59 protein-coding genes are annotated in these 45,335 nt (G+C 67.2%); 9 read left to right on the top strand and 50 right to left on the bottom strand.

The annotated features are described in order from the left end of the window. Positions 1-167 precede the first annotated feature (167 nt). Positions 168-806, top strand: a complete 639-nt coding sequence (locus ACPCHZ_RS28400; RefSeq protein WP_423487812.1) for a DUF2510 domain-containing protein — start codon at positions 168-170, stop codon at positions 804-806. 9 nt (positions 807-815) lie between these two features. Here ACPCHZ_RS28400 and ACPCHZ_RS28395 read toward each other — a convergent pair whose 3' ends face one another. Further along, entirely contained in the window at positions 816-1,076 is a 261-nt protein-coding gene (locus ACPCHZ_RS28395) for a hypothetical protein (protein WP_423487811.1), read from the bottom strand. Positions 1,077-1,133: 57 nt separating this feature from the next. Here ACPCHZ_RS28395 and ACPCHZ_RS28390 point away from each other — a divergent pair, with 57 nt between their 5' ends. Beyond that, complete coding sequence (locus ACPCHZ_RS28390) at positions 1,134-1,409, top strand: transposase (protein ID WP_423487810.1); 276 nt, start codon at positions 1,134-1,136, stop codon at positions 1,407-1,409. A gap of 3 nt (positions 1,410-1,412) precedes the next feature. Beyond that, entirely contained in the window at positions 1,413-1,796 is a 384-nt protein-coding gene (locus ACPCHZ_RS28385) for a hypothetical protein (protein WP_423487809.1), read from the top strand. A 22-nt stretch (positions 1,797-1,818) separates the two neighbouring features. Here ACPCHZ_RS28385 and ACPCHZ_RS28380 read toward each other — a convergent pair whose 3' ends face one another. The 48 genes from ACPCHZ_RS28380 to ACPCHZ_RS28145 form a co-directional block, all read right to left on the bottom strand. Further along, positions 1,819-2,181, bottom strand: a complete 363-nt coding sequence (locus ACPCHZ_RS28380) for a hypothetical protein (RefSeq protein ID WP_423487808.1) — start codon at positions 2,179-2,181, stop codon at positions 1,819-1,821. Beyond that, entirely contained in the window at positions 2,178-2,864 is a 687-nt protein-coding gene (locus tag ACPCHZ_RS28375; protein ID WP_423487807.1) for a hypothetical protein, read from the bottom strand. The genes ACPCHZ_RS28380 and ACPCHZ_RS28375 overlap by 4 nt, the downstream gene beginning before the upstream one ends. Next, positions 2,861-3,373 carry a hypothetical protein gene (locus ACPCHZ_RS28370; protein WP_423487806.1) on the bottom strand — a complete coding sequence of 171 codons (513 nt, stop codon included), beginning with the start codon at positions 3,371-3,373 and terminating at the stop codon, positions 2,861-2,863. Before ACPCHZ_RS28370 ends, ACPCHZ_RS28375 begins: the two co-directional genes overlap by 4 nt. A gap of 75 nt (positions 3,374-3,448) precedes the next feature. Then, entirely contained in the window at positions 3,449-4,528 is a 1,080-nt protein-coding gene (locus ACPCHZ_RS28365; protein ID WP_423487805.1) for a peptidoglycan-binding domain-containing protein, read from the bottom strand. Next, entirely contained in the window at positions 4,525-4,917 is a 393-nt protein-coding gene (locus ACPCHZ_RS28360) for a hypothetical protein (protein WP_423487804.1), read from the bottom strand. The genes ACPCHZ_RS28365 and ACPCHZ_RS28360 overlap by 4 nt, the downstream gene beginning before the upstream one ends. Further along, positions 4,914-6,785 (bottom strand): hypothetical protein, encoded by a 1,872-nt coding sequence (locus tag ACPCHZ_RS28355; protein ID WP_423487803.1) that lies wholly within the window; start codon positions 6,783-6,785, stop codon positions 4,914-4,916. Before ACPCHZ_RS28355 ends, ACPCHZ_RS28360 begins: the two co-directional genes overlap by 4 nt. Continuing rightward, positions 6,785-7,138: a hypothetical protein gene (locus tag ACPCHZ_RS28350; protein ID WP_423487802.1), complete on the bottom strand. Its 354-nt coding sequence runs from the start codon at positions 7,136-7,138 to the stop codon at positions 6,785-6,787. The genes ACPCHZ_RS28355 and ACPCHZ_RS28350 overlap by 1 nt, the downstream gene beginning before the upstream one ends. A gap of 121 nt (positions 7,139-7,259) precedes the next feature. Continuing rightward, positions 7,260-7,487: a hypothetical protein gene (locus ACPCHZ_RS28345; protein ID WP_423487801.1), complete on the bottom strand. Its 228-nt coding sequence runs from the start codon at positions 7,485-7,487 to the stop codon at positions 7,260-7,262. Positions 7,488-7,492: 5 nt separating this feature from the next. Further along, positions 7,493-9,901: a hypothetical protein gene (locus ACPCHZ_RS28340; RefSeq protein WP_423487800.1), complete on the bottom strand. Its 2,409-nt coding sequence runs from the start codon at positions 9,899-9,901 to the stop codon at positions 7,493-7,495. Positions 9,902-10,094: 193 nt separating this feature from the next. Continuing rightward, on the bottom strand, positions 10,095-10,382 hold the full coding sequence (locus ACPCHZ_RS28335; RefSeq protein ID WP_423487799.1) for a hypothetical protein: 288 nt from the start codon (positions 10,380-10,382) through the stop codon (positions 10,095-10,097). 23 nt (positions 10,383-10,405) lie between these two features. Then, positions 10,406-12,769, bottom strand: a complete 2,364-nt coding sequence (locus tag ACPCHZ_RS28330; RefSeq protein WP_423487798.1) for a hypothetical protein — start codon at positions 12,767-12,769, stop codon at positions 10,406-10,408. After that, positions 12,766-13,188 (bottom strand): hypothetical protein, encoded by a 423-nt coding sequence (locus tag ACPCHZ_RS28325; protein ID WP_423487797.1) that lies wholly within the window; start codon positions 13,186-13,188, stop codon positions 12,766-12,768. Before ACPCHZ_RS28325 ends, ACPCHZ_RS28330 begins: the two co-directional genes overlap by 4 nt. Beyond that, complete coding sequence (locus ACPCHZ_RS28320; protein ID WP_423487796.1) at positions 13,185-14,948, bottom strand: hypothetical protein; 1,764 nt, start codon at positions 14,946-14,948, stop codon at positions 13,185-13,187. The genes ACPCHZ_RS28325 and ACPCHZ_RS28320 overlap by 4 nt, the downstream gene beginning before the upstream one ends. Continuing rightward, entirely contained in the window at positions 14,945-16,369 is a 1,425-nt protein-coding gene (locus tag ACPCHZ_RS28315; RefSeq protein WP_423487795.1) for a hypothetical protein, read from the bottom strand. The genes ACPCHZ_RS28320 and ACPCHZ_RS28315 overlap by 4 nt, the downstream gene beginning before the upstream one ends. Then, positions 16,370-20,338 carry a phage tail tape measure protein gene (locus ACPCHZ_RS28310; RefSeq protein ID WP_423487794.1) on the bottom strand — a complete coding sequence of 1,323 codons (3,969 nt, stop codon included), beginning with the start codon at positions 20,336-20,338 and terminating at the stop codon, positions 16,370-16,372. Positions 20,339-20,344: 6 nt separating this feature from the next. Further along, positions 20,345-20,560, bottom strand: a complete 216-nt coding sequence (locus tag ACPCHZ_RS28305; RefSeq protein ID WP_423487793.1) for a hypothetical protein — start codon at positions 20,558-20,560, stop codon at positions 20,345-20,347. Between the two features lie 137 nt (positions 20,561-20,697). Beyond that, positions 20,698-20,988, bottom strand: a complete 291-nt coding sequence (locus tag ACPCHZ_RS28300; protein ID WP_423487792.1) for an adenylosuccinate synthase — start codon at positions 20,986-20,988, stop codon at positions 20,698-20,700. Beyond that, positions 20,985-21,791: a hypothetical protein gene (locus ACPCHZ_RS28295; protein ID WP_423487791.1), complete on the bottom strand. Its 807-nt coding sequence runs from the start codon at positions 21,789-21,791 to the stop codon at positions 20,985-20,987. The genes ACPCHZ_RS28300 and ACPCHZ_RS28295 overlap by 4 nt, the downstream gene beginning before the upstream one ends. Positions 21,792-21,886: 95 nt before the next feature. Next, positions 21,887-22,282: a hypothetical protein gene (locus ACPCHZ_RS28290; RefSeq protein ID WP_423487790.1), complete on the bottom strand. Its 396-nt coding sequence runs from the start codon at positions 22,280-22,282 to the stop codon at positions 21,887-21,889. Continuing rightward, the gene (locus ACPCHZ_RS28285; RefSeq protein WP_423487789.1) at positions 22,279-22,515 is read right to left on the bottom strand and encodes a hypothetical protein; all 237 of its coding nucleotides are present in this window, start codon (positions 22,513-22,515) and stop codon (positions 22,279-22,281) included. Before ACPCHZ_RS28285 ends, ACPCHZ_RS28290 begins: the two co-directional genes overlap by 4 nt. Further along, positions 22,512-22,811 (bottom strand): hypothetical protein, encoded by a 300-nt coding sequence (locus ACPCHZ_RS28280; protein ID WP_423487788.1) that lies wholly within the window; start codon positions 22,809-22,811, stop codon positions 22,512-22,514. The genes ACPCHZ_RS28285 and ACPCHZ_RS28280 overlap by 4 nt, the downstream gene beginning before the upstream one ends. Further along, positions 22,808-23,341, bottom strand: a complete 534-nt coding sequence (locus tag ACPCHZ_RS28275; RefSeq protein ID WP_423487787.1) for a hypothetical protein — start codon at positions 23,339-23,341, stop codon at positions 22,808-22,810. Before ACPCHZ_RS28275 ends, ACPCHZ_RS28280 begins: the two co-directional genes overlap by 4 nt. A gap of 5 nt (positions 23,342-23,346) precedes the next feature. Beyond that, the gene (locus tag ACPCHZ_RS28270) at positions 23,347-23,595 is read right to left on the bottom strand and encodes a hypothetical protein (protein ID WP_423487786.1); all 249 of its coding nucleotides are present in this window, start codon (positions 23,593-23,595) and stop codon (positions 23,347-23,349) included. A 36-nt stretch (positions 23,596-23,631) separates the two neighbouring features. Beyond that, positions 23,632-24,912: a phage major capsid protein gene (locus tag ACPCHZ_RS28265; RefSeq protein ID WP_423487785.1), complete on the bottom strand. Its 1,281-nt coding sequence runs from the start codon at positions 24,910-24,912 to the stop codon at positions 23,632-23,634. Next, a complete protein-coding gene (locus ACPCHZ_RS28260; protein WP_423487784.1) occupies positions 24,909-25,778 on the bottom strand; it encodes an HK97 family phage prohead protease in 870 nt (289 codons plus the stop codon). The genes ACPCHZ_RS28265 and ACPCHZ_RS28260 overlap by 4 nt, the downstream gene beginning before the upstream one ends. Further along, complete coding sequence (locus tag ACPCHZ_RS28255; protein ID WP_423487783.1) at positions 25,732-27,126, bottom strand: phage portal protein; 1,395 nt, start codon at positions 27,124-27,126, stop codon at positions 25,732-25,734. The genes ACPCHZ_RS28260 and ACPCHZ_RS28255 overlap by 47 nt, the downstream gene beginning before the upstream one ends. 15 nt (positions 27,127-27,141) lie before the next feature. Continuing rightward, positions 27,142-28,896: a terminase large subunit gene (locus ACPCHZ_RS28250; RefSeq protein WP_423487782.1), complete on the bottom strand. Its 1,755-nt coding sequence runs from the start codon at positions 28,894-28,896 to the stop codon at positions 27,142-27,144. Further along, entirely contained in the window at positions 28,847-29,323 is a 477-nt protein-coding gene (locus ACPCHZ_RS28245; protein WP_423487781.1) for a phage terminase small subunit P27 family, read from the bottom strand. The genes ACPCHZ_RS28250 and ACPCHZ_RS28245 overlap by 50 nt, the downstream gene beginning before the upstream one ends. Before the next feature lie 255 nt (positions 29,324-29,578). Next, on the bottom strand, positions 29,579-29,788 hold the full coding sequence (locus tag ACPCHZ_RS28240; protein WP_423487780.1) for an HNH endonuclease signature motif containing protein: 210 nt from the start codon (positions 29,786-29,788) through the stop codon (positions 29,579-29,581). A 210-nt stretch (positions 29,789-29,998) separates the two neighbouring features. Beyond that, complete coding sequence (locus tag ACPCHZ_RS28235) at positions 29,999-30,871, bottom strand: DUF1922 domain-containing protein (protein WP_423487779.1); 873 nt, start codon at positions 30,869-30,871, stop codon at positions 29,999-30,001. Beyond that, on the bottom strand, positions 30,868-31,416 hold the full coding sequence (locus tag ACPCHZ_RS28230) for a crossover junction endodeoxyribonuclease RuvC (protein ID WP_423487778.1): 549 nt from the start codon (positions 31,414-31,416) through the stop codon (positions 30,868-30,870). The genes ACPCHZ_RS28235 and ACPCHZ_RS28230 overlap by 4 nt, the downstream gene beginning before the upstream one ends. Next, the gene (locus ACPCHZ_RS28225) at positions 31,413-31,628 is read right to left on the bottom strand and encodes a hypothetical protein (RefSeq protein WP_423487777.1); all 216 of its coding nucleotides are present in this window, start codon (positions 31,626-31,628) and stop codon (positions 31,413-31,415) included. The genes ACPCHZ_RS28230 and ACPCHZ_RS28225 overlap by 4 nt, the downstream gene beginning before the upstream one ends. Continuing rightward, entirely contained in the window at positions 31,625-31,771 is a 147-nt protein-coding gene (locus tag ACPCHZ_RS28220) for a hypothetical protein (protein WP_423487776.1), read from the bottom strand. The genes ACPCHZ_RS28225 and ACPCHZ_RS28220 overlap by 4 nt, the downstream gene beginning before the upstream one ends. Next, complete coding sequence (locus ACPCHZ_RS28215; RefSeq protein ID WP_423487775.1) at positions 31,768-32,157, bottom strand: plasmid mobilization protein; 390 nt, start codon at positions 32,155-32,157, stop codon at positions 31,768-31,770. The genes ACPCHZ_RS28220 and ACPCHZ_RS28215 overlap by 4 nt, the downstream gene beginning before the upstream one ends. Then, positions 32,147-32,890, bottom strand: a complete 744-nt coding sequence (locus tag ACPCHZ_RS28210) for a hypothetical protein (RefSeq protein ID WP_423487774.1) — start codon at positions 32,888-32,890, stop codon at positions 32,147-32,149. Before ACPCHZ_RS28210 ends, ACPCHZ_RS28215 begins: the two co-directional genes overlap by 11 nt. A 25-nt stretch (positions 32,891-32,915) precedes the next feature. Beyond that, positions 32,916-33,608 carry a molecular chaperone DnaJ gene (locus ACPCHZ_RS28205; protein ID WP_423487773.1) on the bottom strand — a complete coding sequence of 231 codons (693 nt, stop codon included), beginning with the start codon at positions 33,606-33,608 and terminating at the stop codon, positions 32,916-32,918. Continuing rightward, complete coding sequence (locus ACPCHZ_RS28200) at positions 33,601-34,137, bottom strand: hypothetical protein (protein ID WP_423487772.1); 537 nt, start codon at positions 34,135-34,137, stop codon at positions 33,601-33,603. Before ACPCHZ_RS28200 ends, ACPCHZ_RS28205 begins: the two co-directional genes overlap by 8 nt. A gap of 232 nt (positions 34,138-34,369) precedes the next feature. After that, a complete protein-coding gene (locus ACPCHZ_RS28195; protein WP_423487771.1) occupies positions 34,370-34,609 on the bottom strand; it encodes a hypothetical protein in 240 nt (79 codons plus the stop codon). Positions 34,610-34,685: 76 nt separating this feature from the next. Then, positions 34,686-34,916, bottom strand: coding sequence for a hypothetical protein (locus ACPCHZ_RS28190; RefSeq protein ID WP_423487770.1), 231 nt, complete (start codon positions 34,914-34,916; stop codon positions 34,686-34,688). After that, the gene (locus tag ACPCHZ_RS28185) at positions 34,913-35,272 is read right to left on the bottom strand and encodes a hypothetical protein (RefSeq protein WP_423487769.1); all 360 of its coding nucleotides are present in this window, start codon (positions 35,270-35,272) and stop codon (positions 34,913-34,915) included. Before ACPCHZ_RS28185 ends, ACPCHZ_RS28190 begins: the two co-directional genes overlap by 4 nt. Next, complete coding sequence (locus ACPCHZ_RS28180) at positions 35,269-35,709, bottom strand: hypothetical protein (protein WP_423487768.1); 441 nt, start codon at positions 35,707-35,709, stop codon at positions 35,269-35,271. Before ACPCHZ_RS28180 ends, ACPCHZ_RS28185 begins: the two co-directional genes overlap by 4 nt. Before the next feature lies 1 nt (position 35,710). Next, entirely contained in the window at positions 35,711-36,985 is a 1,275-nt protein-coding gene (locus ACPCHZ_RS28175) for a hypothetical protein (RefSeq protein WP_423487767.1), read from the bottom strand. Next, a complete protein-coding gene (locus ACPCHZ_RS28170) occupies positions 36,985-37,908 on the bottom strand; it encodes a hypothetical protein (protein WP_423487766.1) in 924 nt (307 codons plus the stop codon). The genes ACPCHZ_RS28175 and ACPCHZ_RS28170 overlap by 1 nt, the downstream gene beginning before the upstream one ends. Beyond that, entirely contained in the window at positions 37,905-38,090 is a 186-nt protein-coding gene (locus tag ACPCHZ_RS28165; RefSeq protein ID WP_423487765.1) for a hypothetical protein, read from the bottom strand. The genes ACPCHZ_RS28170 and ACPCHZ_RS28165 overlap by 4 nt, the downstream gene beginning before the upstream one ends. A gap of 235 nt (positions 38,091-38,325) precedes the next feature. Next, complete coding sequence (locus tag ACPCHZ_RS28160) at positions 38,326-38,688, bottom strand: DUF732 domain-containing protein (RefSeq protein ID WP_423487764.1); 363 nt, start codon at positions 38,686-38,688, stop codon at positions 38,326-38,328. Between the two features lie 68 nt (positions 38,689-38,756). Then, complete coding sequence (locus tag ACPCHZ_RS28155; RefSeq protein WP_423487763.1) at positions 38,757-38,909, bottom strand: hypothetical protein; 153 nt, start codon at positions 38,907-38,909, stop codon at positions 38,757-38,759. Between the two features lie 182 nt (positions 38,910-39,091). Further along, the gene (locus ACPCHZ_RS28150; RefSeq protein WP_423487762.1) at positions 39,092-39,328 is read right to left on the bottom strand and encodes a helix-turn-helix domain-containing protein; all 237 of its coding nucleotides are present in this window, start codon (positions 39,326-39,328) and stop codon (positions 39,092-39,094) included. Then, on the bottom strand, positions 39,325-39,600 hold the full coding sequence (locus ACPCHZ_RS28145; protein WP_423487761.1) for a helix-turn-helix transcriptional regulator: 276 nt from the start codon (positions 39,598-39,600) through the stop codon (positions 39,325-39,327). Before ACPCHZ_RS28145 ends, ACPCHZ_RS28150 begins: the two co-directional genes overlap by 4 nt. Positions 39,601-39,826: 226 nt before the next feature. Between ACPCHZ_RS28145 and ACPCHZ_RS28140 the strand changes: the two genes are divergently transcribed. The 6 genes from ACPCHZ_RS28140 to ACPCHZ_RS28115 all read left to right on the top strand — a co-directional run bounded on the left by ACPCHZ_RS28140 (position 39,827) and on the right by ACPCHZ_RS28115 (position 44,158). Beyond that, positions 39,827-40,492, top strand: a complete 666-nt coding sequence (locus ACPCHZ_RS28140) for a hypothetical protein (protein WP_423487760.1) — start codon at positions 39,827-39,829, stop codon at positions 40,490-40,492. Then, entirely contained in the window at positions 40,489-41,955 is a 1,467-nt protein-coding gene (locus ACPCHZ_RS28135) for a hypothetical protein (RefSeq protein WP_423487759.1), read from the top strand. The genes ACPCHZ_RS28140 and ACPCHZ_RS28135 overlap by 4 nt, the downstream gene beginning before the upstream one ends. A 27-nt stretch (positions 41,956-41,982) precedes the next feature. Continuing rightward, positions 41,983-42,942 carry a DNA adenine methylase gene (locus ACPCHZ_RS28130; RefSeq protein WP_423487758.1) on the top strand — a complete coding sequence of 320 codons (960 nt, stop codon included), beginning with the start codon at positions 41,983-41,985 and terminating at the stop codon, positions 42,940-42,942. A 96-nt stretch (positions 42,943-43,038) separates the two neighbouring features. Further along, on the top strand, positions 43,039-43,449 hold the full coding sequence (locus ACPCHZ_RS28125; protein ID WP_423487757.1) for a hypothetical protein: 411 nt from the start codon (positions 43,039-43,041) through the stop codon (positions 43,447-43,449). Next, complete coding sequence (locus ACPCHZ_RS28120) at positions 43,437-43,676, top strand: DUF3263 domain-containing protein (protein ID WP_423487756.1); 240 nt, start codon at positions 43,437-43,439, stop codon at positions 43,674-43,676. The genes ACPCHZ_RS28125 and ACPCHZ_RS28120 overlap by 13 nt, the downstream gene beginning before the upstream one ends. After that, the gene (locus ACPCHZ_RS28115) at positions 43,676-44,158 is read left to right on the top strand and encodes a hypothetical protein (RefSeq protein WP_423487755.1); all 483 of its coding nucleotides are present in this window, start codon (positions 43,676-43,678) and stop codon (positions 44,156-44,158) included. Before ACPCHZ_RS28120 ends, ACPCHZ_RS28115 begins: the two co-directional genes overlap by 1 nt. Here ACPCHZ_RS28115 and ACPCHZ_RS28110 read toward each other — a convergent pair. Beyond that, complete coding sequence (locus tag ACPCHZ_RS28110; RefSeq protein ID WP_423487754.1) at positions 44,151-45,221, bottom strand: tyrosine-type recombinase/integrase; 1,071 nt, start codon at positions 45,219-45,221, stop codon at positions 44,151-44,153. The genes ACPCHZ_RS28115 and ACPCHZ_RS28110 overlap by 8 nt on opposite strands. Between the last annotated feature and the right edge of the window lie 114 nt (positions 45,222-45,335).

Genomic DNA, 45,335 nt, shown 5'->3' with positions numbered 1-45,335 from the left:
GAGTGGAGCTAAGGGGATTCGAACCCCACCGCTGACCTGGACAAATGCTAACGACCAGCGGTTTGGGTCCGGCTCGATTCAGTTCGTTACGGATCGTTCCAGTTCATTCCGGTTGACGTGTTGATGGCATCAACACGTCGTCGCACCGCAACCTAAGATTGCTGCACATGGGGGCACCTACACCGAAGGCTGCAGGCTGGTATCCAGATCCGTCCGGCAAGCCGATGCAACGGTACTTCGACGGCACCGGCTGGACCGAGCACTATGCCGCGGCGGGGACCAAGCCGCGGCCGCCGTCGACAACTGCGCAGCCACCGAATCCCGTCGTGGGATGGTGGCAGGATCTTCCCCGGCTACTGAAGGTCGTTGTCGTTGCGGCGGTCGGAATCGCCGTCATCGGCATTGGCAACGCGATCAGCGGAGATAGCGGCGAGGATGATCGGGCGGGCAGCAGTAGCAGCCCATCCGCCGCCCCGCCGACGTTCTCGCCGCAGCTGATCGAGTCGACCGTCATCGACACCTGTCATGAGTCGATCCGGAAGGTGCTGCGGGACCCGGAGAGTGCCATGTTCGACGAATGGAAGGCGTGGCCAGCGCCAAATTCTGTTCCGCCTGAGGGTATGCCGTTCAACCCTGCGGCGGGGGATCGTTATTATTCCGGTGCGGGAATGGTCAACGCGAAGAACGGGTTCGGTGGGTATGAGGGCAAGACGCCCTACACGTGCTCTGCTGTGGTCACCAAGGCGGGTGGCGTCAAGGCCCAGGCACGTTCGCTCGAGGAGGCGTTGAACGAGCCGCCGCGGTAGCGGCGAAGTTCACTTGTCCGGTGACGCGCTGCTGATCCGGACGGCGGCGGGCCCGTGGAGGACTCGGCACGCTGAGCCCATCGGCGGCCGGTAGATGATGGCCTCGCACTCGCGGCACATCCAGGAGGTGTGGCCGCCGCGGCGGCACGCGCCGCAGGGCTGATTCCCGACGAGCACCCGGCCTGGGCCGAGGCTGTGGCCGTTCGGGCAGTGCTTGGGTGGGCGCACCATCCACCCGCCGGTTGTGCAGGGCACGAGGTCGTCGGCCATGGCTGGCAGCGTAGTCCAGACTTGCGACTGTAATACAAGTTGTAGTACACTTGTGGCATGGCGGTCGACTGGAGCAAGCGAGGCGAGTACATCGCCAAGCGCCCCGGCATGACGCCCGCTGTCGCCAACGAGGCGCTGGCCGATCCTGACGCGCTGGTGCTCGATCCCGACCCGGCCAGCCGGTCCGGTGTAAGCGTGCGCACCATCGGCTTCTCAACGACGTTCGGCGCGCTGGTCACCGTCCTCACCGTCGAGGAGGACGGCACCGTCTTCGGCCTGAATGCGTGGCCGTCGAACAAGACCGACGCACGCAAGTACCGGGAGAAGGAGTGAAGCATGGGTAAGAAGCTGGATGAGGCGTTGGCCGAGGCCGATGAGATCGAGGCGGCCGAGGCCGACCAGACCGACCGGCCAATCCCGCCGCACGTGAAGGTGAGCCGGCCAAACCGCTCACGCAGCCGAGTCCTTCAGGTCCGGCTCAACCCCGACGAGATGGAAGCACTCGAGCGGATCGCCGAGCGGCGCGAGCTCCCGGTGTCGACGGTCGCACGTGAGCAGCTGCTCCGACTACTGACCGAGGACGGCGCCGACACCGCGAGCCGGGCGTCCGAGGTGGCCGCCACGCTGATGCTGGTCGCGAACCAGGTCCAAGACCTGCTCAGCGAAATCGACAGTGGCATCGCAACGATCAAGGAAAGGAAGTCGGCCGCGCCCTACTAGGAGAACGACGACACTGCGTGGATCAATCTGGTCGCGGTATCGGCCGCGGCGTGGGGAACTTCGGCATCGGAGGCAGCGGTTCGACCGGAGGCATCGGCATCTCCAACCGCTCGTAAGCGTCTGCGAGCAGGTGCATCATCATCTCGTCACGCCGAGTCATCGCGCTGGCCCACGGCCGCATCGCATCACCCCACACCTCAAGGTCGAGGGTGCGCAGGTCGCGGGCCAGGTTGAGATCGTGAGAGGTCTTCGCGACCTCGTTCTTGATGGCCTTCGTCTGCTCCTCGTCGAGCTTCGGCTTGCGGCGGTTCTGGATATAGGCCAGGACCGCGATGAGGATGGCTGAGACCACACCGCCGATCTGCAACCACTCGGCGACAGTCACTGCCCGGCCTCTAGTCGCGCCTTCGCTCGGGCGATGAGGTCGGCGTCGTCACGCTCGAACTTGCGTAGGCGGGTGAAGAACCAAGGGATCGTGATGAAGCAGGCGAGTGCCAGCGCGGCGGTCAGCCAGCCCCCTAGCGAGCCGGTCGTCGACCGAAAACTCGTCCATGAGTAGATGGAAAGGCTGACCATCGTGGTGCCCATTCCGGCGATGCCGACCCAGTACGGGAAAACGATGTCGTCGCCCAGCACTTCACAGGTCATATGGTCGTGCACGCTGCGCATGACACGCCACCGCCCAATCTCAGCGCCGAGTAGGGCGCCAATCAGCATCATCGACGCCCCCACCAAGAAGCAGCCGGCCATCGTGTAGCGGGTGCTCACGCTCAGCGAAGCCACGTTGCTCGTCAGCGGAGCCCCGCCAAGAACGCACCAGGCGTAGCACCACACGCCGGCGGCGGGGAGCAGGTACCAGAAGTGGCGGTCGATGCGGTGGGTGCGGGCGAACTCCGGGTGCCCCACACTGACCAACGCCACATGTTTCTGCACGACCTTGTTGTCGGCGACCTCGGCCAACTTCACCGAACGGGCGTGGTGGGGGTTGAATTTCACCACGCCCCAGATCGGGATGGCGACGAGGAAGATGGCGGCCACCGCCGCCAGGCCGATGGCCCAGGTTGTCACGGTGTCCTCCGTTCGAGCTGCATCCCCCGCTGAATTTTGCGGACGCATTGCGCGCACAGCAGCAATACACCGACCGTCCACGGGGTGAGCATCACCGCGGAGAACAGCGTCATGCCGGCGTATGTGCTGGGGCCGGTGTAGTTGGCGATCGCCAGCCACGCGGACACCTGGAACAGCAGCAGCAGCACGAAGCACACGGCGTGTCCGGTGGCCTGAAGGATCAGCCCCATCCAGTCGCGGAACAGTAACTGGTTGCTCATGTCGGCGATGGCCGATCCGCCGTGGCGCATCCAGAGGCCCGCGATCGGGGCGAGGTTCGCCGGGATGGCGATCCACACCCACAGCAGGTAGGCGACGTGCCCCATGACCGGCTCAATGGTGGGCACCGGGGGCAACCAGACTGTTGCGAGCAGCGCCCAGATGAGCCACACCGCGCAATACGGCGGGACCCAGGCGCGGACGCTGTCGTTGTCAAGTCGGTTGAGCCACCAGGCTTTCAACCGGCTCATGAAGACATGCGGGTCAACGGTGGTACGTCAGGCGTGGCATGACCCTGTCCATCCTTTCTGCATTTCGATGAGCCGTCAGGCTGCGAGCCGTCGCACTACCGACGCGGCGTGGTCTTCGGCGGTCATCCCCTCGAATTGCCGGTTCACCCAGTACTTTCCGTGGGCACCCGTGAAGAGGAACTTCAGCGCGCCGATCAGCGCGGTGATGATCACCGGGAGGTTGGTCATCATCGCGAACAGGTTGGGCGGGCCGTCAGTCTTCGTCTCGTCGCCCTCGGTGACGAGACCGTGGATCGCGCGCAGGACACCGAACCCGGGAATCGTGGCGCCGGCCAGTCCGAGCAGAGCGGGCCCGGCGCTCGAGGTGAGCACCCCGAACAGGTAGCGGGCGAAGTCGACCGACAACTCCATCCGCGTGAGGATGTCGTACAGCGCGGTCATCAGTGGGCTGTTGGCCTCGGAGTACATGTCGCCGTCGATGGTGTAGGACCACTCGCGGTCGCGCGCCCACTCGGGCGTCCAGAATCCGCTGATCCCGGCGCCACCCGGGTCGGGCCCGAGCTTCGTTGGGCCCGGTGGCCGCGACGGTGACCCGAACGTGATGACACCGATGATCTCGCGGCGCCGTTCGACCGGCCAGGCGTCGAGGAACCGTGCGACGACTTCGGCGCCCATCGAGTACCCGGAGATGATCTTGCGGCGCGGTTCGGGCAGCGTCCAGCGCAGCAGTTCGACGACGCCCTCGCCGACGGCCTCGACGTACGAGTGCCGCGGGTCGGGGTTGATGAACGCCGACGTGTTGTACTGCACGCCTTGCAGGTAGACCCGCTCGGGGTAGCGGTTGACAGCCATCGCGTGCGGGCCGATGTTCCACTGCCCCCAGGTACCCGGCACGGCGTAGCCGACGACGTCGGGACCGGGGATGACGTACCGCATGCGGACCTTGTCGCTGTAGCCGATCCAGCCGGTGACGCGGACGCCCTGGCGCCGCTGCATCTCCATGACCGCCGCGCGCAGCTGCTCGTCGAACAGGTCCGTGTCGGCGAGGTGCCCGGCGTACGAGCGGTACATCGCGCGCATGTGCGCCTTGATCTTCCGGATCTCGGGGCTTGAGTCACCGAGGCCGAGCGCCCACTTTCCTTCGGGGGTGATCATGTCAGCGGCGGGAACGGGTTGGTGTAGCCGCTCAGGGGCGCGTTCGCCGTGCTGGTGTTCGGACGAGTGGCGACGTGGTCATACGGGCCGTCGGTGGGTTTCGTTCCAACCGCTCCCTTGGGCGTCACGACGGTCGCGCCAGGCTTCACGTCCTCAGCGGCCACGACGACGGTGCCCGGCTTCAGGAACGGCCGCTGCAGCACGCCGAACGCCGTCAGCAGCCACAGCACACCGCCGATAACAGCGGGCCAGGGGTCCGGCAGCGTCGTGGACACCTCGAGCACGAACGGCACGATGAACGACAGGCCAGCGCCGATGAGCGCGACCAACGCCTTGGCCTTCGACGGAATCAGTCCGGACAGGTCGGGAACGGGGATGGGGGTGGTCATGCTGAATGCTCGCTTCCCTTGGGTAGTTCGAGAACTCGGAGCGTGGCCGACAGGGCCGCGCGCTGCTTGGTGTCCATCTGGAGGGCCCGGTCCATCCACTCTTCGACCGAGTCGACGACCTGGCCGACGATGTCACCGGAGGTCGTCGGCGCGCCGGCGGTCGCCACCGCGGTGCTGAACGCCTCGGCCGCGCGCTGGCCGTCGGCCTGTGCGACTTGTGCGCGGAGCTGTTCGTTTTCGGCGCGCAGGCGGGCCGCTTCGGCACGGGCCTCGGCCAGCGCAACGCTGTTGTCCTGCGCGGGCAGCGCGGCCACAACCGCCGATGCCACCTCACCCGCCGACGGTGCGTACACGGCGGCGGCCGGGGCGGCCGGGCCCACCTTCTCGGTGGCCAGGGCAGGGCGCGAGTAGACCCTGGCGAGGATGGCCTGCGCCACCTTCGCGTCGTCCTGCCGGTCGGGGTACTTGTCCGGGCGGTCGGTCGCCGAGGCAACCTCGCGCAGCAGATCGAGCGAGCCGGTATGCCCGAGCGACGCCAGCAGCTCCACGCGTTCGAGGTGGCCGTGGCCGTCGGCGTTGAGGCCGAATCCCGTCGCGGTGTCGCGGTAGGTGTCGTCGAGGTGGCGCAGCGGACTGCGAGACGGGTGCAGTTGTGTGAGTTCGCGGTAGACGCGGTCCCACTGCTCCTGGGGGACTTGGGCCATGTCATCTCCTGGGGGTGTCGGGCTGGTAGTGACGAGGGTGAGCAGTTGGTCGCCGAGCGCGAGTGCCTTGTTGTAGGCCGCGCGGCGCTCGGCTTCGTGGTTGGCGTGCTTGTTCGGGTTGTCCACCCAGGCGGGCGCATTGACCCACTTGGAGACGTTGTCGATGTCGCCGCGGTCGGCGTACTCGTTTATGCGCGGGTACTTGATCGCCCACCAGTACGCCGGGCCGAGCGCCGCCCACTTCTGCTCGGCCAGCTCGCGCGGCCGGACCACGAAGTAGTCGGGCGTCGGGACCAGGCCGAGACTGTGGCACCACTGCGAGAAGCCGTGATAGTTCTCCAGCCAGGTCAGCTGAACCCAGGTGCGGCCCTTGTACTTCCACCGCTCTTGGCTCTCGGGGCCATCCGCGATTTCTTCGGTATAGACGAAGCGACCCGACTCGATGATCCATTGTGCGAGCGCCGCTGCGATGCGGCGGGGATTGGTGCAGTTCGCCTTGACGAGAGCGAATGAGACCTGCGGGAGGATCTGCTCGGCTAACGCCTGCGTGATGCCGGCGGCGCGCGCGAGGATGGTGGCCGCGGGCGGTGGTGCGACGACGGGCGGCGGTGGGGCCGGCGCTGGCGGGGCTGAGGTTGCGCCGCGCTTGAACGTCGAGAATCCGTCGGCACGGATCTTGCGCCGGATGAAGTCGTTGACCTTCTCGACGTGCTGCGAGCCGTAGGTGTTGCCGCCCATCTGGAAGTGCATCCAGTCGCGGATCGACCACTCGCCGCCGCAGAAGATCATGCCCTCGTAGAACGCGAGGAGCTCATCAAGCTTGCGTGCCTTGTCGCCGGGGTACGCGCGTTCTTTCGTGATGCCGAGCCGGAACGTCCTGCCGTCGGGACCATTCCAGTTGAGGTCCATGCCGGTGCCGCTGAGGTGATTCGACGTCGCGACCGAGTTCGTCGCCGTCCAGCATGCAGAGTCGGCATCGCGCAGCGGCTCGACGTTCGCGTGGTAGTCCGCGGCGAACGCGCCCATGATCGCCGCGGGCTGGCCCTCGCGGATCTGCAGCGACACGTTGGTGCCGGGCACCTTCACCCACCGGCAAGACCCGGTGTCGACCATGCGCCAGCCGTTCTCGCTGTGCGTGCGGCCGTAGACGGTGCGGTCGGCCATCAGCGGCCGCCGCCGAATGGGAACCGCAGCCGCCCGACGATGTCAGTGATGACGCCGGACACCGCGTTGGCGGCTTCGTCGACCTGAGTGTGTTCGAACGTGGTCTTGACGGCCTGCTCGGCAATGGCGCCGGCCATCTCGGGCAGCGCCTCGGAAAGCATTTTCATGGCGTCGGCGCGCCACTCGTCGAGCTGCTGCTGAGCGATCACCTGCCACTCGTCGGCCTCAGTCTTGGCGATGGCCTGGATCTCGTCGAGGCGGCTGGTGATCAGCGGCTCAAGCTTCGACCAGATGGCGTTGCCGATCGTGGCGAGGATGCCCTTCGGCTGTGCGGGGGCGGGAGTTTCTGTCATGGTTCTCCTCAGATGCTGAGCAGGTTGGTGTCGAAGTCGGCGGCGAGCCAGAACACTCCGATATCGATGGCGAGACCGAGGACGGCGCCTGCGGCCAGGCAGCGCAGGACGCGCCGGGCGCTCACGAGAACCACCGCGCCCGCACGATGGCTCGCAGGATGCGCCGTTCGATCGCCTCGGACAGCAGCGCGAACGCCGCCGCCCGGCGGTGCGGCCACTTCGCCCAGTCCGGCCCAGGCTGGCCGACGTGCTCGACGACCGCCCAGGCGCAGACCGGGCAGCGGTCCTCGGGGTGACCCTCGCGGAAGTCGGGCTCGTCGGTGCCGTACGCGTCGAGGCGCTGCAGCATGCCCATCAGATGAAGTGCCCGGTCGGCACCTTGGCGGCCGCCGCGACGCACGCGGTGTGGTGCGGATGGATGCCGTCGGTCGTGTAGTGGTCACCGATCCGCATCACAGCGCCCGACACGGTGGTGTTGACGTTCCCCGACATCACGACGGTGGTGCCGTTTGTCACCGACTTGATGTAGCCGGCGAACAGTGCGCCTGACGCACCCGCGCCGACGATGGTGACCTGGCGGCCGACGTCAGCGGACGTGAACCCGCCAGTGGCTGAAGTGACGGTCGCCGATGCCGCGGTGGTGGCGGCATCGGAGACGTTGCGCGCGTTGAGCGGCGCCTTCCAGATGTTCGAGTTCAGCGCCGTCTCAACCGGGGTGACCTGATCGAAAGTCCCGTACAGCAGGTGGTTTCCGAACGCTGGGGTGACCTCGGTGTTGCCGTCGAAGAACGCACACCGGTCGGCCACCCCGATGTTGGATCCGGTGGCGACTGCGACGCCGGCCACCATCGGGGCGCCGTCGCGGATCCAGTCGTTGTAGTCGTTGCGCTTCGTCGGGTTCTGCGTCGCCGTCTGGCTAGCCGTGGTGTACCAGCCGTCGGTGCTGGTCGACCGCGGGAACGCGCAGTTGGCGAAGACTCGCTTACCGCGCAGCGAGTTCTCCCGCCACATGGTGATCATGTCGGCCTGGATCTGGGCCAGCGTGCGCGACCCCGAGATGTCGTTGCCGGGGTACTCGGTCAGGACGGTTTGGGCGTACTGGGCAAGGTTGCCGCGCCGGATGCGGTTCGAGAGGTAGTTCTCGACCTTGTCCGACGGTGCAGCCATGTTGATCATGCCGACGCCGCCGTCGATGCACGCCCGGCCGAGCCAGCCGTGCTGGCCGTGCTTCTCGTTGGTGGTGTGGACGCCGGCGCCCAGGCCGTTGCCGATCCCGTCGCTTGAGCCGTAACCGATGGAGTCGCCGAACACTGCCAGCGACGGGCTCAGTGAACGTCCAATGATCAGGTGCGGTGCGGCGATGGCGGTGAAGAACGTGGCGTCGGCGATTGCCGCTGCGCCGGCCGCGGTCAGGTCGGTGGCACCGGCAGTCCAGCCACCCATGCCCGCGACGTAGGCGATGCGCGGCGGGTAGTAGGTGCCCGACACGATGCGCGTGCGGACGTAGAAGAATTCGCCCGCCGCCAGCAGCACGGTGGCCGGGTCACAGAAGACCGTTGCGCCTGCGCTGATGGTGACCTGACGGACGCCGTTGAACATCAGCGGCCGAATGACACCGCCGACTTCGATTGACATGGAGATCACGACATCGCCGGCACCGTCCGTCTCGACGGCGGTGGCGTTCAACGGTCGCCAGTTGCAGAATCCGAACTGCAGATCGGTGCAGGCAACCGTCGCCTGGAACGGCGCGCGGCCGGTCCCGGCGGTCGAGGACGCGACGAGGTCGATACCGACGCCGGTGCCGACCGCCACCGCGACCGGTCCGGACGGTGCCGACGACGAATCGCCGGACCCCGCCACCGCCAGCACGGCGTCCTGGAAGTCGGAGATCGTGGCCGCCTCCTGCGTGCCAGTGTGATTGGCGCGATTGAGCAGGGTGGCGTCGGCGCTGTTCGCCGTCGCGCCGAGCGCGACGCTGCCGAGCTTCGTGTCGTCCAACGCGGTGAAGACGTGGTTGGTGGTGCCGTCGACGATGGTGTCGGCAGACTGAGTGCCGGTGTGGGTGGCCCTGTCGCGGAGCTGCGCGTCGGTGGCGTTGGCCGTTGCCCCTGCGGCGACAGCGGCCAGCTTGGTCTTCTCGGTCGCGGTGTACGCCTTATTCGTCGTCCCGTCGGTGACCGTGTCCGCGGACTGTGTGCCGGTGTGCGTCGACCGATCCCGCAGCGCGGCGTCGGTCGAGTTGACCGTGGCCGCAGTCGAGATGGTGATCGTGTCCGCGCCGTCATTGACGACGACGCTGATGTTGCCGACGCCGACCATCGCGATGCCGATCGCGTCGCGCACCGCCTCAGCGTCGAGGCCGGCACCGGCACCCGGCGCGGCCACCGTGAGGCTGTTGGCGGCGTCGTCGTAGGTCAGGGTGACGTTGGTGCCCTGCGCCAGGAACGCCCCGACGGCGTCCTGTATCGCCTCGGTGAGATCGGAGATCGTCGCCGAGGTCTGCTGCCCAGTGTGGTTGGCGCGGTTCTGCGCCGTCGCCGCATCGACGGCGCCGATCGCCGTGCGAGCGGCTGCGGTGTTCGCGGCCTTTACGAGCGCCTTACCGATCGCAGTGGCATCGGTGATGTCGTCCACAACGATCGGACCCACGTCGACGCCCTCGTTGATGGCCGTCGCGACGGCGTTGATCCACGAGGCGGGGACCGTGGAATCTTCTTCGGCGACACCTGGTCCCGCATTCTGGAAGTCGTTTTTGAGCGTCATGTCGGGGTCAGATCCTTTCGACAGTGATTCGCCGCGGATCCGCGGGAACCAGGACAGGGAGTAGGCGTGCGGGGACCGTGACTCGTCGGCGACTGGCGGGGACGACGAGCCGGTCGAGGCGGGCGGGAACGGTCACCGTTTGCGCCTCGGCCGCGGGGCCGGTCAGCGCGAACGGCAGTGTGTACGGCAGCATTTAGCCGCCGACCACCTGTAGAAGCGCCGAGTAATCGTCGGTCCTGCCACCGGCGGTGACGACGCGCCAGGTGATCAGGTAGTTGTGGTTCTCGGTGCCGGCCGACAGCCATACGGTGGTGGTGGTGTCGGTGAACGATGAGTCGTCGACCGTGATGGACGTATCACCGGTCGGTCCCTCGATGGTGACGGTGGCGCTCGAGATGGTGTCGCCGTCGAGCCATTCGGACCAGTCGAAGACGTAATCCAGTACGGCGTCGGGGTCTTTCCGAACGATCTGGTAATTCATCAGCCTGCGTCTCCCTCGCTCATCTATGGCTGCCGCACCGTGAACGACACCATGCCGTTGCCGCCCTTGCCGCCGCTGCTGTACGGCGCGCTACCCGAGCCACCCGCGCCCGGCGAGCCGCCGTTGCTGGTGCCGCCCTGGTAGACCTTGCCCTGATACTCGAAGTTGCCGGGCCCAGCGCCGTTGTCGCCGGTCTCCCAAACCCCGCCAGGCGCAGTCAGCGTCGGCACGCCGGTCTGTGTCGAGGTGGCCGCGTCGCCTTCGCCGGGTGCGCCGCCGGTGGTGCCCTGGCCGCCGTTGCCGCCCGCCGGGATGTGCGCGTTGAGGGTCGCGGTGCCCATCGGGATGTCGACGCCGTAGACGAGGGTGTCGGCCGCCCAGTGCCCGGGCCGACCACCCAGCCCCGGGAACCAAGTCAGCGCGCCGTAACCGCCCGTGCCGGAACCGATAGCGACGCGGTCGATCAGGTTGCCCTGCTTCCGGAACTCGGGCGGGATCGTGTAGACCACATCGCCCGGCGCGATGAACGCGGTGGTGCGCGGCGCGTAGTACGGAGCCGGGACGTCGCCGGTGATGATGCCGATACCGAACCACGGCTGAGATCCCAGCGTGTACGCCGTACTCGCGTAGCTGAGGTTGCCGACACCGGTGCGCACCGACTGCGGCCGCTTCGGGTGAATCGACGGGTGCGCCGGCTGGTTGTTCGGGATGCCCGCAATGGAATGGGTGCCGGACCCGACGACGCGCCACGCGATGCCGAGCAGAGTGCCCGACGCCACGTCGATACGGTCGAGGGCTGCCGCGATGTTGTAGGTCAGGTAACGCCACGTCCCGTCGACCAGCGGCGCCAAGTTGGGCGAGGTGTGGATGTGCTCCCAGATGTTCGTCGCCGGGTTCCCTCGGTACACGTCGATGCGGAGGTCGCTGACGATGTCCTTGCCGAACCAGGAGATGAACCCCTTCTTCGCGACCTCAGCGAACCGCTTGTACGCCACGGGGACCGACGCCGATGACGCTGAGATCACTGCCGCTGGCGTCGACCCCACCCACAGGTTCTCCAGGGTGAAGTTGGCTTCCTCGGTCTCGTCGACGCCTTCCATCAGCGACTTGTTGTTGCGCAACTGGGTGATCGCGTAGGTCCACTCACCGAGCTGCATCGACGTGTCAGCCAGGAGGGCGGTGTCGCCGGCCGCGTTACCCACGTCGCCGGCGCCGCCACCCGATGTGGAGTTCTGCCGGAAACCGCCGAGAAGCTGGTCGATCAGACCCTGGTGGTTATCCTCGTTGCCCTTGAATCGGGTACCGAGGCCGGTGACCCACGCGCGGAAGGCGTCGACGGGTTCGCTGATCGGGACGATGGGGAATCCCCGTGTGACGTCGAGAATTTGGTTCACCGTCGAGCCGACGATACCGAGGCCACTCAGCGCGTTCGCCGCGTCCGACGAGCCCTGCCCGGCCAGATCATGAAGCCACTCGAGCTCGTCGGACAGGTCGAAGATGCGGTCGAGCAGACTGCCGTCGGGGGACACTCCCAGCGACGCGAGCAGTTGATCAACCATCGACTCGATGTAGTTCTCGACGCTGCCGAGGCCCAGGCGGGCCGCGGCGTCCTCGAGCAACTCGGCAGGGTTGAGCCGCCCGGTGATGAACTCGTTGATCGCGTGTTGGACGTCGAAGTTGGGGTCAGTGAGGTCGACCGGCAGGAACAGTCCGAGGTGGGCGAAGAACCGCTCGACCGGCGTGCCGGTGCCGGGCGCGGCGCCCAGTGCCGCGGGCAGTGCGAACGGCAGCGACGAACCGCCACCGCCACCCGAGACCGGGGTGCCCTGCACCAGCTTGTTGAGTAAGGAGAGCAGTTCGCCGGCCAGCGGCAGGTCGTCGAGCAGTGCGACGATGGCGCCCTGGATGCTGGTCGCGCCACCCAGGTCGAAAAAATCTGCGATCCCGTCGAGCCCACCCGTGATGCCGGTGATCGCGTCGACGATGGCGCGGATCGGGGCGAAGATCTGCTGAATCGTCAGCAGGACTTCATCCTCGCCCTCGTAGGTGCCCAGGATGGCCTGCAGCAGCTCGAACAGCTCACCGATGACGGGTAGGTCTTCGATGAAGTCGAGTAGCAGCGGCGGCAGATCCTCGGGGCCCTGGATGTCGGCCGGGTCGGCGTTGGCGATGAGCGAGTTGACCTCGGCCCAGATGCGGGTCAGGATACCGAACGGCGTCAGATCCGACACCGGGCTCAGGCCCGTTGAGCCGTCCATGATCGACGGGAAGCGTTCAACCGCACGGGTCTTCATCGCGTTGCCCGACATATCCTGCAGCTTCGATGCCAGGGTGTCGACAGTCAGGGCGCCGACGGGCAGGTTCGGGACGCCGCCCGGTGTTGTCACCTCTTGACCGCCCGGGCGGCCGACCCGATGCGCTTCGGGCACTTCGGCGCCTCAGCGGTGCGCGCCTCGATCGGTTCGATCTCGGTGGGCTCAGGCTGCGGCGGCAGTTTGATCGACTCCTGCCGCATACCATCGGTGATCCACGCAGGCGCGTGCACGGCCTCGGGGTCGACGTGCTCGGTCTGCCGGATGCCGAGTGCGACGAGTTGGGCGGCAAGGTCGCCGACGACGGGCTGCAGAAGGTGTAGCGGCATCTCGGTTGCGGTCAGTAGTGCCGACGCCAGCGCGCCGCCGATGGCCTTGGTCTGCCCGTCGATGTCGTCGGCGGCCGGCACCTTCTTCGGCAGGACGCTCGACTCGATGACTTTGTCTGCCAGTGCTTTCGCTGACTCGGGCGTCAGGCGGGGTTCGTCGCTCACCACAATCCGATCTGCTGAAGTCCAGTCATGGCCTGCGCCACCATTCCGGCCATCTTGTCCAGGGCGTCCTTCTCGATGCGGGTGTCGCCGAACTCGGCCTTGGGCACCAGACCCTGGCCCTGCCCCCAGTCCAGATCGAGTGCGCGGCAGCGGCGAACGAACACCCGCGGCATCAGGTATCGCGACGTGCCGCCGACGCGGTCACCGAGCCACCAGTGGCCGTGGCCGTTGTCGCCGATCAGCCACGGGCTGGCCTGCGCCACCTCGAGCGTGAAGGCCGTGTCGGGGTCGGTCTCGCGGCGGCGGCGGCGCAGGTCCATGAAGCTGGCTGCGGTGAATGCCTGTGTGATGTTGGTGCTGGTGGTTTCCAGGTAGTGACCCCAGCCCTGCCGAGATGCCCGTAGCAGCAGCGGCACGCTGACGTTGGCGAGGATGGAGTCGCGGTAGATCGGGTTGAGGAAACTGTCCAGCGCGCCGCCCAGCGAGCCGACGGTGACGTTGACGCCGGCGAACGCGCTGATCACCACGGACAGGTTGTCTCCCAGCACATCTCCGCCGTAGTTCACGGCCGCCGAGATCAGCTCGTTCACACCGGGCATCGACTGGCCACCCACGGTGATGCGGCAGGCGCCACCCGCGCCGCGGGAGAACTCGCTGGTCTGGATGCCGGTGATGTCGCCGTCGCGGTAGACCACGTATGGGTGCGCCGGCAGGGTGCCGAGGAACCCGGGCAGCCGGTAGCCGGTCTCGTCGATCGTCTCGCCGGTGAACAGGTCGTAGCTGTCCTCCACGTGATTCGACAGCACGTTCGCGATCGTGCGGGTGAACCCGGTGAACAGGTTGCCGCCGATCGAGGTGCCCTGCCGGAACCCCGACTTGTCGGCGATCCGCACCATCAGGGTGCCGTTGCGCCAGTTGGTCCCGGCGCCCGGCCACGGCTCAGGGTCGCCGGTCAGCCAGCGCCGGAGGTCCCACTGCAGCTCGGCGTCCTCGAGGATCGGTGCCGCGACGTCGAAGATCGACGTGCGGATGCTGCCGACCACCAGCGACAGCGGCGCCACCGAGTCGCCGAACTTCCGAGGGACGATGACGATTTGCGACTGTTGCCAGAACCCGAGCAGCGCGTCGACGACACCGCCGATGGTCCAGTTGTCGGGGTCGAGCAGCTCGAGCAGTGAGCCGATGTCGATGTTGGTGAGCTGCAGCCGCAGCAGGTTCGCGGCCATCGTCAGCAGGATGCCGTGGTCGGCCTGGGCGAGCAGCATCCACGCCTTTGGCTGCTGGATCAGGCTCAGTGGCAGGAACGGATTACCCGCTGTGTGAACGAACTTCAGCTCCTCGATGTCGTCGAGGAAGTCGATGACCACCTCATCGCCTTCGGGTCCGCGGTGGACGGTGACACCGTTCTTCGGCTTCATCCGGCCGCCGATGCGGGTGCCCATCGTCTCGACGATGACGTGGATGTTGCTGGTGCCGCGTGCCTCTTCGTCGAGCGCCCAGAACGCCGCCCACGTGCGGCGCCGGTCGTCCAGGTCGATGGGCAGCCGGATCTTGATGATGCCGGTCTCGTTGACGATCTGGCCGACGTGGCCAGCGATCTCGCCGTAGACGGTGCCGCGGTAGTTCCAGTCGCCGTCGTAGAGCTTGATGATGGGCCGGTCATAGGCGCGTTCGATGCGGTACTCGCGCAGCTCGCGCGCCCACGCGGTGAAGTCGTCGTGGTCGGTGCCGACGAACGGCTCGGCGTAGGTCGCGGTCATGCCTCGAGCCCGCTCTCCGCCGACCAGAATCGGCGCTGCCGCAGTGTGGCTTTCACCCCGGCGGGCCCCTGGCAAATGACCGGCATCAGCACCGGGTCGTCCTCGGTGCCGGTGTACGGCGGCACCGAGTAGACAGGCTCGACGCCGTTGAACAGGCCGGCCGCATTCGACAGGTCAGCGTTGACGTAGGTGTCCATGAACGGGTCGGACATCACCGACAGCAGTTGCGTGAGCTGCGGGGTGACGATCATGCGGGCCGCGTCCGCGCCAACAGGCCGGTTCCACCTCCGCTCCCGCCCGAACGCGAAGTCGGGGAACTGCCACCTCTTCGCCGGGTCGAATGCCCACTCCGGCCACAGCTCCTGGTCGGTGGGGTTCCACACCTCGAACCAGCCCGTGTTGGGCGCGTAGTCGATGGTGATCTTCTTCCCGAGGCCGGTGAGGTTGGTGGCCGACCCGGTGAGCACGCCGTTGGTGCCGACGTCGAACACCACCAGAAACGAGGCGGGTGTCCCGGTGACGGCGACCTTCCCGGGGCCGACCGACGACAGCGCCTCGAGCGCCACCTGAACCGTCGCGGCGTTCGAGTTGTACGGCAGGCCAGCGGTGATGTTGACCGCCTTGCCGCCGCCGGTGAGGTTGGTCGCCGACCCGGACAGTGCGTCGGACGTGGCGAAGACCATCAGGTAGTTGCCGGCCGTGCCGCCCACGCTGACGTTGTCCACGCCCACCGTCGACAGCGCCTCCAAGGCGGCCTCCACCACCGAGGGCGCGGCGTTGTACGGGATCGCGGTCGTGGGCTGGCCGCCGAACGTGAGCGTGAACGTGCCGCCCGTGCCGACGATGCCGACCGAGAACACGTCGGTGGTCTGCCCGCCGAACGTCAGGCTGTATGTGCCGCCGGCCGCGACGATCGCCATCGTGAATCGGTCGTCAGGGTTGACCCACTCCGCGACGTCCTCGGCGCCCTCGTACATCGGGTTGACGCCGATCGCCGTGACGACCGCGTGGTAGGCGTCGTCGATGTCGGCGTCGAAGCCGTCCTCGGTGGTGTACAGGATTTCCTTCGCCAGCTTCAGGATCAGCGTCCGGGGTCCGGACGGGCCGTCGTAGATCCAGCGGACCTTCCGCAGGTGATACGGAGTGCCCCACAGCCGCTGGAACCGGCGCCGAGACTCCGGCGTCAGGTGGAACGGCAGCGTCATCTCCCGGATCGGCACCTCTTCGCCGACGATCCGGCCGCCCGGCTCGAACGCCCCGGACTGCGTCCGAATCGTGAACCTGGTGTCGTACAGGCCATCCGGTTCGGTGTCCAAGATGATGTCGTCGAGCAGAAACTCCTCGTTGGGCGCTGACACCACCACCGAATCGGCCACCTCGCCGCCCTCGAGTGATTCGAGGGTGATCGTTGCGACAGCCATCTAAAACCTGCTCGTCTTGGACAATGCCTTCTCGTTCTCGATGCGCCGCGCCTTGATGAACGCGTCCTCGACGGTGGCGGTGCGAATGTTGTAGACCGGGCCGGGCGCCTGGTTCGCGCGGGTGCCGTGGACGTTGGAGTCCATCGGCGCCCCGGTGGCCGACGACGTCGCGGTCAGCGGCGCAGCGCCGGCGAACATGTTCCCGCCGTCGAAGAGGCTGCCGTCGCTCTTGCCGCTGAGCTGACCGTTGGGCAGGCGATCATCGCCGCCGATCTTGAACCCGCTGAGGAGCTTCGAAGCAGCCTGCAGGAACGGCGGGGAGTCGCCGACGCCGAACACGTCGAGCGCCGAACCGATCTGGCCGCCGGCGAACTCGCCAATGGCCGAACCGAATCCGGAGAACGTCGACGGCAGGCTCAGCCCGCTGCCGCTGGTCCCGCTCTTACTGCTGGTGCTGCTGCTGTCCTTTTTGGCCGGGCTGAAGCTGCCCTGCATCGCCTCGTTGAGGTCTTCCTGCACCCACTGGGCGTCCTCTTTGGCGCGCTCGGCTTCCAGTCGAGAACGGTCGGCCTGCTTCTGCGCGCGATCGACCTCCGAGTTGGCCTTGTCCAGATCCTCACCTTGGGCGATCCGCTGAACCTCGGTCATCTGCGCGATGCGGTCGCGTTCCTTAAGTGCGTCGGCCAGGGCGGTGTCGGCGTCGGTGACAGCAGTCTCGGTGTCAGCGATGCGCTGCTTGTTGTCCTCGACGCTGCGCTGTGCCTGCGAGATCCGGCGCGGGTCGGTCTCGTAGTAGCCAGGTTCGCCGTACTCGTTGTAGCCGGGCGTGCCGATGCCAGGCTTGTACCCAGCGCCGTAGGCGTTTGTGAGGTCCGGCGATCCGGGTCCGGTGATGGTGGGGGCGGTGGTGGTGTTCGACGAGAGCGCCACGTTGCCGGCGCCAGCGAGTCGGTTGTAGGTTTCGAGCGCCTGGTCCCGCTGGCGGTTCTTCAGGTATTCGCCCGTGCCGTCGCTGTAGCCGTCGTCGGCGACGTCGGCCGGAATCTGCACGTCCTCCACTGCGTGCCGCCACGGGTTCGGGTCTTTGAGTCCCTGTCCCCGCTTCTCAAACTCAGACATGAAGCCCTTGATCGCGTTCGCCGGGTCGCGGGGATCGCCGTACTGGCGGTAGGACATGTCCTGTTGGAAGACACCGGTAATTCCGGCGGTGCCGTTCTGATTCTGAACAGCGTTCGTCCGTGGGTTCGTGCCGTACCCGGTCTCCTGGTTGGCGATGCCGAGCGCGGCGAGGATCTGCTCCTGGCTCCACCCACGCCTCTGGCCCTCCGCGATGATGCCCGCTGCGACGGCGTCGCCCTTCGCGCCGGCGGGCAGTCCGGCTGTCGGCGTCGAGGTGGGTGCCGGTGCGGGTGCGGCGCCGCCGCCCCAGTCCGCGGCGATGTGAACATGGTCGCCGTGGTACCCGGCCTGCTCCATCGTGTAGACGTTGCCGAATGCGCCAGTGCCTCTGCCGTCCTTCACGTTTCCTGTGAAGCCCGGCTGATCGTGGATCAGCTCGAGCAAGTTTGGGCCGAAGGTCTTGCTCATGTAGTCGGCAAAGGCGCGCATCTCGGGGGTTTTGTCGGTGCCGGGCTTGCCGATGTCCAGGGCCTTGCCCTGTCCGTGATAGCCCCGGGCGCCGGGGCGGTCCTCTGAGGTGACTTGCAGTCCGAACCGCTCGGCGATCTGCTTGACCTGAGCTTCGGATGGGGGCCCGCCTGAACCAGGGGGTAGAGGTATCTCGTTCGACTTCAGCGTGATGCCGCCGCTGCCGTCTGGGCCTGGAATGACGGTGCCCGACGGTGCGGCCGGTGTGCCACCACCAGGCGATGCGCTGTAGCCGGGACCGCCGGGGATCGCGAACGGGTCGCTGCCCGGCTCGAGGATTGGAGTCGGGCCGGGCTTACCGGTAGCCATATCCTTGAACCACGGCGGCAACGTCGACGGCAGCCTGTCGATTGACGTGTGCAGGTTGTCGAACGCCTCGGTCGTCCGACCAATACCGCCCTTGGCGCCATCGGCAGCATCTTCGGTATCCCTGAGGCCGTCGCGGGTGCGGCGCAGCGACTCGATCAGGCTGTCATCCTTCGACGCCTCGACCATGCCGTCGGCCAGCGCGGTCAGTCCCTCGCCGAAACCGAACGCCGCGTCGGCATCCTTGCGGAACTGCTCGGCCTTCTCGTCGTCACCGGTGATGGTGGCGATGCCCTCGCCGAGGCGCATCACCAGGCCGTAGGTGTCGCCAAGCGCCTGCCCGAACAGTCCGATCGCGCCGACGATCGCGCCGAACGATGCGAGCATGGCCTGCGACAGCCTGACACCGACCTCACCCATCGTGAAGAACGCGTCGGTGATCTCATCCTTGTGCGTCGTGACACCGGTCGCGAGAGTCTCCAGCGACGGCCCGAACGCGGCGGCCAGCGAGTCCTGCACGCCTTCCATCGCGATGTCGATGTTGCGCTGCGCCGACTCGAACGATCCGGCGACGTTGTCGCCCATCGTGTCTGACGCCGTGCGCGCGGCGCCGTCGATCTGGCCAAGGGCGTCCACCGCGGCCGACGGGTCCCACTGGGCGAACGATCCGACGAAGTCGCCGGCGGTGTCGCCCAGTAGCGCCAGTGCGGCCTGGTTGCGGTCGACGGGATCCTCGATTGCGCGGATCTTGTCGAAGACCGTGTCGAACGCTTCGAACGCCTCGGGCCCGCCGGCTTTGAACTTGTCGTACATCGCCGCACCGTTGAGGCCGATGGCGTCGAGAATCTCGACCATCTTCGGGCCTTCTTCGGTGATGCGGCGCCCGAACTCGCGCAACGCATCTGCGCTGCGGTCGGTAACGTCTACACCGTTGTCCTGCGCCTGCTTGATCAGCGCGAGGGACTGCTGGGCGGTCAGCCCGGCGTTCTTCCACCCCGACGAGTACTCGCCGATGGAGTCGAGCCAGTCGGCGCCCAGGTCGCCGGTGACCTGATAGCCCTTGGCGATGATGTCGAACGCCTGCTCGGCGCTGTCCGCCATGCCGCTGCGGAACAGGATGGATGCCGACTTCGCGACCTCTTCGGTTTCCGCTCCGACGAGCTGACCGATGGCCAGCAGCCGCTCGGACACCTGCTGCAGCGCAGGATCGAAGGCGTTGGCGACCAGGCCGCCCTGGATGGCGAGCTGCGACGCGCGCATGGCTTCGTCGCGGCTCTCGCCGAAGTTGTTGGCGTAGACCTTCCCAGATGTGCGGGCGATGTTGGCGATCTCGGCATCGCTGGCGCCCAGACGCGCCTGCACGAGGTCGCGCCCTGGTTCGCGGTCGATGCCCGCCTTGATGTTCGTCCACAGCAGGCCGCCCATCGCGACGCCGGCCGCCGCGATCGCGATACCGATGGGGCCGCCGCGGGTGGCCAGCCCCATCAGCGCCGAGGAACCAGAGAACCCCTGCGCGAACGATGCCGCCGCGCCCGAACCTGCCGACGCCGCACCAGCGGCGCTACCCTTCAGTCCCGCAAGAAATCCCGAGGATGCTTCAGCGCCTGAGGACTTCGCGTCCTCGGCGGCGCGCTTGTAGTCCCGCAGCGCGTCGGTGGCGGTCTTGATGGCACGGGCCTCGTCGCGGGCGGCCTTCTCCTTGGCCGCGACTGCCGCCTCGTACCGCTTGCCCTCGGTGACGCCCTTCTGAACCAGCTCGTTGTAACCGGCCTGGGCGACCTTCAGCTTGCCGGTCGCGTCGGCGGCCTTGTCGGCGAGTTTGGCGTGGTTGTCGAACGCCTTCTTGACGTCGGCCTCGGACGCCTTCACGCCGTCGGCGACAGCGGCGCCGAACTCCTTGCCGCTGCGCTTCCCTGCGGCCTTGAGCGTGCCGCCGAGTTGCCGGTCGATCGTCGCCGACACCCCGTCGAGGGTGGGGATGATCTGGAGTGGCGCGTAGCCGATCGGTGTCGTCACGCCAGATCACTCCAATCCATATGTGCGCTTTTTCTTTTGGAAGACGGTTCGCAACTTCTCGACCCTTGCCTGCTTCTTGGCGGTGCGCGCCTTCGCCTGAATCTCGGCGCGCACCGGGTGGTCTTTCTTCGCCCACAGCGCCCAGAGATCCGCGACCCGGTGCTCGAGGTTCGACCACGGCGCCTGGCCGCCGTTGAGCGCCCGCACCGTGGCCGACTCCACGGGCAGTTGCCGAACGAGCAGACCCAGCCGGCGGGCCGACAGGGTGCCGCGGTAGAAGTCGAGCAGGTCGAGGCGGTAGAACCGGAGCAGGTCAGCCTCTATCGCGTCACCAAACTCATCGAGCAGGTGACAGAGGCTTAGGAGTTTCCCGCGGCGGCGTCGACCTTCTTGGCGATCTCGTCGAGGTCACCACTGGTCGCGCCGGCTTCCACCAGGCGCGCCCACTGCTCCTCGCCGATCATCGCCTTTGTGCCGCCGTAGTTGTCGCCCACGCGGTACCGGTCGATCGCCGCCAGGGGCAGCTTCCCGCCGACCGGGATACGCAGCTTGACCCCGCACTGCTCGAGCTTGACGAACCCATCCTCGGCCTCGGCTTCGCGTGCCTCGACCGAGGATGGGGTCTTCTTGGTCGGTTTCCGTGCGGTCACGAGACGACGACGGTCCCGCCGGTGCCGGTGGCGGTCGTCGGGGTGATGGGACCGGTGAAGGTGACCACGAGCGGGCCGCCATCCGGTCCTTCGACGGTGGCGCCTGGCGCGGGCAACGCCTGCACGCTGGCCAGTGCCCGCAGCGCGGACTGCAGCGCGGCAGCGGTCTTCGGCACGATCGACGACGTCGTGTTGGCGCCCGCCGTGAACGTGTACGCAGTCACGCCGCCGGGGATGGTGACCGTCTTGGCGACGTCATCGGCGGTGGCGTCGACCACCTCGAAGATGTCGCCGCTGGCGTCGGTGGTGTGGTGCACGGTGATCTCGCCCCAGGAGAGCTCACCGTCAATGATGCCGCCGTGTGCGCTGAGCTCGGCCAGTGCCGGTGTCAGTGCGACCCACACGGTCGAGCGGTCCTCGTCGACGAACCGGTACAGCACGTAGATCTGGACGTCCTTCGGGGCGCCGATCTTGTTCGGTGCCGACCCGGGCAGCACGACCTTCTTGGTGACCGAGTTGGTCTCCAGGGCGGTGAAGCCGGTGTTGAGCTTGCCCTTCTTGGCCTTGACGCGGAACCGCGGCCGGCCGAACGCGTCGTACTCGCGCACCTCGATGGTCGGCTCGAGCGGGATGCCCTTCTCGGCGTCGATGAGGCCGGTGAACTCCCAGCCCAGTGCGGCGAGGTCGGAGGTCGGCGAGTCGGGGATCATGTCCGCGATGGCGTCGACGTCGGACTTCAGCGCCAGCCACACCTCGGCCTCGTCGGGGATCAGGGTCAGATCGGGGTTTTCGACTGCGGGCATTGCGAGTTCCCTCCTTCAAGGGCGTTGCGGTTGCCCTTGCGGGCTGAAAGAACCTCACCCAGGCCGGGTGAGGCGGATCGTGCGCGAGAGGCGCGTTACTGCGGTACTGCGGTGCGGGCGCGGGCTCGCACGGTGAACGACGCGAGGTCGGCTCGGGTCTTGGCGTCGCGGGCCTCGAGGATGCCGCTGCCGGGCTTGATCGCCGCGATGCCGGGGATGCGTTGGGTCAGCAGCCGGGTGATCGCCTTGTGCACATAGGCGCGGTTGCGTCCCGATGTCCACGAGGTGACGCGGATCGTCGGCGACGTAGCGACCGGCCACATGCCCCAGGGGTCGCCGTCGTCGGCGACCACCAGCACGGGATTGGATCCCAGCGCCCAGTTGGCCGGCAGCTCGAGCGCCACGGTCAGGGTCGGGAATGGCGTTGCCAGGTCGGCCTTCAGCCAGTCCTTGATTCGCCGAGCGACGTCGGTGGGTTCGCGGTCGGTCACTTCGGCCGCACTTCCAGCCCGGCTGCGGCGGCGGCGCGGGTGAGCACGCCGTCACGGGCCTGCTGTTCGGCGGGCACGCTCACCGACGCTGCAGCGCGGTCGGTGGTGTAGAGCGAGACCTTGGCGTCGGGGCCGGCGTTCTTGGCGACCTCCTGGGCCAGGTTCGCGATAGCGGCGGCGGCGGTGCGCTTGAGCACCTCGGCGCCGCCCTTGCGGTTCAGCTTGAACGTCATCCCTGCCCCCGGTTGCACAGCACCTCGACGACGCCGCGGCCCGAGACGTTCCAGTCGTTGACGACGATGCTGAACCGCTGCTCGCGCACCGTCAGCTCGTCGGTGTTCTTGATGTCGGTCCCCAGTGGCAGATAGACCGTGTACGCGGTGCTCTCGCCGTCACGGCCGCGCTCGACGAACTCCGATCCGCCGCCGGGCGCGATCACGATGGGGGTCAACGGGTCATCTGTCGCGGGTGTGAGTTCGCTGTTCTCGTCCCGGCCGCCGCCGCGGTGCCGGATGACCTGCTCGGTCACGCCGGCGACTCCAGGCGGAACGACTCGAGCAGCGACCGCTCGACGGCGCTGAACGCGGACCCTGTGGCCATCTCCTCGACCGGCCACTGCACGGGGCCGACGACGTTGGGCCGTCCCCCGCCGGCGGCGAATGACGTCCGGTCGATCCATGACAGCAGCGCCGCGTCGAAGTCTGGCGCATCGTCGAACCCGTGGGTGAAGCTCACCGTGATGTTGGCGATGCCGCGGCACCACCGGCCACCAGCGGCCTTGTAGAGACAGCCCGCCGCGTCGCCGGATTCGACCACGTCGGCGGTGATGTCGACGCCGTTCTCGATGACCGAGGTGAGCGTGACGAGGCGAAGGGTCGGCAGCCGCAGCAGCCGCCCTCCGTCCCCGTCACGCTTCACGACGTCGGACTGCACCGGAGCGACATGCCAGCCACAGAACCGCCGCGCCGTCGCCAGGCTGGCGGACAGGAGACGCTCAGCGGCGTCCCCCGTTACCCGGTCTGACGTGTACGACGCGACGTCGGTGGCTGTGACTGGCATTGCCGCTACTTGGCCTTCGCCGCCGGTGTCTTCTGCACGTTCGTCGCCGACACCTCGTCGGCGGCGATGTCGGTCGGCGTCTCCGGTGCCGCGATCGGCTTCGGAGGCGTCGGCGCACCCGTCGCGGCGGCGAACTCTTCCGCGTCGGGCACCTGTGAACCGCCCTTCAGACCACGCTCCTTCGCGTCGTCCTCGGACAGCTGCACGGTGTACTTGCCCGAGGGCCCGTTGACCTCGTATTCCTTCAGTGCCATGTCGAACTCCTTTGCAGGGGTGTGGGGTTGGATGGACTACGCGGTCAGGGTGACCTTGCAGACACCGAGCGGCTGACGGACGGCGAGCGCCCGACGCACCTCGGCGCGGACCACGACGAGGTTCGACGTGAAGTCGCTCGCGTGGCTGTTGGTCGACTCGACGCGGACGCCCGAGCCGGCCTTGCCGTAGACGGTCGCGGCCGAGGCGAATGCCCCCACCGCCACCGTTCCCTGTGCGATCGCCGGGGTCACGACGGTGCGCAGACCCCACAGCGGGGGCTTCTCCATGACCCCACCGACGCCGTACTGGCCCTGGAAGAATCCGCCGCCGTAGTACTGGCCGTTGCCGTCGCGGCGCAGCCTGAACACCTGGTAGTCCGACGGGTGGATGATGATGCCGTCCGCGGGCAGTCCGCTATTGGTCTCGATCTTCGTCGCTGCGCGGAAGATCGCCTGCTCCCAGTCCTGCGGGGTGGTGGCGAACGACGCCGACACCTCGGTCTGGATGCCCGAGCGGTTCAGCAGGCCGAGGACGTTGGCGCCGGTGCCGGATCCGTTGAGCAACTGCTGCTCGACCCGGTACTGGAGCTGGTACATCAGCCGGTTGTCGATCTCGGAGCGCAGGAAGTCTGCGTCCTCGATGAACTCGTCGGTCATGCGGATCCAGCCGGCGATCTTCTTCAGCGTGTCCGTGACGCTGGTCGGATCGGCGAAGTGGATCTGCGGCTTGACCGCGCCCTCGGCGACAGCGGCGAAGTCGCCCTCCATCGCGCCCTCGACGAGGTAGCTGATCGCGTTGCCGCTGATCGTGCCCTGACCCAGCAGGTCGGCCACCGTGAGGCGGATGCGCAGCGCGCTGACGATGGTGCGGTCGAACTCGGTCAGGAACGGCGTGAGCCCAGACCCGGTCGGAACCACCTGCGTGTCGGTGGCCGCCTTGGCTGCCACGAACTCCGGTACGCCGATCACCGCGCCGTTGACGCCCTTGGCGTTGACCAGGCCGGTGTGCCCGTGCTTGATGAAGTGCTCGCCGAGCGACTTGGCCGAGTTCTCGAGGCTGGCGCCGTCGCCCCCGCGCGGGGTCTCCGGTGCGCTCACAGCCATCGCGTCGAGCTGGCCGAAGATCGAGGCCGACTTGGCGGATGCGACGAGCGCCTCTTGGATGCTCTTGACCTCGGTCAGCTTCTCGCCGATCTCGGTGCGCTCGTCGTCGGTCAGGTCGCGCTTGTCGGCGCGGGCCTTCTCGGCGAGGGCCTTGGCCTCGGTGATCAGTTGGTCGCGCCGTTCCTGTGTCGGCGCTGCCGCGGGTGCGGTCATATCGTGCACTCACTTTCTGTGATGTGGATTTCGGACAGCGCCAGGAGGACGGACGGACTCGGCGTGGCCGTATCCGACTGCGGCGGAGCGCTCTTCTGCTCGGTCGCATCGGGCGGCGGTTCCTTACCGCTGGTCTGTTCCTGGTCTTCTTCGTCTGCCTCGCCGGCGGCGGGCAGCACACTCTTGAGCGCGGTCACGACCTCTTCGGCCTGGGCCAGCGCGCCGCGCAGCGCGGTCTCGTTCTTCGCCGACAGCGTGCGGCCGGCCTTGGACGCCAGGGCCGACACCACCGACTTGACCGCGACCACTTCGGCTTCCTGGTTGGCCGCGATCGGCACGACGCTGACCTCGAACAGGTCCAGCGCGCGGATCTCGTAGAAGGCGTCCTCGTAGCTCTTGCCGTCGCCCTCGGGCATCACGTAGGCGCCGTCGGCGACGCGGTAGGTGATCGACATCTGGTTGACGCGACCGGACTTCAGCAGCCGGTAGGTCTGTGCGGACTTGGGCGAGTCCATGTCGAGGTAGGCGTGGACCTTCAGCCCCTTCTCGTCCTGCTCGGCCTCGACGTAGCCGAGGTTGTAGTCGGGGTCGGCGGTGTTGTGGCCCCACAGCAGCGGGATGGGCACGCCCTTGCGCTGCCAGGCGGCGAGGGTGTCGGTGAACGCGCCCTTCATCATCACGTCGCCGACGAGATCCTTGTTGCCGAAAACCGAGGCGTAGGCGATGAACTCGCCCTCTGCCAGGCCGTCGGTCTTGAATTTGACGTCGAACGACTTCGCGCCGACCTCGGGGTGCGCACCGAGCCGCGCCTCGAGCTTTTCAGAGCTGGACGTGGACACGTCGGCCGTTGCGGTGGCTGGTGCCATGACTCTTTTCTCCCTCGGTCGGTTCGCCGGGTTCGTTCTCGGGCGTGCCCGGCTCAGCCGGGACGGGGTTCTGGTCGCCGTTCTGGGTCAGGTTCATCGGCATGATCAGTTCATCGGTGCCGTCCATGTGCGGCAGGTTCATCCGCGACCGTGCTTCGGCGCGGCTCATGTACGGACCCCCGGCCGCCTTTAGCAGCAGATCCCCCTGCTCCTCGAAGCTGCCGGCCAACTTGGACTCCAGGTTGAACTCGACGTAGCGGCGGCGACTTCCGTCGACGCGCGGGACCAGCTTGCGGTTGATCCGCTGCTGCATCCGCTCGATCTCGGGGCCGAGGGTGTCGCCGTAGAGCGACTTGCGGAACTCGCGGACGTTCGAGTAGTTCGCGTTGTCGAGGATGCCGACCATCGTCGGGTTGATGTAGTAGACCTGCGCGCAGGTCTCCAGCGACAGTTTCGACGCCTCGATGAACTGCTCATCCTTGGCAGAGAAGCGGTTCTGCTTGAGCTCCATGCCGTCCTCGAGCAGCGGTGTGCCGCCGGCCTTCGGCGCCCGGTCGCCGGCGTAGTTCTCCTGCCAGGACTTGATGAATCGCGACCGCGGGCTGTTCTCGCCCTCGTTCCACTTCGGCGCGTCGACCGGGCGGTAGAGATAGGTGCCGACGCGGCCGCCGTTCTGCCACATCTGGTCGCGGAACACCGCGGCGTGGATCTGCTCTGCCAGGATCGCCTTGAGCGCGTACACCGCTGACATGCCGGTTTTCGGGTCGACCGGGTTCCAGCCGTGAAACACCAGCATGTCCTTGGCGGGGATCTCCACCCATCCCTGCGGCGCCTTCGCCCCCGGGATCGCCACCTTGTACGCCTGCACGTTGAACGCCGTGGCGCCGATCGTGCCGATGACCCAGGACGTCGGGATGTGGCGGATCACCCAGCGGCCCGGGGCGGCCGGGTCTGCGCCGACGTACCAGTAGGTCTCGTCGTAGAGCATGCGCGAGGCCACCGTCGCCTCGATCAGCTCGAAGGTGGTCGTCTCATCGTTCGGCTCGGCGAGCAGGTCGACGAGCGGGCCCGTGCGGACACGGTTACGGCCATCATCGTCATCGCGCTCGAACACGTGCAGGCCGAGCTGGGCGATGTTGCGCGCCACGAACCCCACCACCGTGCGAAGGTGCGGCTGCTCGCGCCACAGTTCTTCGACCGGCTTCGACAGGATGCTCGAGGTCAGGTACTCGCTGAGCGACATGCCGGCCGGGATGAGGTCGTAGGTCGGACCAGGTCCGGTGAACCACGTCGAGTGAGACTCGGGTGGCGTCTCGGGCTTGAAGCCCAGCCATGAAGCTAAGCCCACGCCGGACTCCTTTCGCTATAGAACGACAAGGTCGCTGCCTTCGTATGCCGAGGTGGTGGTGGCCTCGCGTGCGGCCAGTGCCCGCGAGAGCGCCATGATCAGCGCCACCACGCCGTCGATCTTGTCGCCGGCGTTGGCCTTGTCTGGCTTGACGTTTCCGGCTGGGTCCATCGCGACCGCGAAGTTGTCGACCATCCACCGCAGCAGTGGATTGCCGCCGTGCCGGACGATTGGCTTCTCCTCGGTGCCGGTCAGGATGAGCCGCTGCAGGTCCTTGGTAGGCGCCGACATCGATGCGAATCCCTGGCCCATGGTGATCATCGGCGCACCGTCGCCCACCAGGTTGTTCACGAGCTGCTGAGCATTCCATCGGTCGAACGCAATCTCCTGCACCAAGAACGCGTCGCGGTCCCGGCCAATCTGCGCCTCGATGAAGTCGTAGTCGGTGACGTTGCCGGGCGTCGTCGCCAGCCAGCCCTGCTTCACCCACGTCGAGGCTGCCCGCGCGGTGCGCTCGTCGAGAGCCTCGATCGACGCTTCCGGCGCCCAACAACGCAGCAGCACATCGAACGCGTCGCCGTCGGGGAACACCCATGCCAGCGCGGTGAGGTCGCTGGTGGACCCGAGGTCCAGGCCGCCGAAGCACTCGCGGCCCTTCAACCTTGACAGGTCGACGATGCTGGCGTTGCGATCCCACGGCCCGAGCTCGTAGTACCTGAACTGCTGCTTGGTCCGAAGACCCAGGTGTAGCCGCTGGAACGATGCCAGCTCGGCCGGCGAATCCTTCGCCTTCGCCGCGGCCGACGCCATGAACCGCTTCGTCGGACTGACCCCGTACCCGGGATTCGCCTTCTTCCAGGTTGACTCGACAAACGGGTCGTCGTCGGCCTCAGCCGCGAACACCACGCCATACGTGGTCGGATCCTTGATCGTGCCGCGGGCCAGCTTCTCGATCCGCGTCCGCTTCTCGTCGTACGGCGTATGCCGCCGACCCGCATCCGCTGTCGTGATGAACAGGATCAGCGGCTGGATACGGCTGCCGGTGCCAGTTTCGATGGCCTCGATCAGGTCGTTCGTCTTGTGGAGATGCAGCTCGTCGACGATGCCGCCGTGGATGTCTGCGCCGTGCTGCGCGTCGCCGACGTTCGCAACCGGGATGAACGTCGACGCGCTCGCGCGGTGAACGATCTTCGACGTGAACGCATCGAAGTGCTTCGACAGGCCGGGCGACTGACGCACAGCCTGCTTCATCGGGTCGAACGCAAACCCGGCCTGGTCACGGTTCGTCGCCGCACAGATCACCTGCGCGCCAGGCTCACCGTCCGCCCCGGTCAGATACAGCGCCGTACCCGACGCCGTAGTCGTCTTCCCGTTCTTCCGAGGAAGGTCGACGTAAGCCGTCGTGATGATCCGCGCATATTGGCCGGTGTCCTTCGACTTCGCGACCCACCCGAACACCGGCGCCAAGTAGTAGGCGACCTGCCACGGATCCGGCTCGAACGGTTGGCCTGCGAACCGGCCCTTGGTGTGCCGCAGCCGGCGGAACGCGTTGACCACCCGGTCCACACGGTCCGGGTCGAACGCTGACCCGCGAACCCGACGCGGTTCCGGGGTCTTGATCAGCGGTGGGCAGTCGGGAACGCGGAACCCGCGGTCCGCCATGTACCAGGCGACCTCGGGGCTGATCTTCAGTGCGTCGAGATCAACGCTCGCCCAACGGCTACGCGGTCGCGCTGCTGTACGGGTCGGCTTCTTCGTCGCCGCCGGCACCAGGTGCCTTCGCTAGGTTCTGCTCGGACGACGGAGTCAGCCCGAACTCACGGCACGACGCGCGGAGCTGCGCGCCAGCCGCCTCCGCGGCGGCCAAAGCCGGATTCTTGTAGATCCTCCCGTTCTCCGGGTTGACCAACACAATGCCGTCCCGCCGGACCAGACCGACACAGGCGATGTACGTCGCCCAGGTCTCGCAGTGCTCGACGAGCGCCGCGTAATCCTCCGGCTTCAGCAGCTCGAGCTGGTCCAGGCCCGGAACGATCCGGTCCCACTCCTCGCGGGCCTCGTCGGACAGCGAGTCCGGCGACTCCGGGGCCCCGCGGTTGAACTTCGGCACCGGATGAACTGTCCGGCCGCCGCTGTCCTTGCCCGGCCCGCGCCCGTTGACGAGCTTGAGGCCGGCTGGCTTCGCGATGCGCGCCATCTACCGGCCGCCGCCGAAAAAGGGCGAAAATTGTGAGCGCGAAAAAGAAAGCCCACCGTGGCGGGGGCTTGGCGTGGCGATCATGGTGATGTTGACCCCCTACCCCCTGAGTGGCGAATGTAGGTGCGGATGACGCCACCGAAGCCGGTTCGGATCCGCTCGACGTCGGGGTCGCACCAGCAAGTCTCGTCGAGGATGTGCATGCGCTCATCACTGGCCGTCTCGGGTACATCCTGAATCACCGCGTGCACATGCTCACCTCGCTCTGGTCTTGCCGCGTCGTGCGTCGGCGGTGGTCTTTTGGTCGTGGTGGGGCTTGCACAGCGACTGCATGTTGGCGTGGTCGTAGCGGTCGCCGCCTTCGGCCAGGGGCACGATGTGGTCGACCTGGTGCATGACGCGTCTGCAGTTCGGCCACTCGCAGTAGGGGTGTGCTTGCCGGTACGCCTTGATCGCCCTTGCCATGCGTCGATCGTCATGGCCGGCGGGGTGTGTGCTGCCTTCGAAGGCTGGTCGGCAGCTGCATGGGCGTCCACGGGGAGCGGGCTTTTTGCACCGGTTGCAGACGCGGGGTGGGGCGCTAGGCATAGCTCTGCCCCAACGAAAACCGATAGTAGCAGGTCAGCGAGCCCGTTACGGTTTGGCGAGGTCGCGGGGTGTGTCTGCTGCGTTCGGTCATGTGGCCCGCACCTTGGCTCGCATGGAGGCGATCTGCTGATCGCGCCGTCGGAGCTTGCGGGCGCGCTCGAGGCTGTAGACGGCGTGTGAGTGTTCGTTCACCCGGGTCTCGACGAGTGCGCCGTCGTGCCGCCAGCCCTTGAGCCGAAGACGTTTGGCCTGGATCCATTGGTCGAGGCGCTTCGGGTCGACGGACTCGTCGAGGTTGTCGAGTACCTCGAGGATCTCTGGGACGGTGCGGAGGTCTCGTGATGCCGCGGCGTCGCGGCGGTTGCGTTCGACGTCGATCTTCTGGTGGCAGGACGGGCATTCGATGGTGTGTTCGTCGATGTCGGCGTAGAGCATGTGGCCGCATTCGATGGGTTCGCCGTCGGTGTCGTGGCCGCGGATGGTGGGGCAGGTGCCGGCGAATCGGCGTTCTGTGGGGTTGATGGCGGCGACGAGGTGGCCGCCGCGTTGGTCTGAGCCGACGAGGTGGGCGATGTCGTTGTAGAGCTTGCCTGCGATGTCGAGGCGCGCGATGTGGTCGATGTTGGCGCGGAGCCAGAGCGCCAGCTGCTTGGTGGCGACGGTGGAAAGTCCGGGGGGTTGGCGGCCAGTGTGGCGTGTGGCGACAGTAGTGACCCAGTGCAGGAGCTTCTTTCGGGTCTTGCGTGCGGTTTCGGCGGCGTCGAAGTCCATGACGTTGAGTTCTTCGGGGCGGCGGTTGCGGCCGATGGTGCCGAGGTGAATGCGGTCGAGTTTCTGAATCCGGGCGTCGAGTTCGTCCAGTAGCCATGGGATTTGGTCGAGCATGACGGCGAGCTGTTGGGTGCAGTCGTTGCAGAGGTACAGGGTGGTGGGGCGGCCGCAGTGCTGGCAGTCGGTCATGCGGTCCTCTCGGGCCAGGCGACTTTCTCGAGTCCGATGCGGTGGCGGTCTTTGGTGCGGAAGGGCATGGGTTCGCCGAGGTGGTAGGCGCCGATGGCGGCCAGGCCGAGGGCGTCGGCGCGGTCGTGGTCGGTGATGTCGGTGTGGTGTGGCCACCAGCCTCGGACGGTGCTGAGCATCATGGCTTTGTCGGCGCGGCCGTGGCCGGTGGTCCAGACCTTGAGGGTGGAGGGGTTGATGACGGCGGTGGGGATGCCGCGGTGGTCGAGGGCGGCGTAGATGCCGCCCCACAGCTGGTGGCGGTCGATCGCTGAGGGGAGCATCGGGCCGTGTTCGAGGATGCCTTCGATGACGACGAGGTCGGGGTGCAGTGGTAGGCGTTCGAGGACGCGGTGGCAGACGGCGCGGATGCGGCGTGAGCGTGCTTGGTGGTTGGCGCCGCGGTGTGAGGCGATGCCGGTGCTGGTGATGAGTTCGGGTAGGCCGTCGATGAGGACGGCGATGCCGGTGTTGGTGAGGCTGGGGTCGATGCCGGCGACGATCACAGCAGCGAACCTTGCGTCGACCCGGGTTCGACCCTGGCGCTGGTTCGCGCGTATCCGGCGCGCCTGACTTCACGAGCTACGTGCTCGGCCCACGCCTCGACAGTCTCGAATTCGCCGTCGGCGGTGTCATCGAGGCAGCGCAGGCAGAGCTTGTTAGCGCTGTTCTTCGACAGGTATGGCGCGTGCTGGGCAAGGATCTCGGCGAGCTTCATGCGCGGTTCTCCTGGGGCCGTGTGCAGTCGTCGCGGTGGTGGCCGTTGGCGGCGAGGTAGAACCCGCAGCCGGGGCAGACGTCTTGGTAGCGGCTGGTGCCCAACTGGTTCCAGCGGTCGCGGCCCTTCGACTCCTTGCTCACCGGGCCGCCTCGAGGGCTGCGTCGCGGATGAACTGCGACACGCTGACGCCTGCCTGGATCGCGGCGGCCTGCACGGCCTGGTGCTCACCGGGCAGCAGGCGTAGAGCGACGAGCTCGGTGCGCTGCCGGTTCTCGGAGCGTGGTCGGCGATCGAGGACGGCCTGCACGGCGGCACGGCCGCGGGACGTCGACTCGTGGTGATCGCGGTGGTCGCACACCCCGAGTCCGCGGTAGCCGTCTTCGTCGCACATCGGGCAGTCCGCGATGGCCTGCGCGGTGAGGTGGGTTTCGTCGCGGTGGCCGTTCTCGATCATCGCTTCGTCGTAGCGGCGGATGCGGTCCTGGCGGCGCTCTTCGGCGTGCGGGTCGCGGGGGTCAGCCGGCATGGTTGGTCACCTCGACGGGTTCGTGGTTGCAGCGGGCCAGTCGGCCGCTCGGGAGTTCGCGCATGCCGTTGCCGTCGCAGAGTTGGCATGCGTCACGGTCGGCCTTGGCCTGGCGGCGGTGTTCGAGTTCGGCGGCGAGGTGCTGGGCGTGCCAGTCCTCGGTGGCGCGCCGCGCTTCAGCGCAGGCGCCGCAGGGCCGGTCGGTGCCGTCGGGGTGGCGGGGGCAGTGGGGGTTCGGTGGCCCTACTTGCGTGAGTTCCCCCCCAGAGTTGACCCCTGAAGTAGTTATGGGTTGGGTTGGGTTGGGTTGGGTATACCCGGGCTTTCGCCGTGACTCCCCCCGTCCGTCACGGGGGGTGTCACGCTGGTCGTCACGGGGGTTGTCACGCTGTGACTCCCTGCGTGACTTCTCCTTTCGTTTCCGCGCCAATTCGCGGTCTGCCTCGATCTTCTCTCGTGAGTCCTGGCGTCCGGGGCCAACGAATTCGTGGAACTGGTAGCCCTTCTCACCGTCTTGTTCCGCACCGTCGTGCCAGAGGCCGACTGCGACGAGTTTTCGTGCTTTTTGGGTGCCTTTCGGCTGCTGTTTGACCCACCATTCGGGCACGAAACCGTTCGTGAGGTAGGCCATGCAGTAGCTGCCGGCGCGTGTCCACATGCCCATGGCCTCGTCGCCGGCGCGTTGCGCTTTGGGGTGTGAGTGGAGTGCGTCGTCGACGCGGAAGTGGGGCACTACGCTGTCGCCTCCTTGGGATCTGTCATGGCCGCAGCTCCAGCAGCCGGACGGCCTGCTCGACCTGGTCGTAGAGCGTGCGGTCACCGTCGTGGCGGTCGGGGTGCGCGTTGGCCAGCGCTTTGCGCGCGGTGTTCCGGCCGATTCGCCAGTCTCGGGCGATCTTCGGCGCCCACTCATCGCGGTACTCCGGCCGCTCGTTCGGCCACGCCACGGCGGCCAGCAGCGCGCACGCCGCCGCGGTGGCGTCGACGGCAGGCTTCGCCTCGATGGCCTGCCACCCGCGGTACTGCTCGTTGCCCGGGGTGATGCCGTACCGGTCGACCGAGCGCAGGGCGCGCAGGCCGAGTGCGATCGCGCGGAGGTTGTCCTGCCAGCGGTCGAACTTGTCGCACGGGTACGACAGCGGCCCGAGGCGCGATTCGATGTTCAGGATGACGCCGGGGTGCGTGGGGACGGCGTTTGCGCGGGGCATGCCGTCGCTGATGCGGAAGTCCTTCTCGCGGATCGCGACCTGCAGCACCGAGGGCGGGAAGGACGCGCGTGACCAGGCGGGCCCGCGCGGGTTTGGGCCGAGCTGGCGGAGCTCGGTCATCAGGATGCCGATGGTGTCGGACCAGCCGGCCGAGAACGGGGACCGTGGGCGTGTGGTGGTGGGCTCGTCGCGTGGCCACTGCTCGAGCGGCCGGAGCGTCATGTTCGGCGGGTAGTCAGGCATGGGCGTCCTCGTAGACGTTGACGATGTGGCCGTGCTTCAGCTCGTGCATTTCGACGGCGGAGTCGAGGAGGCGGCCGCTGAGTGTCCATGTGCGGGTGCAGTCTTGGCAGCGGGCGGTGACGTTGGCGGTGAGCGCGGCGGGGCGTGAGGCTGGTACCGGCGGGGTGTCCACTTTTTCGACCGGATCTGAGGCGTCTACCTGCGGCGATTCCTCGGGTGTGACATTCGGCTGAATATCTTTCGCGGGAATGTCACTGCCGCGGTTGCCGGTGCACGCGGTGGCGGTCGGTGAGCACCGCCAGCCGGTCGCCGTCTGCACGAAGCGACGCGAGCCGGTGCGTCCGCAAATCTCGCAGGTGCGGTGATTGGCGTCCTGGGCGCGGTACCGCGGTGACGGCGGTTTCGGCGCTGGCGGCCTGGGCGCGGTGGTCGGCAGGTGTCCGAGGATGCCGAGGAGCGCGTTCCACTGCCAGTCGAGCAGGCGTCGGTCGAGCAGGCGCTCGACGGCGGCGCGGTCTGGGGCGGTCATGCGACGATCCGCAGAGTGGGTCGCGCGATCGGTTCGCCGCCTTCGCATCCGCTGAGCCAGGGCATGTCGGCGTCGTCGACGTGTGGGCATTCGCACGGGAAGCGGTCGCAGTCACCGCAGCAGACGCGTATTTCGCCGACGAGGGCGCCGGTGCAGCGTGCGCAGCGGCCGCGGCGGTACGGTTCCGGTGCCCACTCGCCGCACGTGTTGCAGAGGATCTTGGTCTCGACGATCATCCCTGGGCCTGCCTCAGCATGTAGGCGTCGTCGTCGGCGTCTAGTAGTCCGCTGCAAGTCAGCGCAGCGCGGACCTGCGAGATCGGTTCGGCTGCGGCCACATCGACGTCACCGAAGCCAGATGCCAGGCAGCGCGGGCAGAGGTAACCGCGGCCGGGTTGCTGCGGCTGCTCGGCGAGGATCGCCTTCTGGGGGCAGACCTCGCATTGGACAATGAAGCCGACTGCGTTCGTCATCGGCTGGCCACCGCGGCGACGAGGGCGATGACTGCCAGGGCACCGATGATGCTGTAGGTGATGATCTCGGCCTGGCTCACCGCAGCTGCTCCGTCTTCGTCTTGCCGTTGCGGTACTCGACGCGCAGCGCGACGGTCTGCGGCTCACCGGTGGCAGCAACTCGACCGAACAGTCGGCGGACGATCCACTCGGCGTCTTCCACGTTCGCGTAGCCCTGCGACGAGTTGAGCAGTGGCGTGCCGTTGTCGTCGGTGACGTAGATGTCGAACTTGTTGTCGGAGCGGGGTTTGACGTCTATGCGGATCATGACTGTGCTCGCTCGGCGACGGCGATGTGCGCGCGCAGCATCGCCAGCGCGGGCCGGTTCTCCGCCTCGTAGAACAGCTCCGCGGCTTGGATCCTGCTGAGGCCGAGCACCGCGGCGGCGCGCACGTCCAGTTCGTCCGCGGCCGAGGTGCCTGGACCGTTCGTGAGGTAGCCCTGATCGCTCCAATGGATAGGGTCGCCGTTGAGCATGAGCGCGGTGCCTGCGATACACAGTGTGGTGCCGCACGGGGTGCGGTATCCGAAGTGCCGCTGATCGTGCTCGTCAGGGTGGGCTTCGAGGTGCTCGAGCACCTTTCGGGCCAGCGGCAGGTTCAGGGTGGTCGACGAGTCGGTCACGCTTCACCGTCCGAGAAGTCCGGGCGGCCGGCGTCGGCCGCGGGCGCGTCTTCGTACAGCGGCGGCTGGTTCTTCTCCGCCTCCGCCTTCGCGTCGGCCTCAGCTTTCGCCTTCTCCGCGGCGATCTCGGTCTTCGTCTTCTGCACCGGCGGGCGCTCCTCGCCGTGGCGCCACATGTCGCCGACGCGCCGACAGATCCGGTACGGGGTCAGGGTCTGTCCGCCGTCGGTGGAGCGGACGCCGACGTCGATGACCTCGAGCTCGGTCATCAGGATGATGCGGCCGCCCATCGCCGGCGGGTTGTCGACGGTGGCGACCGCGGCGCCCGACAGCTTCAGCGTGGCCTTCTCTGCGGGCTGCGGCTGGTCCGGGTCGTGGACGTCGTCGAGCGCGTTGGTCGACTTCAACTCCTGCGGCTTCTTCTTGACCTCGGCCATGTCACTTCTCCTGTTCTTCTGCGGGCGTTGAGGATTCCGCCGCCAGGGCGGCGGCGTTGAGGATTTCGCGGAGCGTCTCGTCGGCGTCGACGCGGTTGCCCTTGCCGTCGTGGCCGTCGAGCCAGTTCTGCAGGGTGTCGATCACGGTGGACGCTTCGGCGAGGGTGAGGCCGGAGCTGGTGTCGACCTTGAAGCCGAGGATGTGGCTGGTGACGACCAGGCGGTCGTCGCGTTCGGTGAGCTGGTGGTCGCGGAACAGGGCGTGCATCTTCCGGTTCTGCGCGGTGGTCGCGGGCCCTTCCGGATCCTTCGGTGGATCGATCGGCAGCGGCGGCCGCTCGTCGTCGGGCGGCGGGGGCTCATCCGGCGGTGGGATATCGTCGGGGCGCTTCGCGGCGGCCTGGGCCGCGGTGCGCGGCTTCACCCCAGTCCGCGGCACTGGCTGAGCGGAGTTCTTCCGGGGCTTGCGTTCTTTCGTCGCGGTGGCCTGCTCGGCGACGGAGGCGGCCGGCGCTTCCGGGACCGACTCCGGCACCGGGGTGAGCGGGGACGATCCGTCGATTGCACCTTGGCGGGGTGGCTCGATCGCCAACGTGCCGGGCTGCCCGTCCGGCCCGGCGAGCATCGCCGCGGCGCCGCCACCGAGCAGCTGCGCCGGAGACACCTCGATGTCGAGGACCGGGACCGCGAACCGCTTCGTGCCCTGGTTCGCGCGCTTGATCATCCGCTGCTCGAGACGGAGCCGGGCTGGGAGCATCTGGCCGCGGCCGGCGGCCATCTGCACGACTTCGACGGCGCCCTGGAGCTCGACGGCGGCGTAGTAGCCGCTGGTGTCGATGCGCCAGACGCCGAGGCCGGGCAGGTCGCGCAGCATCACGGACAGCCGCGTGTGGATTGAGCATTCGCGCTTCTCGGGGTCGCAGATGCACTGGCCCTGGTTGATGGATTCGTTGACGCCGTCGCAGCGGCGTTGGCAGCCGCCGCCGGACCACAGTTCGTAGTGCTGGGAGAACGCCATGTCGGACGGGGGGACGATGACGTTGAGGGCGTCAGTCTCGGTGACGATCTCCCACTGGTTGCCGGCGGGCGCTTCCCATTCCGATGGTGTGCCGCCGTACAGGAGCGCGGCCTGGTGGATGCGATTGCGGTCCGCGCTGGTGAGCCGGAAGGTGCTGAGCTTGGCGGGACGCTTGCCGCGGCCGTTGCCCGACGCGACCTGTTGGCCGATCCGGATGCGGCCGATCTCGGCGAGGCGGCGCTGCAGTTCGATGATCATCAGTGGTCTCCTGCCGGGACGAGCGGGTCGGTCATGACGGTCTTGCTGGTTTCCTGCACCCACCGGAAGACCTCGAGCGCGTACAGGAACGCCTCGTGCACTTCCTCGTCGCACCGAATTGGGTAGGACTCGCACGCCTCCGGAGTGATCTGGATGACCAATCCGGTGTCGACCTCCGGCACCGGCACGGCGAGCTCGCGTTCGGTCGCGCCGAGCAGGTAGTAGCGGCGCCGCCACTTCTCGAACCGGCGCGGCCGCCACACCGCGGCGTACTCCGCGTTGCGATAGGCGGCGAGCTGCAGCCCGACCTGCTCGGGGTACGGGGTCTTCGGACGGCCCTGCGAGTCCCGGGGATTGCGGGTCGACTTGTAGTCGGCGATGAACCGGACACCGTCGATAGTGAGGAATGCGTCGGCCTGGCCGGCGTACCCGTAGGTCGGGTTGTAGACGCACACCTCGGTGGCCTGGTAGCTCGGCGTGAAGCGTTGCAGCCAGCCGTCGAACTGGTTGAGCATGATGCCGACGGTCTTCACTTCGGCGTCGACGTCGACGTTCGGTCCGCCCTCGGCGACGATCAGCTCAGTGACGAAGTCCTTCGTAGGTTTCTGGCCGGTGAGGGCGTAGGTCTCGCAGACCTTGTGGTTGACCGAGCCGAGCGCGGCATCGGAGAGACGGGTCTTGGGACGGCGAAATCGCGCGTCGCGCAACCACTTCACGGCGGCGTCGCGGCCTTCGTCGTCGGCCATGGCCTGCCAGGTAGAGACGGAGTCGATGGCGGCGTTGGCGGTCTGCTCGGCGGCCCAGTAGAGGAGAGCGGGTTTGTCGATGACGCCGATGATGGTGGTGACGGACCAGAGGGTGAGGTCGTCGTCGTCGGGGCCTTTGACGTCGACGGCGTCCTGGCCGAGGGTGGGCGTGGTCATGCGGCGGCGTACTCCTGGACGTGGATGGGCTGGGGCTTGCTGGTGAGGGTGATGCGGTAGGGCTCTCCGGATCCGGGGCAGACGTCGCGGCCGGCGGAGTCCCAGTGCCCTTCGATGGATCGGTGCACGGTGGGCTGGACGCGGCGCCAGCAGACCGGGCAGCGGCGACGGAGGTGCTTCACGGAAGGATCACCGCGAGGCCGGGCAGCAGGATGGCGGCGGCGATGAGCAGGGGCGCCCAGAGCCACTCACGGAGCGCGGCGATCACGCGACCACCGCGGCTGGGAGTGTCGACGACAGGTGGTAGCTCAGTCGGATTCCCCGGGTGGGGCTGGTCCCTCGCGGTTCGACGCCCGAGCGCGATAGCGTCTGCGGGCGACCAGATGTCGGCAATGTCGGGATGCAGCGGACCGTTCATTAGGTGACCACCTGTCCGCCGCGAGCCCGTTCCGGGTGGAAGTGCCACGGGCACAGGTTCAGTCCGGCGAGGACGACGATGGTGTTGGCGGTCTCGAGGTTCGGGACGTCAGCCCAGGTCGTGTTGGCGAACAGGTTCTGCGCGACAACGTCACCAGTGGTCGTGTTGAACGCGGCGCAGATCTGGTGGCCCATCGCCAGGGCGGCGCTGGTGTCGTAGATCGTGAGCCCGGCCGCGTTGAGCGAGTCGAGGTAGTTCGTCTCGGGGCTGGCGTGCGCGTCTGCGGCCCAGGCGGTTCCGACAGCGGCGAGGACACCGCCCGCGGCGATCGCGGCGAGTAGCCGCCTGGTGGATAGACTCATGGTTGGCATCGGGATTGATCTCCTATCGGTGTCGCGGCCGTCGCCCCGGGCATGGGGTGGCGGCCGTACTACTTGCGGGGGAACTTCTGGTCGAGCTGGCGGCCGACGCGCTCGACGGCGGCGCTCAGCTCATCGGGATCGGATGGGGACAGCGCCTCGGCGATCCCACGGAGAAGGTCGGCGACGGCATGCTGTGCGCCGCAGGCAAAGATGCAGTCCATGGCGTTGATGAACGCAGGGTCGATCGGTCCTGCCCCGGTGCCGGCGGCGGGACCCGGGGGGTTGGGGTCGACCGCCGCCGGCGGGGTGCCCGCTGCTTCCCCAGCAGCGGACGGTGCGCGTCGGGTCGCTAGGGGGACGACCTTCGACGCGCGGCCTGGGTCCGGGATGCCGCGCCGAGCCGTCACGCGCTGAGCCGCTTCCGGCTCGTGGCCGTCATCGCCGACACAACTCGCTCCCCCACCGGCGCCTCGCGGCAGGCGTCGGTCGCGGCTTCGATGTCGGCATCGGTCATCCGCCACTGCCGGCAGATTTTGCGACCCGGAAATCGGCGGGCACGAAGCTGATCCGCCAGCCACCGCTCTGTGCAGCCCATGAGTCGAGCCGCTTCGGCGAGTGAATAAGTCTGCGGCACGGTCATGCGGGCACCTCTTCGATGTGCTTCACATCCGATGAGTCATGAGTCAGTCCGGGTACGGAAGAAGACTCACGGGCCTCGAAAAGGTCCTCCCACGGCACGTCAAGACGCGCAGCGATCGCGAGGGCCAGGTCTTCGCTGATATCGCGCAGCTTGCCCGTTTCGATCAAGTAGATCGTCGACTGCGTGCGCCGCACAAGGAACGCGAGCTCGCGCTGCGAGTACCGCTTGTACTTCCGCTGCCGCCGGACTCTGGCCGGATCAGTGACCCGCATCCAATACTCCCGTCGCTTCGTCGGTGGGCGCCGTCGAGGGCGTGTGGTGACCATCTTGAACTCCATTCGTCAGGTTGACAAGTGGATCATGAGTCATGAGTCAACTACTCGTCAAGTCGACGAGTGGACTTTCTCTGCCCTGACTAGCAGTGACTCATGAACCACTTGTCATAGAATTTGTTCCCGACACTGACACGATCAAACGATTGGCGGAGACGATCCTTGCGTGAGTGACACCAGGAGCCTGGCCGATTTCGTTCGGATAGCGATGAAGCGTCGCAACGCGCTGTCCGGCCGCCGGCTGTCCGAGATCGCCGCCGCCGACGGTTACGACATCTCGCACTCGACGATCAACCGGATCCGTCGCGGCGACTACAGCTCGGAACCGACGACCTCCGTCCTCAAGGCCATTGCGCATCTGGCGGGAGAGCCGGAGTCCGCGGTATTCGCCGCCGCCGCTGCGCGGACACGCGAATGGGGCGAGTACGAAGACGCCTTCGATGAATGGCACGCCGCTCGCGAGCGACTCCTCCTGCTGACCGACCGCTACGCGCGGCTTCGAGGCATCACCCCCAACGCCGCGGCCCGCGAACTCGAAGACATGGCTCAGCAGATGGTTGAGTTCCGTATGGGGCGGGCCGGGTGGTACCCGCCCTGGGATCCAGAAGCGGCCATCGAACGGCCACGGGACGCTGCAGCGACGGCGATTATTGCTCGGTTGGATCGGTCGTTTGCCGTCGCCGACGCGCCGCCTGACGTCGGCAATGCCGACAGCGGTGCTGAGGATCCGGTAGCCGCCCGCACCGCGCCGCGCGGTTACCGCAAGGGCCTGGCCGAGCATGGCGAAGCCGACGATGACGAGGTTCAAGACCACCCGGGGGACTCAAGATGAATGAAGGCACCGACGCTCTTGGCGCGGATGTCGTAGAGATCGGACAGTCCAAGATGATCGAGCTCTCGTGGGCCGATCTCATGCTCGACTCGAAGAACCCTCGGCTCGAGGAGGTGACTGACACCTCGCGAGAGGCGATCAATGCGCTTCTCGAGCTCGACGCCGAGAAGATGATCGCCCTGGCGAGGGACATCTCGGAGTCCGCCAGCCTCAGCCCATTCGAGATTCCCGGTGTCATCATCGAAGACGGGTCCTACGTGGTCGTGGAGGGCAATCGGCGCGTTGCCGCTCTTCGGATGTTGAAGTCCCCTGATCTGGTGGACGATCCTCGACTGAGGCGCCGAGTAGAGGCTATCGCCGCGAACGGCACTGGCCCCGATGCCGTCGGCTGCAACCTGTTCGACACCCGCGAAGATGCACGCCACTGGATCGAGTTGCGACACAACGGAGAGATGGGCGGCCGGGGTGTTATCCCCTGGACTAGTGACATGTCCAACCGGTTCTCTCGAGCTCCCGGCTCTCAAACCGACTTGGCCATGCAGGTCAGGGACCTCATGCTCGCGGCGCACCCCGGCGATAGCGAGCTGGAGCGACAGCTCAACGTAATCTTCCGCGGCGGGAACAATCGCGATGGAAAGCGAATCCGGGCCCGGCCAACAACATTGGGTCGACTCGTCACACCGACAGCCATGCAAGAGTCGTTCGGTTACACCATCGACCGGGGGACCATCCGGATCGTCGGGCCAGATGCTGAGGTTCACGCCGCGTTCCGGCAGATGATCTTCGATGTGTCAGAGGGCCTGCGAGCGCAAGACATCTACTCGAGCCCAGATTTCGAGGACTATATCTCGAACCACGCCGACCTCATCGTCTCGCCGCCTGCAGCACCGGCGCCTTCAGCGCCCGGTTCCGGCGCGTCGCCGACACCAGCTCCCTCAGCTCCTCCGGGACCAACTCCCGCGACGCCGGCGACCCCGACGCCTCCGGTACCGCCGGCGCCGCGTCGGCGGCTTCCGAAAGAGGAACGTCGGATTTTCCAGAGCCTCAAGCTCGCCAACTTCAGTCTGCGTACGTCCAAAACGCTGGAGCAGGCACAGCAGCTCGAGATCGCAGATGTGCCGGCGGTTGCCGGTGTGATGGTCCGCGTCATTGTGGAACTGTGTGCGACGGAGGCGATCGACAAGCTGGGGCTAACGGTTACTGGACAGAAGACGCTGCGAAACAAGCTCAAAGCTGTTCTCCTGCACCTTGACCCCCAGATTGCACACTCAGTCAATCGCGACCCCGCACTTGCAGCGGCCTGGATGGACAGTCAGAAGGACAACGCCAGCAACGGCTTGGGAGTGGACTTGATGAACGGGTACGTCCACAGCTTCATTCAGACAGCGGGCGTGACAGACGTTCGTGCACTGAGCAGCAGCTACCGCGCGGTCCTGGAACGCCTCGACTCGGAGATGCTCTGAAGGCCAAGGAGATCGCACGCGCCGGGGGTGGCCACCGATGCTGATCGCTGCTACCATCGAAACAATGAAGCGACGCGAATACCTGCTCTGCACAATGCATTTGAGCCGATGAGGCGCTACATCAGTCCGCTTCGCTATCCAGGCGGGAAGGCACGCATCGCCCCTTTCGCGGCGCAGCTACTCGCGGTACAACGTCCTCGGGCGAGGCGGTACGCCGAACCATTCGCCGGTGGAGCCGGCAGCGCCCTCACTCTTCTCGTCGGCGAGCACGTGGACCTCATTCACATCAACGACCTCGATCCAGGAATCGCGGCATTCTGGCGATGCGTCTTCAACCAGACGAAACGATTCGTCCGGCTCGTCGAGGACGCAGAGTTGTCGATCGACGCTTGGCATTCGGCACGTGAGATTTACCTGTCGCCGAAGCGGCACAGCGATCTAGACCTCGGGTTCGCGACCTTCTTCCTGAACCGTTGTAATCGGTCCGGCATTCTGTCGGCTCGGCCCATCGGCGGACTCGAGCAGACCGGCCAATGGGGGATCGACGCGCGATTCAATCGGTCCGAGCTCGCCGAACGGATCAGCTTCGTCGGATCCTTCCGCCGTCGCGTTCAGCTCACAGAGCTCGATGCGCGCGATTTCCTGGACCTGCTGACGCCTCACAGACGCGAGCTCGTCGCATACGTTGACCCCCCATACCTCGGGCAAGGCGACAAGCTCTACCTCGACAAGCTCAGCGAGGCCGACCATCGAGACCTCGCCGAGAAACTGCGACGATCACCATTGAACTGGTTCCTGACCTACGACTCCGACGACAGGGTCACCGACGAGCTGTATGTCAATCTGCGGTGTGCGGAGTTTGACATCAAACACACCGCCCAGGTGAACCACGTCGGCACCGAGTTCGTCGTGTTTGCGGACAACCTCTTCGTCCCCGACGACCTCCAAGTGTTGGCCACAGCACGAGGGCGTTGGGTGGTCGCGTGAAGTTCCACCGATGTAATTCCTGATCAGAGCTCTGTCTGTCAGACCGCTCGCCTACCGTCCGTCGTCATGGGGGAACACCGGTGGCATCCGTGGCGGATGCTTCGCGACCATCACGCTGATGTCGACGTCGTCTGCCGGTACCCGCTTCCCGACCGGATCATGGGGCTGCAACTCGGCCGGCGCATCTGGCTGTGCGCAACCCTGACCCAGGCCGAACGGCGCTGCACACTGACGCACGAGCTGGTGCACCGCGAGCGCGGCCCGATGCCGGTGGAACCGATCGCAGCGGCGCGCGAAGAGCGCCTGGTCGATGAGATCGCCGCGCGCCGACTCATCACGACGCCGGCGCTCGTCGATGCACTGCGCTGGACCCGCCACCCGGCAGAGCTCGCCGACCACCTTTGGGTCGACGAACCCACTTTGCAGACCCGCATGACGACGCTCGACCCCCTCGAGGTCGCCGAGCTCGAACACCACCTGGAGGACCAATGGCTGTGGATTCCCTGACCGAACGCGAGCAAGCGATGCTCGACCTCGAGGCGGACTGGTACGCGACGGGCGGTGGAAAGGAGGCGGCGATCGATAAGCAGCTCGGGTTGGGCGCGGTGCGCTACTACCAGCTGCTGAACCGCTTGATTACCCGGGAAACTGCGCTCGCGTACGACCCGCTGACGGTGAATCGGTTGCGCCGGATTGCCGCAGGGGAAGCTCGTCCGCTGCATAGTCTGCGGTGATGAGCATTCCTGTCGAGCCGCCTGACGGCTCCGTGGTGCGCTTCCACATGGGAGGTCAGCGGGGCTACTGGTACGTCGCCGTGCGTAGGGGAAAGCGTTGGGAGACAACGTCGAGCGGCGGCTTGGAGCTTGAGCCGGGCGAGGAACGGCTGCCTGGTATGTGGGACATCCGTGAGATTGAGACTTGGCGGCACTTGGCGCCCCAGGTTCGCCAGTTCGAGGTTGTCACGGCGTGGGACAGCGTCGGCAGCCGTGATCCCCGGGTGCGCAAGCACCTGGCCGTGGTTCGCTTCTCGATCGCAGGTCACTACCTCGCAGGCGTCTTCATCAGCCACGATCACAGTGGCCGCGGTGACTGGTACACCACAATCAGCGACGAGAACGACGAAGAGCTTCCGTACGCGGACTGGCAAGAGTGGTCGGCGATTAAACGGCACGGCCAGCACATCCAGGTTGCGACAGGGTGGGCGACGCTCAGCTGAGCATGGCGCTGATCGCGTCGGCGGCGGCCTGCGACGACCGCCGGTCGAGATGCCCGTACACGCCGATTGTGGTCTGGATCGACTCATGGCCGAGGTGCTGCTGGATCACCGGGAGCGGCACGCCGGCGGCAATCATCCACGAGGCGCAGGTGTGGCGCAGGTCGTGGATGCGCGGTGTCGGGTCGAGGGCGGCGCGCTTGACGGCCGGCGCCCAGACGCGGCGGGTGAAGCCGTGCGCGCGGACCGGGCCACCGGCGCGGTTGGTGAACAACCACTCCCCCGTGTAGTCGAGCTTGTCGAGCACGGTCGCCGGGACGTTAATGGTGCGCTTCGACTTCCGGGTCTTCGGCGGGCCCAGGCGGTATCCGCCGCTGCCGTACTTCCACGCCTTCGTGATCCGCACCGTCGACTGGGCGCGGTCGACGTCGCCGGGTTGAAGCGCCGCGGCCTCACCCCACCGGCACCCGGACGCGACGAGGAATTCGACGAGCGGCTGCCAGTGCGCGGTGGTGGCGTCGTGCAGCGCGCCGAATTGCTCCCGGGTGAGGAAAACCATCTCCTGCTGCTCGGTCCGGGGGAGGCGGCGGCCGTCGCACGGGTTGGCCGGGATGTGGCCGGCCGCGACGGCGGCATTGAGCGCGCCGGACAGAAACCCATGCTTGTTCGCGACGGTCTTCCCGGCCGCGCCCGCGTCGGCGAGGGTGTTGACCCACTTCGCGATGTCGTCGCGGTCGAGCGCGGCCAGGGGCATGGCGCCGAAGAGCGGTGCGATGTCGTTGCGCACGTAGGCACGGTACTTGGCGAGGGTGTTGGGGTCGACGCCGGTGAGGTGGTCGATGTGGTGGGTGAGCCAGTCCTCGACGGTGAGGCGCCGCGGTGCGTCGGGCTCGACGCGGATCACCTCGAGCGCCTTCGCGACGCCGACCTGATCGATCAGCGAGCGGAAGTCGACGGCGGCCTGGTGGTCGTCGAAGGACAGCGATCGTTGGCGGCCGTCGTGGCGGTACAGCACCTGCGTGTAGACGCTGCCGTCTTTGCGGTGAGCGAAGCGGAGGGACGCCATACCGGCCGAGATTACGCCGGTTGTTGATGACCGGTGTTGATGTTCCGGCTCAACCTCCGCTAAAACTGCTCTGATCTGCGGTTATAGGAGTGGAGCTAAGGGGATTCGAACCCC

This window comes from Mycobacterium sp. NPDC050041, from assembly GCF_049541695.1.
Lineage (GTDB): Bacteria > Actinomycetota > Actinomycetes > Mycobacteriales > Mycobacteriaceae > Mycobacterium.
This window is presented reverse-complemented; position numbering and strand designations above follow the sequence as displayed.

What these genes read in the sequence shown, in the direction of transcription:
- ACPCHZ_RS28400 (WP_423487812.1), top strand. Translation starts at nt 168, where the DNA reads ATGGGGGCACCTACACCGAAGGCTGCAGGCTGGTATCCAGATCCGTCC.
- ACPCHZ_RS28395 (WP_423487811.1), bottom strand. Translation starts at nt 1,076, where the DNA reads ATGGCCGACGACCTCGTGCCCTGCACAACCGGCGGGTGGATGGTGCGC.
- ACPCHZ_RS28390 (WP_423487810.1), top strand. Translation starts at nt 1,134, where the DNA reads ATGGCGGTCGACTGGAGCAAGCGAGGCGAGTACATCGCCAAGCGCCCC.
- ACPCHZ_RS28385 (WP_423487809.1), top strand. Translation starts at nt 1,413, where the DNA reads ATGGGTAAGAAGCTGGATGAGGCGTTGGCCGAGGCCGATGAGATCGAG.
- ACPCHZ_RS28370 (WP_423487806.1), bottom strand. Translation starts at nt 3,373, where the DNA reads ATGAGCCGGTTGAAAGCCTGGTGGCTCAACCGACTTGACAACGACAGC.
- ACPCHZ_RS28365 (WP_423487805.1), bottom strand. Translation starts at nt 4,528, where the DNA reads ATGATCACCCCCGAAGGAAAGTGGGCGCTCGGCCTCGGTGACTCAAGC.
- ACPCHZ_RS28360 (WP_423487804.1), bottom strand. Translation starts at nt 4,917, where the DNA reads ATGACCACCCCCATCCCCGTTCCCGACCTGTCCGGACTGATTCCGTCG.
- ACPCHZ_RS28355 (WP_423487803.1), bottom strand. Translation starts at nt 6,785, where the DNA reads ATGGCCGACCGCACCGTCTACGGCCGCACGCACAGCGAGAACGGCTGG.
- ACPCHZ_RS28350 (WP_423487802.1), bottom strand. Translation starts at nt 7,138, where the DNA reads ATGACAGAAACTCCCGCCCCCGCACAGCCGAAGGGCATCCTCGCCACG.
- ACPCHZ_RS28345 (WP_423487801.1), bottom strand. Translation starts at nt 7,487, where the DNA reads ATGCTGCAGCGCCTCGACGCGTACGGCACCGACGAGCCCGACTTCCGC.
- ACPCHZ_RS28340 (WP_423487800.1), bottom strand. Translation starts at nt 9,901, where the DNA reads ATGACGCTCAAAAACGACTTCCAGAATGCGGGACCAGGTGTCGCCGAA.
- ACPCHZ_RS28335 (WP_423487799.1), bottom strand. Translation starts at nt 10,382, where the DNA reads ATGAATTACCAGATCGTTCGGAAAGACCCCGACGCCGTACTGGATTAC.
- ACPCHZ_RS28320 (WP_423487796.1), bottom strand. Translation starts at nt 14,948, where the DNA reads ATGACCGCGACCTACGCCGAGCCGTTCGTCGGCACCGACCACGACGAC.
- ACPCHZ_RS28315 (WP_423487795.1), bottom strand. Translation starts at nt 16,369, where the DNA reads ATGGCTGTCGCAACGATCACCCTCGAATCACTCGAGGGCGGCGAGGTG.
- ACPCHZ_RS28295 (WP_423487791.1), bottom strand. Translation starts at nt 21,791, where the DNA reads ATGCCCGCAGTCGAAAACCCCGATCTGACCCTGATCCCCGACGAGGCC.
- ACPCHZ_RS28285 (WP_423487789.1), bottom strand. Translation starts at nt 22,515, where the DNA reads ATGACGTTCAAGCTGAACCGCAAGGGCGGCGCCGAGGTGCTCAAGCGC.
- ACPCHZ_RS28275 (WP_423487787.1), bottom strand. Translation starts at nt 23,341, where the DNA reads ATGCCAGTCACAGCCACCGACGTCGCGTCGTACACGTCAGACCGGGTA.
- ACPCHZ_RS28270 (WP_423487786.1), bottom strand. Translation starts at nt 23,595, where the DNA reads ATGGCACTGAAGGAATACGAGGTCAACGGGCCCTCGGGCAAGTACACC.
- ACPCHZ_RS28265 (WP_423487785.1), bottom strand. Translation starts at nt 24,912, where the DNA reads ATGACCGCACCCGCGGCAGCGCCGACACAGGAACGGCGCGACCAACTG.
- ACPCHZ_RS28260 (WP_423487784.1), bottom strand. Translation starts at nt 25,778, where the DNA reads ATGGCACCAGCCACCGCAACGGCCGACGTGTCCACGTCCAGCTCTGAA.
- ACPCHZ_RS28245 (WP_423487781.1), bottom strand. Translation starts at nt 29,323, where the DNA reads ATGGCGCGCATCGCGAAGCCAGCCGGCCTCAAGCTCGTCAACGGGCGC.
- ACPCHZ_RS28240 (WP_423487780.1), bottom strand. Translation starts at nt 29,788, where the DNA reads ATGGCAAGGGCGATCAAGGCGTACCGGCAAGCACACCCCTACTGCGAG.
- ACPCHZ_RS28235 (WP_423487779.1), bottom strand. Translation starts at nt 30,871, where the DNA reads ATGACCGACTGCCAGCACTGCGGCCGCCCCACCACCCTGTACCTCTGC.
- ACPCHZ_RS28225 (WP_423487777.1), bottom strand. Translation starts at nt 31,628, where the DNA reads ATGAAGCTCGCCGAGATCCTTGCCCAGCACGCGCCATACCTGTCGAAG.
- ACPCHZ_RS28215 (WP_423487775.1), bottom strand. Translation starts at nt 32,157, where the DNA reads ATGCCGGCTGACCCCCGCGACCCGCACGCCGAAGAGCGCCGCCAGGAC.
- ACPCHZ_RS28205 (WP_423487773.1), bottom strand. Translation starts at nt 33,608, where the DNA reads ATGCCTGACTACCCGCCGAACATGACGCTCCGGCCGCTCGAGCAGTGG.
- ACPCHZ_RS28200 (WP_423487772.1), bottom strand. Translation starts at nt 34,137, where the DNA reads ATGACCGCCCCAGACCGCGCCGCCGTCGAGCGCCTGCTCGACCGACGC.
- ACPCHZ_RS28195 (WP_423487771.1), bottom strand. Translation starts at nt 34,609, where the DNA reads ATGACGAACGCAGTCGGCTTCATTGTCCAATGCGAGGTCTGCCCCCAG.
- ACPCHZ_RS28190 (WP_423487770.1), bottom strand. Translation starts at nt 34,916, where the DNA reads ATGATCCGCATAGACGTCAAACCCCGCTCCGACAACAAGTTCGACATC.
- ACPCHZ_RS28180 (WP_423487768.1), bottom strand. Translation starts at nt 35,709, where the DNA reads ATGGCCGAGGTCAAGAAGAAGCCGCAGGAGTTGAAGTCGACCAACGCG.
- ACPCHZ_RS28175 (WP_423487767.1), bottom strand. Translation starts at nt 36,985, where the DNA reads ATGATCATCGAACTGCAGCGCCGCCTCGCCGAGATCGGCCGCATCCGG.
- ACPCHZ_RS28170 (WP_423487766.1), bottom strand. Translation starts at nt 37,908, where the DNA reads ATGACCACGCCCACCCTCGGCCAGGACGCCGTCGACGTCAAAGGCCCC.
- ACPCHZ_RS28160 (WP_423487764.1), bottom strand. Translation starts at nt 38,688, where the DNA reads ATGAGTCTATCCACCAGGCGGCTACTCGCCGCGATCGCCGCGGGCGGT.
- ACPCHZ_RS28155 (WP_423487763.1), bottom strand. Translation starts at nt 38,909, where the DNA reads ATGGACTGCATCTTTGCCTGCGGCGCACAGCATGCCGTCGCCGACCTT.
- ACPCHZ_RS28150 (WP_423487762.1), bottom strand. Translation starts at nt 39,328, where the DNA reads ATGACCGTGCCGCAGACTTATTCACTCGCCGAAGCGGCTCGACTCATG.
- ACPCHZ_RS28145 (WP_423487761.1), bottom strand. Translation starts at nt 39,600, where the DNA reads ATGCGGGTCACTGATCCGGCCAGAGTCCGGCGGCAGCGGAAGTACAAG.
- ACPCHZ_RS28135 (WP_423487759.1), top strand. Translation starts at nt 40,489, where the DNA reads ATGAATGAAGGCACCGACGCTCTTGGCGCGGATGTCGTAGAGATCGGA.
- ACPCHZ_RS28125 (WP_423487757.1), top strand. Translation starts at nt 43,039, where the DNA reads ATGCTTCGCGACCATCACGCTGATGTCGACGTCGTCTGCCGGTACCCG.
- ACPCHZ_RS28115 (WP_423487755.1), top strand. Translation starts at nt 43,676, where the DNA reads ATGAGCATTCCTGTCGAGCCGCCTGACGGCTCCGTGGTGCGCTTCCAC.
- ACPCHZ_RS28110 (WP_423487754.1), bottom strand. Translation starts at nt 45,221, where the DNA reads ATGGCGTCCCTCCGCTTCGCTCACCGCAAAGACGGCAGCGTCTACACG.